The organism is Fulvivirga lutea (genome assembly GCF_017068455.1).
In the GTDB taxonomy this organism is placed as follows: domain Bacteria; phylum Bacteroidota; class Bacteroidia; order Cytophagales; family Cyclobacteriaceae; genus Fulvivirga; species Fulvivirga lutea.
In genome coordinates this window covers 4,015,515-4,073,185 of the sequence record NZ_CP070608.1, presented here as the reverse complement: position 1 = coordinate 4,073,185, position 57,671 = coordinate 4,015,515, and the positions used below count along the sequence as shown (strand labels likewise).

Sequence of the window (57,671 nt, the reverse complement as noted above, 5' to 3'; positions counted from 1 at the left end):
TCAGACCCTAGGAACATTAGGTTTGGTTCTACAGGATCTTGAATAAAGGAAAGCGTGTAATTCCAAACTTCAGACTCATTGACCATGCTTTTCCAGGTGGCACCATAGTCGGTAGTTCTAAATAAGTATGGCTTGAAATCAAAGTTTCTATAATTGTTAACTACGATAAAAGCTTCACCTGCATTGTATGTAGATGGTTTCACTTGCGCTACCCATGACTCTTTTGGCATACCAGGAATATTCTGAGTTACGTTTTGCCACGTTTTGCCACCATCGCGAGTTACTTGTACATACCCATCATCCGTACCTACCCAAATGATACCTTCTTTAACGGGCGATGGAGAAATAGCCAATATGGTTGTATTGTTCTCCGCACCAGTGGCATCCATTGTGAGGCCACCGCTTAAATATTGTTTTTGTTTGTCAGGGTTGTTGGTAGTTAAATCTGGAGAAATGATTTCCCAGGTTACACCTTTGTCAGTGCTTTTATGTACAAATTGGCTGCCATAATAAATGGTCGATTTATTAAAAGGATCTTGTGCTAATGCTGCATTCCAGTTAAACCTTAACTTTTGCTTTGGGTCTGGGTGTGTTGGCTGCATATAACGAAAATGACCTGTTACTCGATCATATCTAAGCAGCGAACCTTCCTGCCACATAGAGTAACCATATCTGTTGTCGTCCGGATCTGGCATAACATCAAATCCATCACCAAATGAAAGCTCTTGCCAATAAGCATTTCTTATTCCCTGAGATTTCCAAACATAGGCTGGCCCGATCCATGAGCCATTGTCTTGCATTCCTCCATACACATTGTATGGATAGTCGTTGTCCACATTAATATGATAAAACTGTGCAATAGGTAGATTTTCTACAAATCGCCATGATTTCCCTCTGTCTCTGGAAATATTCAGACCACCATCGTTTCCTTCAATAATAAACTCCGGGTCTTCAGGGTGAATCCAAAATGCATGATGGTCTGGGTGAACTCCGTGAGTAGTATTGTAAGCATCCATTAGTTGCGTGAATGTTTTACCGCCATCTTCGCTTACGTTCACATAAGTAAAAACAGTATATAGTCTATTCTCATTAATAGGGTCAACATATATTTCAGAGTAGTAAAATGGTCTGTCGCCAATCTCGTTTGTCTTGTCCGAAACCATTGTCCACTTGTAACCACCATCATCAGATCTGTAAAGGGCGTTTTTCTTTGATTCAATTAATGCATATAATCTGTTTGGATTGCTTTGAGAGATGGCTAGACCTATTCTTCCCAAATCACCATCAGGTATTCCATCTTCTTTTGTAAGTTTTTTCCAATTCTCACCACCATCTACGGTCATGTAAAGTCCGGAACCCGGCCCACCGGATGAGAAAGTCCATGGCTTTCTTCTATGCTCCCACATGGAGGCAATGAGCTTATTGGGGTTGGTAGGATCCATCACCAATTCGGCACAACCCGTTTTATTATCAACAAATAATATCTTATCCCAGGTTTTGCCGCCATCCGTGGTTTTATAAACACCTCTTTCCGGGTGTTCGCCCCACGGGCTACCTATTGCGCCTACATATACCGTATTTGGATTTAAAGGATCAATTTTGATTCGGTAAATATTCCTGGTTTTTTCTAAGCCCATCAGCTTCCAACTTTTTCCACCATCTAAACTTTTATATAGTCCGAATCCACCGTTTAAGCTATTTCGAGGATTGCCTTCACCAGTTCCTGCCCAAACAACATTTGGGTTATTCTGCTGAATGGCAACGGCCCCAATACTCATAACTTTTTCGTCATCAAATACAGGGTCCCAGTTGATACCCCCATTCACTGATTTCCACAAACCCCCAGAGGCTGTTCCTGCGTAAATGATGTCCTTATTAGAATGAACGGCATCGATGGCCGTAACTCGACCACTCATACCAGCGGGACCTATGCTCCTTGGTTTTAGGTCGTTCATGAATTCCATGTCAAGTTTTTGACCAGTAGCCAATGACATAGTGAAAGCTAGCGCTATAGTAATTATGTATTTCATAGTTTATAGATTATCCAAAAGCATAAAATTGCTCTTAAAGGGATACAAATTCAATAGATTTAAATATGATCTTACGAAATATTACACGAACGGAGGTTAGCCTATAAAAAGCTCACTTCTTTAAAGTTGAATTCTTTTAATCCTGTAAAAGTTTCAATCTGTAATTTACCATCTTTTGATATGCCAATGATCCTTCCTCTAAATTCTGAGTCTGACTTAAAAAGCCGTTCTTCTTCATAGCCTAAAAGGTTACTTAGATATTGTTCTTTTAAACTAGTTACATTGTTGGCTCTAAGCTTTAGAATGTTGTTTTCCAGACTTTGTATTAAATCCTCAAGAACCTTCTGAAGGTCTAACTCAATACCTGTTTCTTTGAATACAGAAGTGGCTGATTCTAGTTCGAACTCTTGTTGATTGATGTTTAATCCAATACCCAAAACACTATCCTCTATACGGTTTGATTTTATGGTGTTTTGAATGAGGATGCCTGCAATTTTCTTGGACTTAACATAAATGTCGTTAGGCCATTTCACTTTCACGTGATTTATATATTTACTTAGTACATCGTATATGGCTAATGATGCTACAATGTTCAGATAAAACTGATCAGTAGCCGTTAAGTACCTGGGATGCAATATAATAGAGAAAGTCAGGTTTTTTTTGGGCTCAGAATACCATGTATTTCCTCTTTGACCTTTACCCGCTGTCTGATTTTCTGTAATTACAATTGTGCCTTCTTGTGCTGCGCCACTTTTAATTAGTTCGGTCGCCACGTCATTAGTTGAGTGACAAGTTGGCAGGTAAATGACCTTTTTGCCCATAAATAAAGTTTTGGCAAGAATTTTATACAAGTAATTTTGTAGTTTTGATAAGTATAACCAAAGATACTGAATGGATGTAAATAAGGGTCTAGCTCCTTCCGAATTGTTAAGCGAAGTTGTGGTGAGGGGTATGCAGGAGAAGAAAGCTTCTGACATCGTTGTTCTTGATCTAAGAAATGTAAAAAATGCAGTTGCTGACTATTTTGTAATATGTTCTGGTAACTCAGATACTCAAATAGATGCTATCGCTGATTCTGTTGATGAGCAGGTGCACAAAGAGTTAAAACAAAACCCGTGGCATCAGGAAGGGAAATCTAATAAAGAATGGCTTCTGTTAGATTACGTTGATGTAGTTGCTCATATCTTCAAAAAAGAAAAAAGAGAATATTACTCCTTAGAAAATCTATGGGGTGATGCCAAAATTATTTCTGTAGAAGCCTAAACAATAAGTATTTATAATCGTTGCAAACGAGAAACAATTAAGTAATGCCGGATAAGAAAAAACTTGTACCTAAACCACAAAGACCAAACTATCAGGTTTGGATAATTGCTGCATTAATAGCGCTAATATTTGGGATAACGTATTTCAACGGAGCCAGTAACCTGATTCCTATTACCATGACCAAATTTGAGAATATGATGCTTAGCAATGATGTCGAGCGTGTGGTGTTGGTAAGAAATCAAAATTATGTAGAGGTAACTCTAAAACCAGAGGCTCTGCAAAATGCAAAATATAAAGCCGAATTAGAGAAGAATAATACGTTTGGCGTTAATAATGGCCCTCACTATAAATTAAAAGTAGGAACTATTGATAGCTTCCTCGATAGTTATGAGGAGTTAAGTAAAAAACTTCCTAGAGATCAGCAGGTAGATGTAGAGTATGACGACAAGTCTGACTTCGTTAACATGATGTGGAACTGGGGCTTTTTACTATTCATCTTATTAGGATTCTGGTTCTTGATGCGAAGAATGACAGGCGGTGGTGGTCCGGGAGGACAGATTTTTAATATTGGAAAATCTAAAGCGGCCTTGTTCGATGCTGAGAACAAAGTGAAAATCACTTTCGATAACGTGGCCGGTCTTGATGAGGCTAAAGAAGAAGTTAAAGAAATTGTAGACTTTCTTAAAACCCCAAGTAAGTTCACTAAACTGGGTGGTAAAATACCTAAGGGTGCATTACTAGTAGGCCCTCCTGGAACAGGTAAAACATTATTGGCAAAAGCAGTTGCCGGTGAGGCTGGAGTTCCATTCTTTACACTTTCAGGATCCGACTTTGTCGAGATGTTTGTGGGTGTGGGAGCTGCAAGGGTAAGAGACTTGTTTAAGCAGGCAAAAGAGAAGGCTCCTTGTATTGTATTTATCGATGAGATAGATGCTATCGGTAGATCAAGAGGTAGAGGGCAGATGCCAGGTTCTAATGATGAGCGTGAAAATACGCTGAACTCATTACTTGTTGAGATGGATGGTTTCTCAACGGATTCTGGTGTAATTATATTGGCTGCAACGAACAGACCTGACGTCCTTGACTCAGCCTTAATGAGACCTGGCCGATTTGACAGACAAATAAGCATTGATAAACCAGATATAGTTGGTCGTGAGGCTATTTTTAAAGTGCATTTGAAACCATTGAAGCTGGGCAAAGATGTTGATCCTAAGAAATTGGCAGCTCAAACTCCAGGTTTTGCGGGAGCTGAAATAGCAAACGTATGTAACGAAGCAGCACTAATAGCGGCACGTAGAGATAAAGAGGCTGTTGGACTTCAGGATTTCCACGATGCCATTGATAGAGTAATTGGTGGTCTTGAAAAGAAAAATAAAATAATTTCTCCTGAAGAGAAGAAAATTGTGGCCTACCATGAGGCCGGCCATGCAGTAGCTGGCTGGTTCTTGGAGCACGCTGATCCATTGGTAAAAGTAAGTATTGTACCAAGAGGCGTTGCGGCTTTAGGATATGCACAATATCTGCCTAAAGAGCAGTTCTTGTATCAGACAGAGCAGCTTATGGATGAGATGTGCATGGCTTTGGGAGGAAGAGCTGCTGAGGAATTAACTTTTGGAAAAATTTCTACAGGTGCTTTGAGCGATTTAGAACGTGTGACCAAGCTTGCCTATAGCATTGTAACAGTATATGGTATGAATGATAAGATCGGTAACGTATCGTTCTATGATTCGAAACAAAGTGATTATAACTTCACAAAGCCATATTCCGATACCACTGCAGAAACGATAGATTCTGAAGTAAGGAATTTAATTGAAGGTGCGTACCAAAGAACTCTGGACTTACTTAGAGATAAAAGAGACAAGCTTGAAATTCTTGCCAAAGAATTGTTAGAGAAGGAAATTATATTCCAGACTGATTTGGAAAGGCTAATAGGGAAGAGACCGTTTGAGCATCAAACTTCTTACGAGGCATTTACCAATAATAAGAATGGTAAGGATAAAGAGGCAGAAGATAAAGCTTCTGAAGCTCAGGAGTCTGATGCTAAAACCGAAGAAGAAGTAAGTGCAGAAAGCACTGATAAAAACGTTAGCAGCGAAGATTAATTCATTAAAAAATAACTACTTATAAAAATCAAGCGTGCAAGCGCTTGATTTTTTTATTTTTGGAGCAATGCAATTTAAAGTTCACGATAAAATCGAAAGTCTTAATGGTAAGAAAATATATTTCGCCTCAGATTTTCACTTGGGGGCTCCTGACAAAGCCACTAGCCTGGAAAGAGAGAAAAAGATTGTACGCTGGCTTGATCAGATAAAAGATAATGCACACTCTATCTACTTGGTAGGAGACATCTTTGACTTTTGGTTTGAGTACAAACATGCAGTTCCTAAAGGATTTATACGTCTGTTGGGCAAAATTGCTGAGATTAAAGACACTGGTATACCAATTGTTTTCTTTACTGGAAATCACGACATGTGGATGTTTGATTACTTTCCCTCAGAACTAGGAATACCCGTGTATCGCGATCCCCAGCAGTTGATCGTTGGCAACCAGAAATTGTTAATTGGCCATGGTGATGGCTTGGGTCCGGGTGACCATATGTACAAATTTTTGAAACGAATATTCGAATCGAAAATAAGCCAATGGCTGTTTGCCAGATTCCATCCAAATTTTGGAATTGGATTTGCTACAAGATGGTCTCACAGCAGTAGAATAAGCAATACTAAAAAAGAAGAAGATAAGTTTTTGGGCGACAAAGAATACTTATGGCAGTATTGTAAAGATGTTGAAAAGCAAGAGCATCATGACTTTTACGTGTTTGGACATAGGCATTTACCACTTGATCTTGAGGTTGGAGAAAGTTCCAAATACATTAATCTAGGCGAATGGGTCAATTATTGCACCTATGGCGTGTATGATGGTGAAAATTATCAACTACTTACTTTTGAAAGTTAATATTACTCTTTGTCTGTTATCCATTTGTTCATGCGCATTTGGGCAATTTATTTTCACTGATAGCATTCGAGTTGAGAATATTGATAAAATGTCTATTGACAGAGTAGGCAGTGTCTATCTGGGTGATGAGCTCGGTAATGTCTATAAATACAATCAAAATCTACAGTACGAATCAGAATTTTCGCCATTAAGAAAAGGTAATATTTCTGTTTTAGAAGCGTGGAATCCTTTAAGAATTGTTGTTAGCTATTCAGACTTACAAGAGGTAGTTTATCTTGATCGGTTTCTGGTGAGTGAGAATCGGTTTAATTTAACTATAGCATCATCATTTGTGGGCATAGCAGCACCATCGATGGATAACAATTTGTGGCTGGTTGACTTTTCAAAATTTAGTTTAATAAAATACAATCAATCTTTCAATCAAATTGAGATAGAACGGCCTTTCGACCTTTTGTTAGATCCTGAAAATTATGAAATTACCCATATTAGAGAATATCAGAATCTGTTATTCATCAGTGATAAAAAGAGTGGAATATTGGTGTTCGATAATCTGGGCAATTACCTATATACCATTAAAGCTTTAGGTATAGAGAACTTCAGCTTTTATGGTAATTCAATTCTTTTTATAAGTAAAAGCTATGTTCATGAAATTGACCTCTATACAAATAAGGAAAAGAAATGGAAAGCAGGTAGCAATCTTATTATGCTAGTAAAAAATAAAGAATTTTACTATTTACTAGGTAAAAAAGCATTATTTAAAGCCATTAAAGGCTGATTTTAGAAAAATCCCACCCTTTGGGGGATTTACTTTAATCATAAAATAGTGACCTTAGATATCAAGTTCTGATTGATTCGAAAAAGACCTCCCCAGATTAGCCAAACGTGGATTAAGAAAGGGAGGTTTTTTCGTTTAGTCTTTTTAACATTTTTCGGATGCCCCTGTTAGTGCTATGTGAAATTAGCAGATCAAATAATAGACCGAATTATTGAAATGGCTTGGGAAGACAGAACCCCATTCGATGCCATTGAAAGTCAATTTGGAGTACCTGAAAAAGAAGTAATTAAACTCATGCGCTCTAACATGAAGCCCTCAAGCTTTAGAATGTGGCGCAAGAGGGTTCAGGGAAGATCAACAAAACACGCCCAAAAGCATGTAAATGTTGGTACTCGCTTTAAATGTTCAAGGCAGAAATCAATTACTCATAATAATATCTCCAAGAGATAATTACCTTAAATAGAAGGAGTAATATCCAGATCTTCCTTTACTATTCACTCCTTCAATAATCACTCTTCCGCGAATTTTTTCAAGAATGTTAACCAGCCTCTCAGGGTCTTTGATAGCATTTCTGTTAATATCGGTGATGATAAAGTCTTCGGTTATACCGATGCGTTTTACTAAACCATTCTGAATATTGAAAACCTTCACCCCATACTCTATTCCCAAAAGGTCGCGCTCTACTTTAGGAACTGTCTCAAAGTTTGCTCCTAACGATTCTGATGTGAAAATCTCGCGTTTAAGAATAGAAGTGGTGCCTTCTCTATTTGTAAGCACGAGAGAAGCTGTTTTTATCTCACCTTTACGTTTATAGGTCAAGTTTATTTTATCTCCCGGTGAGTGATAGCTCAATTCTTCTTCAAATTCACTTTTACTATTGATAGATCTTTCATCAAATTTAACAATGATATCACCTTCTTTTAATCCCGCCTTAAAAGATGAGCCATCTTCTTGAACGTATGTTAACAGCACGCCTTCAATAATATCAGAATCAATATCTATGTCCAGGCGCTTAGCTACGGAAGAGTCAAAGTCTCTCACTTCACCCCCGAAAAAAGCTTTCTGTACTTCTCCGTACTCTATTATATCGCCTACAATTTTTTTAACGATGTCAACAGGAACAGCAAAACCGTACCCATTGTATGTACCTGTCCGTGTTAAAATGGCAGTATTTATTCCAACTAGCTCACCTCTTTTGTTTACCAAAGCCCCACCGCTGTTTCCAGGGTTAATAGCTGCATCTGTTTGAATGAATGACTCGATCGGAAACTTGCCTTCCAAAATATTTATTTCACGTCCTTTTGCACTCACGATTCCAGCAGTAACTGTAGAAGTTAAATTAAATGGGTTTCCAACAGCAATTACCCATTCGCCTACTTGTAAACTTTTGGCAGTTCCAATCTGGATATTCGGCAAATTCTTTCCTTCAATTTTTAGAACAGCTAAGTCTGTGGATGGGTCGGTACCCACAAGTTTAGCGTCATAAACCTTTTTGTTGAAAACTACTTCCAACCTGTCAGCACCATTAACAACATGGTTGTTTGAAACAATGTAGCCATCTTTTGAAAAAATAACGCCTGAACCACTACTCACTTGTTGTGTTTTGCTGGGCTCCCGATCGAAGAACCAATCGAGATAGCTTCTTGAATAAGTATATTCTGAAATGTTTTTGATGTAGACAACACTTGAAGTGCTCAGCTTGCTGGCTGTGATAAAGTCGTCATTTAAGTCCGTTGGCAGAGCAGATCGCAAAGAAGAGGCCGCTTTTGGGCTTTCTTCAAAAGAGTTGTGAACAAATTTGTTGAGTGAATCTGCTTCATTTGCTTTTACTTCCTGTAAGTTGTTTTGTGTAAGCTTATGAAAGGTGTAAGCGCCACCAAGTCCTGCTAAAAATGAAATTGCTACTATTGATAATGTCTTTCGCATGGTTATTTTTGGTTTGCCATCAAATATCAAAAATTGTGCTGTTTTCTAAAACGTGACAAAATGTAAGGTGTTGCGTTAGTATCAGTTAAGATTTGTTAAGTAATTTAAATGGTATGCGATACTGTGCACTTATCATAGTCTATTGTTTGTCTGGCTCGGTATATTCTCAGATAAATATTTGGGAGTCATCGTTACACTATGGCAAAATTATTCCTCATTCTTCTGAGCTAAAACCTGTTACTGAAGAGCCATTATGGGGCTTGCAGTTAGATTATAGCCGATTGAAATTGAGCGAAAAGGCATGGGATCAATGCAACTGCTACGCTAAACTAGGTGCTTCATTTACCTATTTTAACTACCAAAACCCTGATCAGCTGGGAAGTTCTAGCAATTTGATATTTTTTGCAGAGCCTTACCTTTCTTACAAATCGCCACTAAAAATTTCTATGCGAACCGGAGTGGGATTCACTTATTTAAATCGGCTATATGATGAAAATACGAATCCGGAAAACTTATTCTTCAGTTCTCATTTGAGTTTCATCATGCACTTAGGTTTATATGGCATTTATTCTTTGAATGATAATTATGCGCTGAAAGTTGGCTTCAACTATAATCACATATCCAACGGAGGTTTAAAGCAACCTAATAAAGGGATGAATTTTCCAACCATTAGCGCAGGAGTTATCTACAATAGAAGTAGTTATAAATTGGAGGCCAGGGAAAAGAATACGCACTTGAAGAAGAAGCTATTCTATTATGCCAGATTATTCGGTACTATGCCTGAGGTGAGTAATGAAGATGTGTCCGTTAATGAGCGTAAGTTGCTTATCGGCCTTTCTGGGGGTGCACTTTTTCATGTAACACAATCTAATGCCTTTAATGTGGGCGTAGAATTTACTAATGATGAATCTTACAAAAGAAGTGCTGAGTTGATGGGTGAAGATTATGATCATCGAGTTGTTGGATTAGTTCTTGGGCATAATTTTGTGTTTGGTAAAATCTTATTTAATCAGCAAATGGGATGGTATGCCTATAGGCCGTTTCCTTCTACCAGCAACAGTTTTTATCAACGCTATGAGCTGATGTATAAGATTGCAGATAAATTGCAGGCTGGCGTTGGCTTAAAGTCTCACGGTCATGTGGCCGAAAATATGGATTTAAGGATTGGAGTGATTTTTTAACTATGTCTTTAGCCATTCATTTTATTAATAATCTTCATCTTTGAAGTTCTCTAATCAATGAAACATGGGAGTAAGATCTTTTTTCGGTAAACCTTTTGCTAAATACATCGCTGCTCAAACTAAAAAATGGGCTTCTAAACCCAAAGAGTCACAAGACAAAGTTTTTGAACATCTCATTAAACAAGGTGCAAAAACTAAATTTGGTAAGGATCATAATTTCGATCAAATCAATTCTTACGATGACTTTAAAAAGAATGTACCTATAAGAGATTATGAGCAACTAAAGCCTTATATCGAGGAAATGGTGGAAGGCAAGCCTGATATTTTATGGCCAGGCAAGCCCAATTATTTATCCAAAACTTCAGGCACCACTTCAGGTGTAAAGTATATTCCAATTACCAAAGATTCCATTCCAAATCATTTTGTAAGTGCTCGAAATGCCGTTCTCGCTTATGTAGCTGAAACGGGTAAGGCAGATTTTCTAGATGGTAAATTGATATTCCTTTCTGGAAGCCCGGAGTTAGCTAAGAAGAATGGAATTCATGTTGGTAGATTATCTGGCATTGTGAATCACCACGTTCCTGGTTATTTGCGAACGAACCAGATGCCGAGTTATGAAACCAATTGTATTGACGATTGGGAAACAAAATTGGAGAAAATTATTGATGAGACGATTGATAAAAATATGACGCTCATTTCGGGTATTCCGCCATGGGTGCAAATGTATTTTGATCGAATTCAGGCAAGGGTAGGTGATAAGAAAATTAAAGATGTATTTCCTAACTTCTCCATGTTTGTATATGGCGGAGTAAATTTCGAGCCGTATCGCGCTAAGCTGGAAGAATCAATTGGCAAAAAGATAGATTCGGTAGAAACCTACCCGGCATCAGAAGGCTTTATCGCTTATCAGGACTCACAAACAGAACCCGGACTTTTAATTTTACTCAATAGCGGAATATTCTTTGAATTCATCCCAACAGAAGAATATTTTGACGGGAATCCAACCAGATTGATGATTCATGAAGTGGAACTGAATAAAAATTATGCGTTAATCATTAATAGTAATGCGGGTTTGTGGGGCTATTCTATAGGTGATACAGTAAAGTTTGTATCCAAAGAGCCATATAGATTGTTAGTTACTGGAAGAATAAAGCATTTTATATCAGCTTTTGGTGAGCATGTGATAGGTGAGGAGGTGGAAAAAGCGATGAAAAACACCTGTGAGAAGTTTCCAGAAACGGAATTGATTGAGTTTACAGTTGCTCCCAATGTAGCACCCAAAGAAGGATTGCCATTGCATGAATGGTATATAGAGTTTGCTCAAAAACCAAATGATTTGGCTGCCTTTGAAAAAGAGTTAAATTTGCAGCTGCAAAAGCAAAATACCTATTATGACGACCTCATCACAGGTAATATTTTGAGAGGTTTAAAAATCATCGAATTAAGAAAGAATTCATTTATTGATTACATGAAATCTCAAGGTAAGTTAGGTGGTCAAAATAAGGTTCCGAGATTATCAAATGATAGAAAAATTGCGGAGGCGTTGAATGAATTGCAGTGACGATCTGGGCAACGATCACAAATAATGGAAAAAGTAAGAAAGTTTGATTTAGAGGATAGATTGATTGATTATGCAGTCGCAATCATTCGAATTATCGAAAATTTACCAGTTAATAAAGCCACTACTCATTTGGGTGGTCAATTATTAAGATCAACAACTTCACCAGCATTAAATTATGGCGAAGTGCAAGCAGCTGAATCCCGCAAAGACTTCGTTCATAAAATGCAAATTGTGCTTAAAGAATTACGAGAAAGTAATAATTGCTTAAAAATACTTACAAGAGCAGGCTATTTGAATGAAACGAAAATTTTGGATGAGACTAACCAACTCATATCCATATTTGTAAAGAGCTTAGGAACAGCGAAAAAGAATGCTATAAAATGAATCTAATACAATTCTTAATTCTTCATTTAACATTCGTCATTCATAATTCAATAAGTGGAATGTCGAATTTAGAATGCTGAATATCGAAAATCGAATGATTGAGAAGAAAAACATAGCCATCCTTGGCTCTACAGGATCGATAGGTACACAAGCACTAGATGTAGTAAGGCTGCATGCAGATAAATTTCAGATAGAAGTTCTTACTGCTCAAAACAATGCCGATTTACTCATTGAGCAAGCTGCTGAGTTTAAACCAAATACAGTAGTTATTGGTAATGAAGATTTGTATGATCAGGTTCAGTCTGCCTTAGACCCTTTGGATATAAAAGTGTATTGTGGTGAGAAGGCCCTAGCCTCAATAGCTGAAATGGATACTGTTGATCTTGTTCTCACTGCTCTGGTTGGTTACGCAGGATTAAAACCCACTATAAAGGCCATTGAAGCCGGTAAAAACATTGCATTGGCCAATAAAGAAACCCTGGTTGTTGCAGGAGAATTAATTACCGAGCTAGCAAGAAATAAGGGCGTAAACATTTACCCTGTTGATTCTGAACATTCGGCAATTTTCCAATGTATAGTAGGAGAATTTCATAATCCGATAGAAAAAATAATCCTAACTGCATCTGGTGGACCTTTTAGAGGGAAATCTAAGCAGGAATTATTGGCTGTTACCAAAGCCCAGGCATTAAAGCACCCGAATTGGGATATGGGTGCAAAGATTACCATTGATTCCGCTTCATTGATGAACAAAGGATTGGAAGTGATTGAGGCCAAGTGGCTATTTGGGTTAAATACAAATCAAATAGATGTTATTGTTCATCCGCAATCAATCATCCATAGTATTGTGCAGTTTGAGGATGGTTCAATGAAGGCACAAATGGGCTTGCCAGATATGAAGTTACCCATCCAATACGCCATGGGCTATCCAGAGCGTTTGAAATCTAATTTCCCGCGATTTAACTTTTTAGATTACCCGGCACTCACATTTGAGCAACCTGACATAAAGACATTCCGTAACCTACAATTGGCGTTTGATGCGCTTAAGGCAGGCGGAAATGTGCCATGTGTGCTGAATGCAGCTAATGAAGTGGCTGTGGCCTCATTCTTGAAGGATGAAATTGGGTTTTTAGAAATGTCGGATGTGGTGGAACAATGCATGGCAGAAATTGATTTTATTAAAAAGCCTACTTATGAGGATTACGTGAGTACCGATACACAAACAAGAATTAAAGCAAAGGAGATTATAAATAAATAGATGGAAGGATTAGTAATGACGGCTCAGATACTTCTGAGCTTATCAATTTTAGTAGGGTTGCATGAGATGGGGCACCTGCTAGCAGCAAAGTTTTTTGGAATGCGTGTAGAACAATTTTCTATAGGTTTTCCTCCAAAAATATTCAGCTTTAAATATGGCGAAACAGAATATGCACTAAGTGCTATACCATTGGGCGGTTTCGTTAAAATTTCCGGCATGATCGATGAGTCGATGGATAAAGAGCAAATGAAACAACCACCACAGCCATGGGAGTTTCGTTCTAAGCCAGCATGGCAGCGCTTAATTGTAATGCTGGGTGGAATTTTCATTAATGTGATTACAGGTATCGTCATTTTCATTTTCCTTACTTTCTTGTTTGGAGATAGCTTTATTTCCAACAAAGCGGTAAATGAGTCAGGTGGAATAATTGCCTATGAATATGCCGAAGATATTGGACTAAAAACGGGAGATAAGATATTAAAGGTTAACGGAAAAGAAGTTGACGATTTCCAAAAGATTTTTGATTCAGATGTATTTTTAGGTGATGGATCTTATTACACAGTAGATAGAGCAGGTGAGATTGTAAATGTTCGAATCCCTGGTGACTTCATTGAAACAATGAATAGCAAAGAGGCTTTCCTTAATTTCATTGGGTTCAGAATGCCAGCCGAGGTTGGTAAGATATTAGAAGGTTCTTTAGCGGAGCAAATTGAACTACAACCTGGAGATAAGTTTCTTGAGGTAAATGGAGTACCAACACTTTATGCAGATGAAGTTAAAAATCAAGTAACCTCTGTGAAGGGTGATTCAATTTCTTTTAAAATTCAAAGAGCTGATGAAATTCTTTCATACACTGAGCCATTTGTTGATGAGTCCTTAATTGGAGTTTCATGGGCGATTCCAGACGGATTAAATTCAGGTCAAATCGATTATGGCTTTGGTGAGTCTATCGGGCTTGGCACAGAGCGCGCCTTTGGAGTAATTTTCACACAAATTAAAGCTTTTGGTAAAATGTTCAGTGGTGAGTTGAATGTTCAAAAATCGCTATCAGGCCCCATTGGTATAGCACAAGCTTATGGAGGTGAATGGGATTGGCAACGTTTCTGGAGGTTAACCGGTCTACTTTCAATGGTATTGGCATTTATGAATTTATTGCCAATACCTGCGCTAGATGGTGGTCATGTAATGTTCTTAAGCTTTGAGATGATATCAGGGCGTAAGCCTGGTGATAAGTTTCTTGAATACGCTCAAAAAGCAGGTATGGTGTTCTTACTTGCGCTAATGGTATTCATTATTGGAAATGATATCTTCAAAGTGATTTTTGGATAATAGCATCAATCATATTTAGAAGCCTCACAGAATTCTGTGAGGCTTTTTTGTTTTACTTTTTCGAAGATGCTATTTGAAGCTCCAATCTCTTTATCTCTCTAATCAATCGATTGGTATGCATTTCCATCCAATGCCAAAGCTTTACGGCCATCACACTAATAATGCTCCACAATGCAATACCTCCATAAATGAGCATTTCTTTTATGTCTGATGCATTGAAAAACTGAATGGCACAGTAAACGAATACACCGAATATGATAAAGGAAACTACCAATGTGAGTATGTAAATATTCTTATTTCTTCCTTGAAACACACCAAGTGACATGTCTAATAAAGATTGCTCACCTAATTGATCATAATATTCAGCTTCTTCTTTGCTAAGCGCTTCATGAATGATCTTGTCAATTTGTTCATCCGTGGTTTTCATAACTTTTCTTGTTTATAATTTCTTTTAATTTTTCTCGTGCATAAAATATTCTTGATTTGACTGTTCCTATAGGGATATCCAATACTTTGGAAATATCCATTATCGACAGCTCTTCAAGGTAAAATAATGTGAGGACCGTTTTCTGCTCAGGAGGAAGCTTATTTAAGTAAGTCCGAACATCGGGTTGCTCACTTTCCTCATTAGGATGTTGAATTTCTTCAGACGCCCTTATGTCATGATCTTTCTGAGATTTTTTAAACTGATCAATAATTTTATTGTAAGTGATGCGAAAGGCCCATGAATGAAATTTAGCTGGTTCCTTAAGTTTGTGCATGGCGTTGAATATCGATACCCAACTATCCTGAACAATATCTTTCGAAACTTCGAAGTCCTTTACATATCTGTAAGTAAAAGCCAGTAGTTTTTTATTCCACCTTTTTACCAACAGCTCAAATGCCTTCTGATCGCCTTCATTACATCGAATGATTAACAGTTCATCAAATACTTTCGATTCCCTCATTTAATTATTATTTCGATGGTAAGACTGTGATAAACCACGAAGGTTCAATTGAGTAGATAATTTTTTTCAAACTGCTGTTTGATCGAATTATTTACTTCTCATACTGTGGAGTTTGGTGCCCCTTATAAATTTCAAATTCCACACGTCTGTTTAGTGGCTTAGTATGATCTACTCCTTTTACTGGTTTGGAGCTTCCATAACCCCGTGCTGTAATGCGATCTTCGGGCACGTTACCAAAATATACAAGATACTCCTTAATAATGTCAGCTCGTTCTTGCGATAGCTTCAAGTTAAACTCTTCGCGGCCGTTGGAATCAGTATGGCCGGAAATGTGCAGTTTAAAGTCAGGATTATCGAGTAAAAAGTCTCCCAGCTTATCCAGATCATTATACATAGGGGTAGACATTTCGGCCTTACCTTCTTCAAACTCGATAGATTCGAACTTAAGTCTGCTGGAAATTGGCTTGGTAGTTTTATTTAATTGCAGCTCGCCATCCAAATAGAAAATCTCTTCAATCCTGAAAAACTCCTCTCCTTGAAGTATTAATAGATAATTGTTATTGTTAATTAAATCGAATTGAAAGGAGCCATCCGGGCGGAGAAATTTAGGAGCAACCTCAATACCATTATCCAAGTCGATAATAGACACTATACCTTTAAAGGGTTGCTTAGTTTCTTCATTGATCAGTGAACCAGTGATGGTTGTATTAGCCCCTGGTTGAGCTTCCATTGGTAACGGAAATGAATACAAGTCAAGGTTATTCATGTTGTTTTCCACCGATCTCGCATAATAAAGGTCTTCCGATTTTGAGTCAATGGTAAAATAAAACTCACTCCCGGGTCCATTAACCAATGGCCCAATATTCTTTGGCTCACCCCAATTAAGTCCGTCATGGTAAGACTTGTAGATATCAAATTCGCCAAAATTTAAATTCTGCCCATTAGAACTGAAGTAAAGCACTTCATAAACGTGATGGTAAAAAGGACTAACTTCTGAATTACGTGTATTGATAATAGGTCCCAAATTAACAGCCTTTCCCCAACTGTTATCACCGTTTTTAACAGTATAGTATAGGTCTGACAAGCCAAATCCACCTAATCGATCTGAGGCGAAATACAAAGTATCTTCTGAGTGAGAAAGACTTGGGTGGCTATCCCATGCAATGCTGTTTACATTAATGCCAAGGTTCTCTACTTCACCCCATTTATCATCTAACTGCTTTTTTGCCCAATAAATATCGCAATCACCTAAACCATCGGGCGCATTGCACCGTGCAAAGAAAAGTGTGTTACCATCTTTACTGATAGTAGCAGAACCTTCATTGTATTGTGTATTTATTCCTTCGAATTCTTTGGCTTTACCCCAGCTATCAAACTCATTGGTTGTGTAAAAAAGATCTTCGTCATGTACAGGATCTAATCCTCTGTTATGTGAGTTTCTTTTTGATGTGAATATCAGTTCATCATCATTACCGCTGAGAGTAGGGCCGTAGTCTGAAAGGTCAGAATTCACAGTGCTGCCCATGTTTAGCAAAACACTACGAGGCGGCCTTAGCGTATCAATTTCTTTTCTGTAATCTACCAGTTCATAGTAATATTCAAGCGGAACAAAGTAATCCCTATCGTTTTCTGTGAGTTCTTCGTAATAAAGCTCAATAGAGCGGATATCTATATCCTCACGATGATGCTTTAATACGAGTTTGTACAGCAATTTAGCTTCGGAGAGGTTGCCATATACCTCCGTTAGTTTACCAAGTCGCCAAAGAAAGTAGGTATCTCTATAGAAATTAATAACACCAAAATTTGAGACGTATTCCCTCAAAACAGGATATAACTCTTCCCATTTCTGCTGGTCATCTAACTTTCTGATTGTCTTTAATTTAGACTCATTTCTGTAATAAGGTATTTTATTCAGGTTTGGAAAGGTAAAGAATTTGGAATCGCTGAAGCGTTCTAGTGTATCGCTTAATGAAACTACCCCTAACGATTTATTGGTTTTCCTACTTTTTTGTGAGAATCCGGTTCCTGCAACCATCATTATTAAAATGAGGCAGATTAAATGCCTTAAAAAATTTCTGTTCACTCCCACCCCGGTTTTAATGCTACTAATAAAGATGTTACAAAAATGTATTTTTATCAAGTTGTCAGTGGATTAGAGTTTGGCACAGGTATTGAAACTTTAATAAACCTATTTAATTAGCGCAATTTAGACTAATTGTGTGTCAACATGACATATTTATAAAGAGAAAACAACATCTATGTTTAAGAATATATATTTCGGAGATCTTGTGCAGGGCGATACAGAAGAACTAATACAAATAATGAATCCTGAAGAGGAGTCTAAAATAAAGGAAGATGATATTCCTGATGAGTTGGGCATTCTGCCTATCAGAAATACGGTACTTTTCCCAGGCGTAGTTATTCCCATTACAGTTGGCAGAGAAAAGTCTGTGAAGCTGGTTAAAAAGGCTTACAAAGGCAATCGTATCATTGGTGTGGTTGCTCAAAAAAATGGTTCTACCGAAGATCCTTCGTTGAAGGATATTTACAAAGTAGGTACAGTAGCTAAGATCATTAAAATGTTATCTCAGCCTGATGGCAATATTACCATTATAATACAAGGTAAAACAAGGTTTGAAGTTGATGAAATTTTGGCTGAAGACCCTTTCATCACGGCTAAGGTGAAATTGCTTAAAAGTGTATTTCCTCCCAAGAAGAACAAAGAGGGGAAAGCCTTAATGCAGTCATTAAAAGATTCGGCTGCGAAAATATTGAAATTGAATCCCGAGATTCCTCAGGAAGCTCAGATGGCTCTAGATAATATCCATGATTTAGGCTTTTTAACTCACTTTTTGGCATCAAACCTAAATGCCGATGTACCTAATAAACAAAAGCTACTCGAAACAAATGATGGTTTTGAACGGGCTACTTTGCTTTTGGAGCTAATGCTCAAAGAAATTCAGTTATTAGAGCTTAAGTACGATATACAAAAGAAGGTTCACACTGATATCGATCAGCAGCAGCGTGATTATTACCTGCGTCAGCAAATTAAAGTAATGCAGGATGAGCTGGGTAATGAAGGCCCTGACAGGGAGGTAGAGGAGTTGCGAAGAAAAGGTCTCAAGAAAAAATGGAGCGATGAGGTGCATCAGCATTTTAACAAAGAGCTCGATAAAATTCTGAGAATGAACCCTCAGGCAGCCGAATATCCTGTAGCTATGAACTATGCCGAGCTTCTCTTGGAGTTACCATGGGAAGAGTTTACTGAGGATAATTTCGACCTTAAACGAGCACGAAAAATCCTTGATAAGGATCACTTCGGCATGGAAAAGGTGAAGGAGCGTATCATTGAATATTTGGCCGTTCTGAAGCTTAAAAATGATATGAAAGGGCCTATTTTATGTTTGTATGGCCCTCCTGGGGTAGGTAAAACCTCATTGGGTAGGTCCATTGCCAAGGCACTGAAGAGAAATTATGTCAGAATGTCATTGGGAGGTGTACATGATGAGGCTGAAATTCGAGGACATAGAAAAACTTATGTTGGCGCATTGCCGGGTAAGATAATTCAAAACATAAAGAAGGCTAAATCTTCCAACCCTGTGTTTATTCTGGATGAGATTGATAAAGTTAATTCCAACTTTAGAGGAGATCCTGCTTCTGCGTTATTAGAAGTACTGGATCCGGAGCAAAATCATGAATTCAAGGATAATTACCTGGAGTTGGACTACGATTTATCGAAAGTACTATTCATAGCCACTGCTAACTCTTTGGATACTATTCATCCTGCTTTGAGAGATAGAATGGAAATCATCGAGATTACGGGTTATACCCTTGAGGAGAAATCTGAAATCGCTAAGAAACATTTAATACCAAAACAGAAAAAAGAGCATGGCCTTAAGGCTGATGATTTGAAATTTCAGAAAAGTGGTATCACAAAGTTAATTGATGGATATACCAGAGAATCTGGTGTTCGAAATTTGGAGCGTAAGATAGGTGCTGTAGTAAGAAATGCAGCCAAATCATTGGCAATGGATCAGGAATTTTCGAAATCTATTACCGATAAAGAAGTAGTTGAAATTCTTGGGGCTGAGATCTTTGATAAAGAATTATATCAAGGTAATGATGTTGCGGGTGTTGTAACGGGCTTGGCCTGGACACAAGTAGGTGGCGAGATTTTATTCATAGAATCAAGTTTGAGCAAAGGTAAAGGAAAGCTTACCCTTTCCGGTCAGCTGGGTGATGTGATGAAGGAATCAGCCATGGCGGCCATATCTTATTTGAGAGCCAACGCTGAGCACTATTTGATAGACTACAGAGTATTTGATCATTATGATTTACATGTGCACGTTCCTGCAGGGGCTGTTCCTAAAGATGGTCCATCGGCAGGTATCACAATGTTAACATCATTGGCTTCCATATATACTCAGCGCAAGATAAAATCTAAACTGGCAATGACTGGCGAGATCACGCTTAGGGGTAAAGTATTGCCTGTAGGTGGTATCAAAGAGAAAATATTAGCGGCAAGAAGAGCGGGTATTAAGGAAATTATCTTGTCAGCCAGAAACAGGCGCGACATAGATGAAATTGATACAAAATATATCAAAGGATTAAAGATCAACTATGTTCAGGATGTAGATGAAGTGCTGGAGATTGCGTTATTGAAAGAAAAAGTAAAGAAGCCCATGCAATTTACCTTTCCCGAAAAGGTTAATATTGTAAACTAACAGTATGGGTTACAAATTAATTGTATTTGCTTTACTAATACCTTTTTTTGCTTCCGCTCAAATAGGAGGTCAAACTTCCTACACGTTTACAAATATTCCGTCAAACACCCGCTTAGTTGGGCTAGGAGGGGTGAACGTCTCCTTGGCAAATGAAGATGTGAATTTAGCCTTTTCAAATCCCGCTTTAAGCGGAGATACGTTAAGTGGCTTAGCTTCATTTTCCTATTTGGATTATTTTGCTGATGCAGGAATAGTAACAGCCATCTATCAGCATGATTTTGGGAAGTTGGGCTCATGGTTTCTGGGGGTTAATCATTTGGATTATGGCGAATTCGATAGCTACGATGCTACCGGAGCAGACTTAGGAACCTTTGATTCCGGTGAAACGCAATTAATTTTAGGGCGAAACCATACGATAGGGGTGTTTACATTAGGGGCCTCTTTAAAATTCCTCAATTCTAATATTGGTGGATTTAATTCCTCGGCATTGGCGATGGATTTAGGAGGTGTTTTTAGCCACCCTAGCAAGCAGGTTACTTTTGGATTAGTCTTTAAAAATGTTGGTTTTATTCTTCAGGATTATTCCGATGATAGTGATTCAAAATTACCTTTCGATATTCAGGTTGGAACAACAATCAAACCCGAACACATGCCTTTTCGGTTTTCATTAACGGGTTATAATCTTACTGATGGCAATATTTCCTATTTTGACCCTAATAATACTGCAGATGAAGAAGAGCCCGGAGAGTTGGATAATGCACTGAGACATGTGAACGTTGGGGTAGAATTGTTGTTATCTAAAAACATTAACCTTCGTTTTGGGTATAATCACTTAGTGAGGCAGGAGTTAAAATTACCGGATACAGGCGGAGGAGCAGGGTTTTCGTTCGGACTGATGTTTAGAGTAAAAGCCTTTGAATTTTCGTATAGTCGTGGTGGTTATCATGCCGCAGGCGGGTCCAATAGCTTTACGCTCACGGCTAATACTAATAAGATTTTTAAGAATAGAAGAAGTTAAATTATATGAATTCAAATAAATATTTAACACCTAAAGAAATTGTAGCAGAGCTTGATAAATACATTATTGGGCAAGGTGATGCGAAAAGAAATGTAGCCATTGCGTTGAGAAACCGATGGCGAAGGATGAATGTAAAATCAGAGATGCAGTCAGAAATTGTTCCTAATAATATTCTGATGATTGGAGCCACAGGCGTAGGTAAAACAGAGATTGCCAGACGGCTGGCCAAGATTGCAAATGCACCATTTACCAAAGTTGAAGCATCTAAGTTTACCGAGGTGGGTTATGTGGGCCGAGATGTGGAGAGTATGGTTCGCGACTTAGTGGAACAGTCAGTGAATATGGTAAAGTCAGAGAAGAAAGAGGAAGTGAAGTTGAGAGCTGAACAAATTGTAGAAGATATCATACTCGATGCACTCATTCCGCCAATGAGAACAAATGGTGTGTCAAAAAGCACATCGGAAGAAAATTCTGATGCAGAGCCTAAATCAGAGCAGGAGTTAAATGAAAGAACCAGAGAACGATTTAGAGAAAAGATCAGAAATGGCGAATTAGAAGATCGAAAGATTGACATCAATGTTCAGAAGCCTGCTGGTAGTGGAATAGGCATGATCGGTGGTGGTGCCATGGATGAATCTTCCATGATTAATCTGCAGGAGATGATAGGCAACATGATGCCTAAGAAATCTAAAAAGCGGAAAGTAACTATCGCTGAAGCCAGAAAAATATTAATTGATGAGGAGTCTCAGAAATTGATAGATATGGACGAAGTGAAAGAAACGGCCATCAGAAGAGCGGAAAACACGGGAATAATATTTATTGATGAGATTGATAAAATAGCAAAGAGTGGTGGCCAGAAGAGTGGTGCGGATGTAAGTAGGGAAGGTGTTCAAAGAGATTTACTGCCTATCGTGGAAGGAAGTGCCATTAACACCAAGTATGGAATAATCAAATCGGATCATATCTTATTTATTGCAGCTGGGGCATTTCACGTGGCCAAGCCATCGGATCTAATCCCGGAACTACAAGGTAGATTTCCTATCAGAGTGGAATTAGAAAACTTAACAAAAGATGATTTCTTCCATATTTTAATGGAGCCTAAAAATGCGCTTACCAAGCAATATATGGCACTACTTGAGTCAGAAGAAGTAGAACTTACCTTCCAGGAAGATGCGCTGGATGAAATAGCTCAGACAGCCTTTGATATCAACGCTGAGGTTGAGAATATTGGAGCCAGAAGGCTTCACACAGTAATGAGCAGGCTCTTAAATGAATTTTTATTTGATGTACCGGATAAGATTGGACCGAATGCCAAAATAGTTATTACTAGAGAGTTGGTGAAGGAGAAATTAAGCGGGTTGGTTAAAAATAAAGATCTGAGCGAATTCATTTTGTAAGATTGAAAGCGCTCAAGATCATATGTATTATTGGTCTGTGTGCATTATGCCATAGTACATTTGGGCAATTAGCTTATTTGGATTCATTAGCCGAAGCTAATAAAGAGGAGTACACAGCCAACCGAAAACTTTACATCGAGGAGCGGCACGATCAATGGTACATCAAGCCAATCGTTACGCTGCGTACGCTTAATCTTGATATAACTGATGAAAACCAGAATGTTCCGGACATACGCTACTCGCCAAGTTCTAATAATTTTATGGGATTCGGCATTTATGCGTTTGACTTGAACATTGAGCTTTCGTTTAAATTGCCTCAGGATGAAGAAAAAGTCCCGGCAGACATATTTGGAAAAACAGAATCATTCGATTTTCAAACGAACATTTATGCCAAAAAGTGGGGCGCAGATGTTGCCTTTCAGCGATACAATGGCATGTACATGGAAGACCCACAAAACCATTTCTCCGACTGGCAAAGTGGCGATCCATATCCTATTAGAGATGACCTGTCACTGAGGTATTTTCAGTTTAATGGCTTTTATATTTTTAATCATAAGAAATTCTCGTTCCGATCACCTTATACACAAGCGGATAGGCAGCTCAAAAATCAAGGGTCATTTCTTCTTTCCTTTTTCGTGTCCAATTTTAGATTTTCAGCGGACTCTACCTTAATACCGCCATCAGCACAAGCGGCCTTTCCTTTAAATGATGATTTAAAGCGTATGCGAGTTACTACACTGGCATTAATGCCTGGTTATACTTACACGCTCACGCAAAACAATTTTTATATTAATGGGGCTTTATCACTTGGGCCAGGGCATTTATGGACAGCCTACAATCGTGGCGATTTCTCTGAAGAGAATATCGGTTTTAGACCGGTTTTTAATTTTCGAGGAGGCTTTGGGTATAACGGACCGCAATTTTTTGCAGGAGCTTCAGGTTTTTTTCAAGTAGTTTCAGCAAAGCTCGATAATGCCAATATTGCAAGTGCCTCTGGTAATATAAAATTCTTTGTGGGTTTTAGAATCAAGGAAAAGGGCATCATGAAGAAGAGCCTTTTTTAAACTTATTTATACCAATAGTAAACAAAAACCATCCTAGTAGGCAGCATCAACCTCTCCATTAAGTAAGGCGATTAAAGAATGCACTAAAAATCAATTTTATTTGATTGTTCAGTGTTTTGTAGGGTTTTTTCCTGCCTAAAATCCGAATAAACAACATTCCCCAACAATTTTGTAGTAGTAGTTTTAGAAAATTGATGTAGTCCTTTTTTAGGAATGAGGCCTATTTGAGCGCTAGATTAGAGATACTGTATTTATAACATTTGACATTTTGCGATGTTGATCAACAAATACAGTAATCGTTTGCAATGAAATATAAATCGATTGCATAGCGATTTTAAAAAAAATTATAACAAAATAATAACCTATGAAAAATTTTATACTCTTGATCGGGGCTACGCTGGTATCAGTTATGCTAACAGCGCAAGATTTAGCGGTCAATGGAGATTTTGAGACAGGAGATAATACAGGTTGGACTGTTTCTGAACTTGGCGGTACTTTTGCTGTAACAACAGAACAGGCTCAAGCTGGTACATTTTCTGGTAAGTTGTCTGCAGGTCAGGCACAAGAAGTTTTAATTAAACAGGCTAACCTTTCAGATGTATCTGTAACACCAAATACAAGTGTTACAATAACGTTTGATATGTATGGAACCCTCACAGGTGCAGGTGGAGTAGTATTCCCGGAATTATTTTCTGAGCTAAGTGGAGGAGGTACATCTAAGTCTGAGATTTTATCTGGCGGGCCAATCTTTCCAACAGAAACCTGGACTTCTTACAGTTATACTACCACTACGGGTCCAGATGTTAGTGGAGGGATAACCTTACAGCTTAAAGCTGGCTGTGGATCCGACCCGTGCACAGTAGATGCATACTTTGATAACGTGACCATTACAATGGGTGCTGGTGGTGGCGGAGGTGGAGAAACCGATCCGGTCGTATTCGATGATGACTTTGGAACAGGAGTAAGCTTTGTGGCATTTGGAGGATCAATTAATGATGTATCAGTTGTAACTTCAGAATCGCATACTGGAACCTCTTCCTTACAGATTGAAGTTCCTGCAGCCGAATACACAGGCGGAGCTTTTGTTGTGGATCCTGGTCGCGATGTTTCTGGCTATGATAAATTGACTTTTTGGGCTAAAGCTAGTAAAGCGGCTACTTTAAACGTAGCAGGTGTTGGAAATGACAATGTGACCACAGTAAATCAAACAGAAGTTACAAATTTAGCTTTAACAACAGAATGGCAGCAGTTTACAATCGTACCTACAGACCCATCTGTATTAACAGCTAATAAAGGGCTTTTTCATTTTGCCGAAGGTGCTGATGAAGGAATTTACACAATTTGGTTGGATGACATTGTCTATGAAGTAGATGGTGGCGGTGGTACACCCTCAGTACTTTTCTCTGAAACTTTTGACGATAATACTGCTGATGACGGTTGGGAAGCTTTAGATGGCGCTGCAGCTAACCCAGACGAAGTAACATTTATGTGGGTCGATGAAGGTGGTGCCACAGGCGGAGCACTTGAATTCTCCGGATATAATGATGGAGACCCAGATGCAGCTAGAGCATACTTGTGGCAGGAGTTTTATGCCGAAGGAGCAGCTCTGGGTACTATTTCAGCAAGTGCGTTGGAATTATCTGTCGATGTAAAATTAGGAGATATTGCTTTAAATAACACTAATGTTCAGGTTATATGGCAAGTTGGTCCAGGCAGTACACTTCACACTGAAGAAATTGATGAATTGACTTTAAATAGTTCAGGCTATAGTACATTAACCTTTGAAAGACCAGTTGAAGATACTAACCCAGCTTTCTTTTTATTTCGGATAAGAATCGCAACAGTTTCTGCTGTAAGTGGAGAAGGTGCAAATATTATCATAGATAATTTAACACTTTCTGAAGCTGGAGGTGGTGGAGACACTACACCTCCTGTAATCACTTTGCTCGGTGATGCAACGGTAACTTTAGCTGTTGATGATCCATATACAGATGCAGGAGCCACAGCAACAGATGATACTGATGGAGATATTACAGGAGATATTGTTGTTGGAGGTGATGCAGTGGATACAAGTGTAGAGGGTACTTATGTGATAACGTATAATGTTATGGACGCAGCTGGAAATGCGGCAGAGGAAGTAACAAGAACAGTGATTGTAGGATCAGGAGTTACTTTATTGGATTTCGAAAATGCGCTTGATGGTGTAATTGCATCTCAATTTTCATCAGATGGACAGTTAACTGGTCAATTGGTTTCTAATCCTGTTTCAGGTGGTATTAACACAAGTGCCAATGTTTATCAGATAAATTATCAAAGCACGAATGAATGGTGGGGAGGTGTAGGTTTTGTATTTGGAGATGGAGTAATGGATGATCAGGCGATTGTTTATAAGGCAAAATTATATTCAACAGTGGCATCATCTAATGTACTTTTTCAGGTCGAGCAGTTTCAAGGCACAACTTCTACTGGAACAGTAGGGGATGTTCAAACAATTTCGAATGCAAATCAGTGGACAGAGGTGACATTTACAATACAAGGAACGCCACCTGCAGGGACTAATAGAATTTTGATTCGTCCTGATGTAGGGGGTCAGGCTGGAAATAAGCCAAATACAGGAATATTATATGTGGATGACATAGTTTGTGTTAGTTGTACCTCTGGTGGAGGCGGAGAAGAGCCTACCTTAGGTCCTAATTTGGTAATTAATGGTGGATTTGAAGATAATGGTGGAGATGGTTCATCTTGGTTATTTTTTGATAATAATGGAAGTGTATCAGTAACAGATACAGATGTAAATAGTGGTACTTATGCTGTTTCATTTGTAGCAGATCCCTTAGGTGGCCCTGCAGCATCTGCCCCCGTGTTGAAACAAGAACAATTTGGGGCGGACATGATATCGCCCGGAGATCAAGTAAGAGTAACTTTTAACATAAAGGCTACTGTTACTCAGCCAGGTGCTGTTATTAATGTAGCACTATTTTCTGAACAAACAACAGGTGCTGTGAGACATGATATAACCTTACCCGCATTAACAGGAGATTGGCAGACTATTTCAGCAGACATTACAACAGCGGGAACTTTAGATCCTTCAAGAGGACTATCAATAGAATTTCAAGCAGCATGTGGCCCTGTAACTGGCTGTAATATTGAAATGTATATAGATGACGTAAGTGTTAATTCACTTGAAGACGAAGGCGGTGGCCCAACAGCAACTGCTTTTCCTGTGGATTTTGAAGATGATGGGGCACCTTACGTATTTGGAGATTTTGGTGGTGGAACCTCAGCTGTGATTGACAATCCACAGTCAGGTGGGATCAATACAAGTGCTAAAGTTGCACGTATGCAAAAGTTTATGGCGGCTGACTTTGGTGGAACAACGCTTACTTTAGATGCGAACATTGATTATGCAGAGGGACAAGTGTTTAAAATGAAAGTCTGGGCTTCAAGAGAAGTGCCAGTTACATTCAAATTAGAGCAGGGCGGTGATATTACCAGAATTGTGAGTCATACGGGTTCAAGTACCTGGGAAGAATTAACTTTTGATTTCAGTTCTGAGGTGGGCTTAGGAGCTACAGGTGCGGTGTCTATTTTCTTTGACAATGGTGAAGTTGGCGATGCAGCTGGAAACCCAGATTTTTGGACCTTCTATTACGATGATATTAGTCAGGAAATAGGAGGCAGTGGCCCGACAACCGCTACTTTCCCAGTTGATTTCGAAGATGCAGGTGGTCCTTATACATTGAATAATTTTAACGGTGGTGCTTCAACAATAGAAGATAATCCTGATGCTTCAGGAATTAATACCAGTGCCAAAGTAGTACAAATGCAAAAGTTTCCTGACCAAAATTTTGGTGGAACAACTTTAGTATTGGATGGCAACATTGATTACACAGCAGGTCAGGTATTTAAAATGAAAGTTTGGGCTTCTAGAGAAGTGCCGGTTACCTTTAAATTAGAGCAACCTAATATTGAGCGAGTAGTTAGTCACTCAGGTTCTGGCACATGGGAGGAATTAACATTTGACTTTAGTGCTGAATCAGGATTAGTAGCAACCAATGCGATAACCCTAATATTCGATAATGGAGTTATGGGAGCTGCTGATACAGATGCTCCTACATGGACTTTCTATTACGATGATATTGATCAATCAATGGATGTTGGTGGAGGCGATACTACACCGCCAGTTATTACTTTAATTGGTGATGCTACCGTTAACGTTGCATTAAACGACACCTATACAGATGCCGGAGCAACAGCAACGGATGATACAGACGGTGATATTACAGAAGATATCGTTGTTGGAGGAGATGTTGTTGATACAAGTGTAGCAGGTACCTACACCATAACTTATAATGTGATGGATGCTGCCGGAAATGCAGCAGATGAGGTGACTAGAACAGTTATTGTTGCAGCTGACCCAATAGACCCAGTAGCACAAACTATCACCTTCCCGGCCATTGCAGATAAAACCTTAGGCGACAGTCCGTTTACGTTAACTGCTACTGCTTCTTCTCAGTTGGATGTTTCATTTTCTTCCAGCTCTGATAAAGTGGATGTAACAAGTGCTGGTGAAGTAACATTGTTGGCTGCAGGATCTGTAACTATCGATGCTAATCAGGCAGGAAACAGCGAATTTTTAGCTGCACCAACAGTATCGAGAACGTTCTGTATCAACCCAATGAAACCGGTAATTACTGTGAATAATGATAACACTGAGTCTGTTCAGTTAGAATCAAGCAGTAGCGCTGGTAATCAATGGTTCCTAAATGGAGAAGCCATTGCATCAGCAACGGGTGCTACCCTAAACGTTGATTCAGAAGGCATATATTCTGTTCAGGTAACAATCGATGGTTGTTCCAGTGAGATTTCAGACGATGTAGCATTAATTGTTACAAGTACGGGACTCAGCAATAGATTAGATGCCGTAACGGTATACCCTAACCCATCTTCTAACCTAATTCAAATAAAAGGATTTGCTGGAGATATTAGTGGGCTGCAATTATTTGATCTCTCTGGCCGTGCACAACAGAATACATTTAGAGTAAATGGAGACGTTGTTGAATCTGATATTTCAACTATTCCTAATGGTGTTTATCTTCTAATGATTAACAGCGGAGAATCAGCACAGCAAATTAGAATTGTTAAAAACTAAGCATGATGATAATGTTAAATAATATGAAAAGATATATAAAATTGATTTTGACTATTTCGGTAGTTGCCCTCATAGGTTTATTATCTGGTTGCGATGATGACGACTCATCTGATCCGGTTAATAATACAGAGGTAGAGCGTGTGTTTAACTTACTCTCAGCTTCTGGTTGGAATGTTTCTGAAGTTTTGGTTGATGATTTAGATTTTTCTTCAACGTATGCAGGTTTGAGTTTAACCTTTCAGGAAGGAACATACAATTCAGTGAATGGAGGTGCTATTTTTCAATCTTCAGGTACCTGGAATTTTACTTCCACTTCAGCAACTCAGATTTTACTAGACGGTGATCTTGAAATGGATGTATTAGAAATTTCAGAGAACACACTGGTTGTAGGGTTAACATGGAATCAGAATACACTAGGCACAGGTGGCCGAACAGCTTCTGTAAGCGGAAACCATGTATTTACTTTTACACGATAATATAAGCTAGGTTGAAAAAAGGTTGGCGAGTGATTGCCAGCCTTTTTTTCTATTTTACACACTCTCAAAGGAAAATATAAATTCAAAGTAATTGCCTAATAAACCTCTACTTGTACTCTTAGTAAATATTCTATTTTGTTTTAAGATAGATGCTCAAACCTGTACCACGGGAGCAACAGGAGCCGTTCCATCTAATGGCGACTATGTTCTAATATGGGCAGATGAGTTTGATGCTGATGGAGCAGTGTGCTCAGATAATTGGCATCATCAAACTCAACTAATACAGGGCGACAGTTGGGCGAATGGAGAAAGGCAACATTACACGGATGAAATCACTAATTCATTTGTTGAAAACGGATTTTTAACGATCACAGCTAAAAAAGAATCTTATTTTGATCAGGGTGTAACTAAAGACTATACTTCGGCAAGACTAAACTCAAAGTTTGCCTTTACTTATGGTAAAGTAGAAGTTAGAGCAAAGCTACCTGAAGGAATAGGTACTTGGCCAGCCATATGGACACTTGGTACTAATATCAATGAAGATGGCGGCTATTGGGACGATAACATAGATGAAGTAAACTGGCCTGCTTGCGGTGAAATTGATATCATGGAGCATTGGGGAGATAATCAAAATGTTATTAGTAGCGCCTTGCATACACCTTCCAGCTTCGGAGGAACTGTTAATTATGGTTCAACCATAGGATCAGACGTAAGCAATACATTTCATGTCTATTCGATGATTTGGGATGAAAATCAAATTGAATTTTCAATGGATGGTATTCCTTTTTACACTTACAATCCGGCTACTAAAAATGATGCTACATGGCCTTTTTACAGACAACAATACCTGCTTTTAAATGTAGCTATTGCGGCCAATGTTGTACCTGAGTTTATGGAAAGCTCAATGGTAATAGATTATGTTCGTGTTTATCAAAATTACGATGAGGATGAAACTGATAACTTACCAATTCCATTAGTTTCAGCACCTCAACCTACCAATAGTGCTGTAGATGTTCTGTCCTTATTCAGCGATTCCTACACCAACATACCTGATGTGACATTTGCCAATCCCGAGCGGGAAGTTTATTCAGATGTTGTGGATATTGATTCAAATCCCACTTTAAGGTACTTGGATATTAATAATCAACTAGTCGATTTATCGACAAACCTTCTAGATGTATCAAATCAGGACTATTTAAATTTTGATTACTGGTCTCCCAATACCACAGAATTGAACCTCGTATTTATTGATCAAAATGGTAACGAATCGTCTCATGAAATAGCTATAGCATTAGAAGATTGGCAAGGCGTTACTATTGCTACAACTGATATTTCAGGTACAGTAAATACAACTGCTTTAGAGCAAATTAGGTTTGAAGGAAATGGAACCGTTTACTTAGATAACCTTTATTTCTTTATTGATCCGGATGATGATACACCCGATCCGGTACCGCAAACAATTACATTTAATCCTGTACCTGACATAAGCATCGATGAAGGATCATTTGAACTTGAGGCAAGTGCCAGCTCAGGGTTGGACGTTGAGTTTACAACATTTTCCACTGAATTAGAAATTGTAGGTTCAATCGCAACATTATTAAGACCTGGAACTGTAGTGGTTACTGCAGAACAACCCGGTAATGATGAATATTTGCCTGCTGAGTCTATCACTCATATATTCTGCGTGTACCCTTCTAAACCTGTTATCACCCAATCAGAAAATAGCACTGATATAATTCTTGAATCGAGCAGTGAAGTTGGGAATCGTTGGTATTTAAATGGTAATATCTTGGGTAATGAAAAAAATCAGACACTTAACGTTGAAGAAGATGGCTTTTATACAGTTCAAGTCACAATAGATGCTTGTAAAAGCCCATTTTCTGATGAATATTCTACACTCATTACAAGTGTGAATTCTAGAGAGAACAGGTCAATCAAGGTATTTCCAAATCCTGCAACCGATATTATTCAAATTGAATACATTAACGAGCTCGAAAATATTGTTTTGATGGATGCTATGGGCAGATCATTACCAATCAATCCAATAAAAAAATCGAATAAGATTGTTGTTGATATCGAGTTTTTACCTGATGGAATTTATTATTTGCATGTTACTGAGAGTAGTCATAATCAGGTTTTTAGAATCAGTAAGAGATAGAAATTGCTTTTTTAAAAGCACAGTTACCATTCGCCAGTTTATAAATTAAGTATAATCTGGTTCGTATTGATTTTTCGTATTTTATTATCAGCTTACATTATAAATTAGTTTTTTTACCTTCATAGTAATAAAACCAATAAAGTATGTCTGCTAATCGTTGGCTTATATTCCTTGTTGTTCTAGCATTAACCACCAATATAAGGAGCCAATCGCTTCAAGATATAATTAATCAGGTAGATACCATTGCCAATCCAAACATCGTTCGCTCAGTTTTAATGGGTCAATTTTCGATAGTAGAAAATTATGATGACAGTTTGCAGGCAAAATTTTATTTTCAATTAGGCATTTCATATGGAATGCTTTATAAAACTGATTCAGCCCAGCTATTCTTAGATAAAGCTGTGAATAAAGCCAAAAAATCAAACGCTGTTCTCACAGAAATTGGCTCTTTAAACGCGCTGGGCAATGTAGCCAGAATAACCAGTGATAATGAAGATGCCAAGAAACATTTCGAAAATGCATTGAAATTAGCTACCAGTAAAAATACGTTAGAGTACTTGAGGTGGCAATCAAAACTTCTGGGCAATATAGCAGGCATATTTTTCGAATTAAAAGACCCGAAATCAGCTTTGGCCTATTCAAAAAGAGGATTAGCAATATCAAGGCAAATCGGTGATAAAAAGGAGATCGCAACTAATCTGATCAGGTTAGGATATTGCTACAACGCACTTAACAAAACGGACAGTGCCTTATCTGTAAATCGAGAAGCAACGGGTCTGCTAGAGACTACAAAAGACAGCCTTGGACTGATCTATCAGTATTATAATATGGCCAACATCCATAAGTCAATGAATGATGCCGGTTTGGCTAAAGACTATTATAATAATGCAATTGATCTTGCCCAAAGGTTTGGCGAAGCAGAAACTGAGGTAGGTAGTTTAAATGAGCTGGCGGATATTGCAATCCAGTCAGGTGAGTATCAGAAAGCGCGCGAACTTTTGGACAAGTCCATAGAAGTTTCCAAAGGCAACAACATGCTGTTTGGATTAAGAAGATCCTATCAGCTGGCCTATCAGGCAGACAAAAGAAGACTGGACTATCCTTCAGCAATTGAAAATTTGGAGACGTATTACCAGTTGAATGATTCTATTCAAAAGACTGAGACACTCAAAAGCATCGAGGAGTTCAAGGTAAAATACGAAACGGCAGAAAAAGAGAAGGAAATTCTTGCTGCCAAGCGTGAGATTGAAGCCAAGGAACGCTTCGAAACTTTTCTTATGATAGTAATCGCCATTATAGTGGTCTTTGGTACCATTGCCATCATACTGCTTGTTCAGCGTTTTAAACTTCGCAGGGCTTTATTATCGCAAGAAATTGATACCCTACGTGTTCAGATAAACAGTTTGTTCCAGGGAGGAATAAAAGAACTGGATGTTACGCTCGATGATATCAATTCTAAATTGTATCAACCATTGTCAACCAGAGAATTTGAAATACTACAGGAAGCTATTTCTGAAAAGACCAATCGGGAGATTGCAGAAACACTTTATGTTTCTGTGAATACTGTGAAGTATCATCTCAGAAATGTGTACGAAAAATTAGGCGTTTCGAATCGCATGGAAGCCCTGGAAAAAATACTGCCCAAAAATTCATAACTCATTCCCAATTTCTTTGCACTTCTCACCTTATCAAGCGTTTGATTTCAGAAAAGTCAAAAAATTTTATTTAACATGCCTCCTTGGTTCCTTCTGAGAAAATAGGCTTTAGAAGCTTTTAAACTCACTTTTTTCAAATACTACCCACATGGGTAGGGCAAAAACCACCCGGGGTGGATGGGAATTCACCCTCTCCAAGAAAGGAGATTGGTATCGGAATTTTTAAAACCCAATACCATGAAGTCGATCCAAAACAACTACTACTACTTTATTACAACGCTGGTACTGTTACTCAGTGCCAACACGTTATTTTCTCAATCCATCGGGATGTTTGATGTGTCAAATAAACCGTTTTACACAGACATCAATTGCGACAGCAAGCGCCTCAATACCGGTGGTGGCCAGGAGGCTACAGATCTGCTGCTAGCACTCATAGATTTCGGACAGGGCGGTGCCGTAACTGTTGATGAAATAGAAATTAACCTCGGTGGCAATTTCTCAGCAAATGATGTTGATAATTCACAAGGAGGCGCCTTGTTTTTAATGATGAATGGGTCACGCACCCTGTTGCCTCTTAATAGCCTCGATGCTGATCAGTCAGTGAGTGTAACAGGCCCCGGGGTTTACACCTTTACAGGGAACATTTCAGCTGCATCACGATTGCCCATGCTGGCGATAGGTTTAAGGCTAAAACCAACCGCATCAAAAAATGCACAGGTGTTGAGGGCAGATATTAATGGCTCCGATATTACGCTTACAAGTGGCACTGTTACTGGCACCGCACCTTTACAATTATTTAAAACAGTGCCTTTTCCAACCACAGAATTCACGAATGAAACTATAGATCGTAATGTTAATGAAATCACATTTTCATGGGATGCTAATAACAATGAAGGCCACAGACTGGAAATTGAAAAACTTGGCTTTGGAAGCCCATTGGAAGTGGCCACTGTTGGTTCAGGCGTAAGTTCCTATACGTTTCAAAACCTGGAACAAAACACGGATTATGTTATTAGAGCTTATGGTTTTAATGATAATGGAACCTGCGTAATGGAACGATTTCTTGGTGGTTATACAACCGGGACATGTGATGAAAGACCAACTGCATTTGGAGCCCCAACAATTACAACACTTAGTGACGATTTCGCCCAAATTTCATACAATGAAACAGTTGGCTCAAATTATCGATTAACAGTTGTGCGCGAATTAGGGGTGAGCCGCGTTTTGCCATCGGATGGAACGAATTATGCACTGAATTCATCCTATACCAGCGCTCCTGAAATAGGCACGGGCAACAAAGTATTGGGCAGCTCAAGCCAGATTTATGACCTTGAACCGAACACCACCTACCTGGTAGATTTGTACCGAAAAAGCGGACCTACAAATCCGTGTATTTTATATTCTCCCCCGAAAACTGTTCAGTTTACAACTTGTCCACCAGCTCCTTCAACATCAGCTTCCGCTATTGCAACCTCATTGATTACCGAAAACACAGTAAGAATTAACTGGACGAATGGAAGTGGAACAGGAAGGTTGGTGACGATATCTGAAACTAACCAATCTTACAGCATTGATGGGCAAGAGTTTGTCGGAAACACAGACTATAGTTTGGCACCGCAAATCAATGGCCAGGCACGGGTAGTTTACAATGGTACCGGCACCCAGGTAAATGTTTCAGGCTTGCAGGCAGGAACCCAGTACTTTATAAGAGTAGCGGAATACAGTGGAGATGGCATTTGCAGACAATATAAAAATGTAGCTTCTCCAGTAAGTTTTACGACTAACTCGGTAGATGGGGATATAACTGTAGCTACAACAGGTATTTCTAACCGCACATCTACCTCATTAGTTATAGGAGGAGATGTTTCCATAAACGGTAACCCAACCATTCTTGCTAAAGGCATTATTTGGACTACTTCTGCCGGTGACCCCACAGTTGCTTTACCAACGAAAACCGATGAAGGCACCAGTCCAACGAGTTTTTCAAGTGTAATAACCGGACTTACCCCCGAAACAAATTATGGATTCAGAGCCTATGTTACTACCTCTGAAACCACCTACTATGGCACCACTCGATATTTTCCTACTTTACCTATTCCACCCAGCGGACATGCTACGGCTTTTACAGTTGACAATCTAATTGAAAATACGTCTATCAATTTTACCGCAGAATTAAGTTGGAATGCCGCACCAGGTGCTGATGGCTATATGCTACTTTATACGAATAATGGTGTGGAGCCTCCTATAGACTTCTTACAGTCTAATAGTTACACGTTACCTCAAGGTGTGTTTATAGCCAGTTCCACAATTACCGGAACTACATACGACTTCAATTTTGGTGCCTCAGGTGAACTTACCTTCAAGCTAGTAATGGTGCCGTACAGCTTGGCAGACAATGGCTCTGCCGCCAACTATCTGCTAACAGGTACTCCTGCCAGAGTGGAGATTCCAATTGACACGAAAATTCCACTTGTTACTTCCAGAAGTCCGAATGTCAATGCCACTAATGTTTCCGTATCCTCAAATTTGGTGCTTAGCTTCTCGGAGCCCATCCAAAAAGGAAGTGGTGCCATTGAAATCAGACGCTATAGCGATGATGTGCTTTTTGAATCCATTGATGTTTCTAATGCAGCTGTCAGTGTTTCAACGGCTAATGTAACTATTAATCCTACAAGCGATTTAAACCCTAATGTCCAGTATTATGTATTGATTCCTCAGGGAGCAATTACCGATTTAAATAATAATCCGTTTGCCGGATTTACAATTAAACAAAACTGGCGCTTTACTACAGGTAGCTTACCGGACAATACGTTGCCAACACTCACAGAACTAACTCCACAAAATGGTGCCACAGAAGTGGATGTGTTGGCCGATCCGTTGATGGAATTTAGTGAACCTGTTACGGCAGGTACCGGAAACTTTACCATCAAAAGAGTAGATAATAATAATGTTTTCGCCTCTTTCAATGCCAACGATCAGGAAGTTGTCTTCTTAAATAATATTGTAGGAATCTCTAAAGGAACACCTTTTCCCGCTAATACAGAGTTTTACATTGAAATAGATAACGATGCAGTTTTAGATCTTTCAGGGAATGCCTTCACAGGGATATCAAACAACACGGACTGGAGGTTTACCACAGCAGCCGCACCTGATTATACAAGACCTTCCTTTGTGGGTTTGAGCCCGGCTGACGGTACAACCGGTGTGCCAGTGAATACCCAACTTGAGATTACTTTCGATGAACCCTTGCAGGCTGGTAATTCCGGTTTCTTTCTAATTGGGTTTAAGAGCAATGCCACCATTACTCAGAATATCTATATGTCAAGTGGCAATGTGGCAGTGTCGGGCAATACGATTACAATTACACTTGAGGAGGATTTACCAGCTAATCAGGAATACTTTGTAGGCTTCACAGCCGATGTAGCTTCTGATTTTGCAGGGAATGTTGTCAACAATTTTTCAGATCTCAACACGTGGAATTTTACTACAGCTGCTGCACCGGATGGGGACGTGCCGGTCATTTTAAGTAATTCGTATTCACCAGTAAAGGGCGCGACTAACATCCCTTTTGATACAGATTTAGCCTTTGAATTTAATGAGCCTGTCTTAAAAGGAACCGGAAACATCAAATTGCAAAGGTTTGCTGATAATGCAGAAATCCAAAGCATTAATGTGCTTTCCGGAGATGTTGCTATCACCAACGATACGCAGGTTGCCATAAACTTGGCAACACTATCCGAAGGTCAATACTATGTGGAAATTCCGGCAACGGCCTTTAAAGATGCTAATGACAATTTCTTTCCAGGCATCCTGAATAAAGATTGGAACTTCACTACGTTGGGCGATCCTCCCGGAATCACGGCCTTTAGTCCGATAGATGGTGCAACTGATGTTCCATTGGTTCAAACAATGACCATCACCTTTGACGAGCCTGTAAAGCGCGGTACTAGTGGCTCCTTTTTATTCAGAAGGTTAGACAATAATGCCATCGTATACAGTCTTGCTTACAGCGATCCTCGTGTAAGCTTTTCAGGCAATCAGATGTCAATGCTAGTGGAATTAACCAATCCCGTTTTCCATGACACAGATTTCTATGTGATGATCAATGGCAATTTTGCCACCGATCTGGCAGGCAATACCATGGATCAGGTATGGAATAATACGACCTGGAACGTAAGAACTGTGGAACAATCTGATGGAACTCCACCTTCCATTATCTTGGCCAGCAGGGATCCACAAGATAACGATAGTCCGATATCAGTAGATGGAGTATCCTTTGAATTCAATGAAAATGTTGTGCGAGGTAGCGGGTTCATACGTGTTAAAAACTATGATTCTGATGAAACGGTTGATGAGATTAACGTATCAACGGGACAGGTAGAGATCACTCAGCGCATTGATGTATCGGTTTCATTCTTGGATGAATTACCTGAGGGCAACTACTATATAGAAATGGATGCCGGTGCTTTTGAAGACGAAGCCGGAAATGCACATGCTGGTATAAGCAACAAGAATGACTGGAATTTTACGGTTTTAGGTAGTGCACCTGAATATGTGAGCCTGTCACCCGCCATTAATGCAACCAATATACCGGTAGAGAATACGTTTATCATCACGTTTGATGAGCCAGTTGTAGCCACAGCATCAGGTAGCATATACATCAGGAGAGTAAGCAACAATGCGATTGTTCGTAATTATCAGGCAACAGATCCTAACGTTACCATCTCAGGAAATGTGTTAGCTGTTGAAGCTGACTTGACGGGCTTCGAAAGTACGCAGCTCTACTTACAAGTTCAAACCGGACCAATCACTGATGTAGTGGGCAATTTGTTTTCTCAATTGAACAATAATACCTGGCAGTTTACACTGGCAGCAGCACCGGATGTTTCTGCTCCAACGGCAACTTCCTATGATCCGTTTCCTAATATTACAGGCATTGCCGCTGATGCTAACCTGATTTTACAGTTCAATGAAGCTGTACAAAAAGGTTCAGGCCTTATCAATATAAGAAGGTATTCCGATGATCTTTTGCTTCAAACCATTGGTGTTCAAGATGCGGCTGTAAGCGTAAGCGGACAAACGGTGACCATTAATCCTCCTAATGTGATTGAAGATACTCGCGTTTGGATCGAAATACTGGAAGGCACATTCACAGATTTAGCTGGAAACTCGTATGCAGGTATTAATGATAAGACTGTATGGAATTATACACCTGTCCTTAACAATCCTACGTTGGTTTCCACCAATCCTGTTGATGGAGCTACAAATATACCTGCTGGGGTACCAGTAACATTTACAGCTATTTTTTCCGAACCAGTTCAAGAAGGTACAGGCGGCAACATTTTAGTTGTATGGGTGAATGGCTTGGGCAATGAAGTTAATATAGGAAGTATCAGTTCGTCTGAAATAACTTTTAATGGTAATCAAGCTTCTTTTGAGTTTACTGTTCCTAAAATAGAAGGTTATAGTGAGGAGGAACTGTATTTTAAAATCCAAAATACAGTTATAGCTGATTTAAATGGGAATAACTTTTTTGGTGGCTGGAATCCCTCTGTTTGGCACTTTATTGTAGAGGAAATTGATACCACTTCACCCTATTTCGACAATAACAATCAGTTTCCCACTAACGGCCAATTAAACGTACCTTATGATGTAGTATTAAGGTTGCCGTTTACAGAACCTATTCAAAAAGGCACAGGAAATGTGATACTCAGAGATTTATCCGATAACTCAGAAATCTTAAGAGTTGATGTGACTTCACCTGAAGCTTCTGTTGAAGGCAATACGCTAGTAATTGATCCGGGTCAGGAAATTCCTGAGATATATGAAGTGGGTGTAGAGTTAGAAAGTGGCATTGTGGAGGACCTTTTTGGTAATTCGTTTGATGCAGCCAGTTTTGGTGGAAGTTGGTCGTTTCACATGTTAGAAACGCCACTTCAAATTGTATCGGTTAGCCCACCGGACGATGCTCTAAACGTGCTTGTAGGTGAGCCCATTGTGTTTGAAGTTACTTTCGATGCTCCCATTGAGCTAACAGGCGAATCAGGATGGTTTGCCATCCGGTTAAAATCAGGAGGGGTAACCTATGTTCAGATATTTGGTGATGATCCTTCCATGACGGTTTCTGGTAACAAACTTTTTGTGCCTATCACTTTACCGAATGTGTTAGATACAGACCTGCACGTGCAAATGACAAATAATTTGGTGAGGGATGTCAATGGCTATAGTACAAATCCTACCATGGGATTTGGTACTGATACGGACACATGGAATTTCACTACTGAACTGCCGAGTCCTCCACAGGTTGTTAGTTTTTCACCTGCTAACGGTACAACAGGCCTAAATGGTGACGAAAATCTTGAAATTGTTTTCAATGAAGATATTTCGGCTGATAACTACTATATGGTTTTATATCAACTCGATCCGGGTGCGAATCAGTGGGAAGTATTTAGCGAGCCATCCGCAAGAGTAACTATCAATAATAATGTCGTGACAATTGATCCAACAAATGACTTACCTACTGGAAGAGAATACTACTTAAGCGTAAACTCACAGTCATTTATTGATAGTAAAGGAGCAAGAACAGCTCAACTAGGTGGTAATGGAGTATGGAATTTCACAGTTGGAGAAGTGGACTTCGATCCACCAGTGGTACAAACTTTCGTACCGGCTCAGGACGCTGATGATGTGCCGGTAGATATTGGATCGCTATCCATGACGTTCAATGAACCTATCTTAGATGGTGACCCGAACGGTGCTATTAGGTTGTATGAATTCAACACTAATGCCTTAGTGAAAGAATTCAATTTCCAAACTCCTGATGTTACAGTTAGTGGAAATACATATACCCTCAATGATGTTCCTGAGCTTGACTTTAACAAAACCTATTATATTCAAAATAGTAATGGAAATTGGGGAATTACAGACCTTATTGGAAATGTCATAGCAGGCTGGGGCGATAGTTTTACCTGGCAGTTTACTACTGCACCAGAATTTGCTCCGGTAGACCCCTTTGTCGTATCAACAGATCCTATGGATGATGCTACTGATGTGCCTGTAGGTAAAACTATCACTATTGAGTTCAATGAAATTGTTTTACCTCCGTCACCATCTGGTGTGTTCGTTAAAAGAATGAGCAACAATACCATTGTTCCATCACTAGTAACTATTAGTGGTAATATACTAACACTAAATCCAACGAATAATTTGGAACCTGGCACAGAATACTTCATACAAATTGATGCCAATCGGATTTTTGATCAGGAATCTAATCCATTCCCAGGATTCCCAGATAATACTACTTTGAGTTTCACCACTGAGATTATTGATAATGATCCGCCTGTGGTTACAGGTTTCAACCCTGCAGATAATGCAACAGATGTTTCTGTTGATGTGGGTAGCTTAACATTAACTTTTTCAGAAGAAATCAAGACAGGCAATCCGGGTTCAAAATTCAGACTTAGGAAAAATGATGGTACCAATCAGGTAATCAAAGAGTTTGAAATCAACACGGCAGACGTGACTTTTGGTACAAATACAGTCACTTTGAATAACGTACCGCAATTAGCGTTTAATACAGGTTATTGGGTACAAAACAATTTTGGTGTGACTGTTTATGACCTGGCCGATAATCCTTTGGCCAATTGGAATACAACTAGTTTTTGGAATTTCACGACAGAAGCACAGCCTCTTCAAGATCAAACCATTACGTTCGATCCAATAGCAGATAAAACCTTTGGCGATGCACCTTTTACGCTATCCGCTACTGCATCATCAGGGCTTGCAGTACAGTTTAGTTTGATCAGCGGCCCGGTGAGCTTGTCAGGCAATGAGGTCACAATTACGGGAGTTGGTACAGTAGAAATAGCTGCCAATCAACCTGGAAATGGCTCTTTTAACCCAGCTCCGGAAGTAATAAGAACCTTTGAAATTCTGAAAGCCAATCAGACTATTTCGTTTGATCCAATAGCAGATAAAACCTTTGGCGATGCACCTTTTAATCTGAACGCTTCGACAACTTCAGGGTTATCAGTTAGTTACGTAAGTTCCAATACCTTGGTGGCAACAATTAATGGAAACACAGTAACGATAGTTGGTGCCGGTATATCCACCATTACAGCCAGCCAGTCAGGTAACGGCCAGTTCAATCCTGCAACATCTGTTGAGCAGACCTTAAATGTGAACAAGGCTAACCAGACCATTTCGGTTGATCCAATATCTGATAAATTAGTTAGCGATGCACCTTTTGAGGTAGTAGCTTCAACTACCAGTGGTTTAAGTTTAGATTATCAAATTTTAAGTGGACCGGCTACTATTTCTGGCACAACAATTACCTTAAATGGATCTTCCGGGACAGTAGAAGTAGAAGTAAGCCAAGCTGGCAACAATAACTTTAACACTGCGAGTGAAACGGTTTCGTTCGTTGTTTCTGATCCTGCAAAATCTGATCAAACCATTACGTTTGGCACTATCGAGGATAAAACTTTTGGCGATGCTGATTTCACATTGGAAGCAAGCGCATCCTCAGGCCTTACGGTAGATTTTAGCGTAGTTTCAGGACCAATTTCTATTAATGGCAACATAGTAACAATTAATGGTGCTGGCACAGCCACTGTGGCTGCTAATCAGGGTGGTGATAACGACTATAACCCCGCACCAGAGGTCACCAGAACATTCACTATTAACAAAGCCACTCAAACAATCACATTTGATGTCATTGATGATCAAGTTTTTGGAGTCGATCCCTTCACCATTTCTGCTGTCTCTTCAGCAGGATTGGATGTAGCGTATAGCGTGGTGAGCGGCCCCATTTCGTTGAGTGGCGCCACAGTTTCTGTTAACGGAACTGGGGTCGCTACGATCGCTGCCAACCAACCGGGCAACGATAATTATCTGGCGGCAACGGAAGTTATTCAGTCGTTCTCGATAGCAAAAGCTGATCAGACGATAACCATTGAGCCCATTGACGATAAGTTAATTACAGCAAATCCGTTTGATGTTATAGCAACTACCACCAGTGGTCTTGCCCTTACGTATCAGCTGTTGAGCGGTCCGGCATCTATCTCAGGGTCAACTATAACATTGGATGGTCAGGTAGGTACCGTAGTTGTAAGGGTGAGTAACGCAGGTAATTCTAATTATAATTCAGCCTCGGCACAAGTCTCTTTTGATGTAGTAGATCAGCCAAATAAACAAGATCAGACCATCACTTTTGAGGCTCTAGCAGATGTAACATTTGGTGATCCTGACTTTGAATTAACAGCGACAGCAAGCTCAGGTCTGGCAGTAACTTATACAAGTTCAGATGAATCCGTGGCAACGGTGAATGGCTCAACGGTTACAATCATAGGTGCTGGAACAACGACCATCACTGCTACACAAGCAGGCGATGATGATTTCAATGCAGCTGTACCAGTAGAACAGGTGTTAACCGTCAATAAGGCGGCTCAAACTATTACTTTCAATGAAATAGAAGATCAGTTTATGGAAGCAGAGATATTAGAACTTTCTGCAACATCTTCTTCAGGTTTAATAGTGGAATTCAATGTAGCAAATGGACCAGCATTTCTGAATGGAACTACACTCATTTTTGACGGGATAGGCGAGGTTACTGTAGAAGCAATTCAACCTGGTAATGAGAATTTTGAGTCGGCAGTAGTTTCCAGAACTTTTGAAATAATTTCCGTAACGAGTACATCTGTTCGTGATATAGAACCTGTTAGCATTTATCCTAATCCAGCGAGTAATCAGATTACGCTAACTGGAAATATCGATCAAACAGCCAAAATCTTCATTAGCGATATGAAAGGAAATTTAGTGCGACAAATTAAACCCGAATTGACTGAAAGTATCGATGTGTCGGATTTAAACAATGGCATCTATCTCATCCTAATAAAAGGCGAGAATCAACAGATGATAAGATTTATAAAGAAATAACTCATTAAAACAGAAGAATACGATGAAAGCATTAAGATATATTATAGCGATTTGTACCATAACAAGTTTAATGGCCATAATGGGTTGTGATAGCGGAGGAGAAGAGGCTCAGCCAAACCCTGCCGTACAGCAAGTGGCATTGTTAGTGAATGAAGGTAAACCATGGGTTGCCCAGTCAGAAACGTCTGTGTTAAAAGATGGCTTCGATGTGAGTGATCAATTTGAAGGGTTTAATGTAACGTTCTCTGAAGGAACATTCAAAACAGAGAATGCCATTTCGAGTGCATGGCCTGCGGAAGGCAATTGGCAGCTGAGCGGACAAGATATTAACACTATTTTAAGAGGTGACGGAGTAGCTATGAAAACTCGAATAATTGGAAATACTTTGACATTGACATTCACTGCTGGGGGCCCTTCAGGTGGCAGAATTAATAGTGTAGAAGGTGAATACCAGTTCGAGTTAATCAGTCAGTAGTAGTAAGTGTGTGTGTGATTGATAAAACCCTCTTCTTGCTTCGGCAGGGGAGGGTTTTATTTTCATTCCTATTTAAAAAATCGCCCAAAAACCCCAATTAAAATATCGATTTACTATATTCAAAGCTATGTTTCGTTTTGGCTTTGTTTTAGTAACTACTTTATTGGTTCAGTCTGTAATTCATGCTCAATTACCAGATAGCATTTCCTTGCAGATTAAAAACATTCCTCAAAAAGAAGATAAGGTTAAATTTTTACTGGATTATTCAGACAAGGCACTTCGAACAAATTCAGAATTACATTATGCACTTGTAAGAGAAGCCCAAAGAATAGCACAGGATTTAAACGAGCCTGGTCTTTTAGCTATGTCTGAAAAACGGATTGCCATGAACGTGCAGTATCAAAATCAATTGGACTCTGCTCGCTCTCTTTACCTTCAAATTCTTACTAAACGTGGTAATGATTTAGACTCTTCCTTTATTGCTGAAGTGTACAGCGAAATAGGAGCTACCTATTATTATGAGGCTAATGATAAGATGGCATTAGAAAGTTGGATCAAGTGTTTTCGCATAGCTGAGGCAGTAAATAATCAAGCACTACTGGCCAGAATTACAAATAACATAGGAGCAACTTATGGATATTTAGAGGATTATAAAAACGCCATTTATTATATAAATAAGGCCATTGGCTACAAATGGCAATTAGGTGATACAGCAGCGTTGGGCTCATCATACCATAATATGGGTATTTATATTTCTGAACTGTTTTCTTATGATTCAGCCAGATATTTCTTCAAAAAGTCTATTGTTATAAAGCAAAAGTATGATGACCAAAAGGGCTTAGCAAAAACGTATAACAGTTTGGCGGTTTTGTATGATAATGAAAGGAAGTATGACTCAGCTTTATACATGAATACTAAAGCCTTGGAACTTGATTTAGCTGTTGGAGATTCCATTGCCTATTCGATAGATCTAGGCAACCGTGCTGAGTATTATTTAAAGCTGGGTCGGTATAAAGATGGAATATCCCCTGCAGAGCAATCCATAAAACTTCTAAAAAATGTGAATGCCAAAAGTGATATGTATAAAATTCTTGCTCAATTGTATGAAGGTAATGGTCAGTACAAGGAGGCGAGCGAAAATTGGTCAAAATATGCCTATTTAAACGATTCCATAGTTTCTGCGGAACAAGAACAGTCGTTGCAGGAGTTACAAGTGAAGTTTGACACCGAGTTAAAGGAAACTGAGATTGCTAAACTAGAAAGTGAAAATGAGATTCAGCGACTTCAGCAGGAACGCGACAAACAGTTTAGATTATTATTAGTGGCAGTGTTAGCTGCAGTAATAATCATTGCCTTGCTATTATATCGTTCTTATAAAAAAGAGAATGCCTCTAAGAAAGTTCTAGACACTCAAAATCAGGAATTAAAGGAACTAAACTTTACCAAAGACAGGCTTTTCTCAATTATCTCGCACGATCTAAAAAGTCCTCTCAGTTCATTTCATACCATAACTAAAAGCTTAACTGATAATTGGGAGAGACTAGAAAAAGAACAGCTGAAGTCATTCGTGGAAAATCTTCGCGATTCCTCTAAAGAAGTGCATGACATGATGGATAATTTACTCCGTTGGGCACTAAATCAAACTGGACAGTTAAATTATAATCCAACAGAACTGCAAGTGAGTGCCGTGCTGGAAGACATAAGCAATCAATTAAGTGTAGCTGCAGAAGCCAATAAAATCACCATAAACAGGATGTTTTCATCTGAAGTTAAGCTGAAAGCAGATTTAGATTATTTAAAAATCATCACGCGGAATATTTTAAGTAATGCTATAAAATTTTCTAATATGGGTGAATCGATAGATATACTTGTGGAAGAAAATGAAAAGGAAAGCAGAATTTCGATTAAAGATCGTGGGGTTGGCATGAACAGTGAGCAGGTTAAGATTATTTTGGGTGAGACAACTTCTGTTCATGATATCAAAAACTCTGATAAAAAAGGGACGGGCTTAGGCATTACCCTGTCAAAAGAATTGCTAAATAAAATGGGCGGCAAACTGGAAGTGGAAAGCGAAGAAAACAAAGGCACAACATTTAGGTTAATATTTCCAAAGGCTGCCTGATGACCTACTCAATCTTTATTATAGACGATCATAAAATTGTACGTGATGGCTTAAAGGCTATTTTACTTGGTTATCCTGAGTACGAAGTGGCTGGAGAAGCAGCCTCCGGTGAAGAGGCAAAACGGAAAATCGAAAACTTAAATCCAGACATTGTATTTGTCGACCTGCGATTACCAGATGCCAATGGGGCTTTGTTAATTCAAGAGTTAATCCGTTTAAAGCCGCAATCTAAATTCATTCTATTAACAGCCGAACCAAATGCCCTTGACCTACAGCGTGCTCAGCATGCCGGAGCTTCGGGTTTTTTGGGTAAGGATATAAACAGTGACGAGTACATAAGAGCCATGGCCGCAGTAATGGCCGGAAAGAAATATATCTCCCAATCCTTCAGCCATTTACTTGTTGAAGACGCGTCTGATTTAAGTATAAGAGAATTAGAAATACTGCAATTATTGGCAGATGGCCTACCGTACAAACAAATAGCCGATAAACTGTCTATTAGCCCAAGAACTGTGGAGACCCACAAAAACAATCTTCTTAAAAAACTAGATGTAGGTACACCTATCGAACTGGTTAAGAAAGCATTGAAAACCGGATTAATTAAGGGGTAGTTAGTTCAAAGTTGAAAGTTCAACTCACAATCACTCAGAACCTAGAACTTGGAACTTATAACTTAATATAATCAAATCTAGTGACTGAATAGTTATATAGAATACGTAATTTCCCGTACAATCATGTGAAAATACCCGATTGAAGTGAGGCCATAATAGTAAGACTTTAGCAAGACAATTAAAATCTTACTACTATGCGAATATTATCAACTCATTTTAAACCACTGCTTGCAGCTCTTTTAGTTTTTGTAATGCATTTGTCTTGGGCACAAGACCCAAGTTCATCCATGCCAGCAGATAACGGCACCAATGTGAATGTTCAGCCGGGATCGATTCAATTTAATTGGAGTATTCCTTACCAAGTATCTGGTGTTAGTGCCAATCTGGACAAGGTATATCTAAGGAGATCTGGAAATGCTACTAATATTACCACCTTTAGTTATGGGGATAACCTAAGAACCCTGACAATGACGCCATTCCTGGGTTTATCAACGGCTGATTTAGCCAGTCAGTTAGATCCATTCACCACGTATGAACTAGTTGCCACAGGTTTTGATAACATCAACTTCGATAAAATCGCGGATATATATAACGAAAACACAGGCGAATGGGGCAGTTGGACTCCTAAGAGTGATGGGACATTATTAACATTTTCCACTGGGGCGGATAATGTGAATCCAAGTTTGATAAAACAACTACCAGTTGCGGGAGCAACTAATGTAGCTACATCATCAAATGTTCTATTAACTTTTGATGAAGTGGTTGTAGCCGGTACTGGTAACATTGAATTAAGAAGATTTAGTGATGATGCGGTTATTCAAACTATCGCCATAGGCTCAGCTTCTTTCTCTCAAAATACCAGCCCATTGCCTAGAACCACTATTACGGTACCACTTACTACCTTGACCAATAGCACGCAATATTATGTGCATATACCTGCTGGTGTAATTAAAGATGATAGTAATAATAACTTCGCAGGAATAACTAATAAGAGTTATTCTTTTACCACAGGTATTGGTGATAACGTTGCTCCTCAGGTTGTAGACTATTTACCCGCTAATGGTGCACAAAATGTCTCTTTAACTCAAACACAGATTATTGTTAATTATGATGAGGATGTAATTGTAGGCTCTGGCTCTGCAGAATTAAGAGATGAGGCCAATAATTTAATTGGAAGTTTTACTCCAACGATCGCGAGTGGAAATTTGCGTTTTTCAATTATTTCAGTACTTCCACTAGACCCCGGTACAACATATACATTATATATACCGACTGGTGTAGGTCAGGATTTGGCTAATAATCCTACTCCTGAATTAACATTAAATACCTATCAGTTTACCACCACTATACCGCCTACGGTAGCGGGTCTAACTCCCGCAAACAATACAAGTGGGGTTTCTCCATCCATTAATAGCCTTACCGTTACCTATTCAGAACCAATTTTCTTTAATCCCGATGGCTCAGGTGGTAATGTTTATATTTATCAAGGTGTGAGCTTGATAAAGAACTATCCAATGAACGGCAGTTCGCCAGATATAATATTTGATGGGCTGGATATGCACATCAATAACTTACCGGCTTTAGCCCCAAATACTACATACGAGGTAAGATTAACAGGTGCGCTTAGTACTTATGTTGATGCAGATGGTAACAGAATACCTAACATCGATCCTGGTGAGTGGACATTTACCACAGGAACAGGAGCACCTGTAAGACAGTCTTTATCACCTGCTCTATCGGCCACTGATGTATCAACTACTACGAGAAATTTTACTATTTCATTTGATATTCCTATTCAAGTAAGTTCAGATAATTCATTGATAGCAGGTATAGACAATTTGGATGATGCTGTGGGTACACCTACATATTTTAATCCAAATGATGCTGCAGTTTCTGTAAATGGTAATTCTTTGACAATTACTACAAATCAGGATCTGGATCCCGATGCGAACTATGGAATTTTCTTTGAGTCTGGATTTATTGAAAGTACTAGTGGTGTGCCTTATACGGGTAACCAATTTTATGCTCAGTGGAGTTTTAGATCTGCCGCAGCATCTGACGTAACTCCCCCAACCGTAACTTCATTTAATCCTGCTAATAATGCCACAAATGTGCCTACGGACATCAGTAGTATGACGATCACTTTTGACGAGAGTGTAAGATTGGCTAGTTCTCCCGGACTTGCTGGAATAAATTATTTCTTTGAATTAAGAAATTTTACTGACGGAAATATCCTTGTAAAAAGTTTCGATTTGAGCTCCTCAGAAGCCACATTTTCTGGAAATACACTTACCCTCAATAATCTTCCTATTCTGCTACCAAATGTTAACTACTGGGTCAGATATTGGACAACAACTACAGGTAAGCCCATAGAAGATCTGGCAGGAAATAAACTAGCGAATATTATTGATAATACTATACTGAATTTTACTACAGAAGCAGCAGAACCTATTGTTAACATACCTGATGCGAATTTGAAAGCATATCTAGTAGGAAACTCTTCCATCAATACGAATGCAGACAGTGAAATTCAAGTGAGTGAAGCAACGGCTTTTACCGGGCAAATCTGGACACCTTCAGCAGGTATTACCGATGCTACAGGTATAGAGGCTTTTACATCCTTAGACCGAATTAATTTGTCTGATAATGCCATTAACGCTATTGATTTAACAGCAAATACTGCACTAACTGGCATTTACTTAGATAATACAGGTATTTCAACCATTGATGTCACTAACCAATCAGGTCTTACTTTCTTGTGGCTAAGGAATAATAACCTAATGTCTATTAACGTAGCTAATAATCCGAATCTTCAGGAGTTGCGCTTAGATAACAATCAGATTTCCTCAATCAATGTTTCAACCAATACTATGCTTGATGAATTAGGTGTTCTAGGAAATGGTATGAGTACATTAAATGTGACTATGCTTTCAAATCTTGTGAATTTATATGCGCAAAATAATAACCTAAGTGGTATTGATTTATCGAACAATGCTTTGCTCAGTGCATTGGAGTTAAATGACAATAATCTTAGTACTCTAGACTTATCAAACAACCCAGATTTGTACTATGTAATATTGTCAAATAATAGTCTCACATCTTTGGATATGCGAAATGGGACCAACAGCAATATTGGTACCGCTGACTTTAGCATAACTGGCAATCCTAACTTAAGCTGTGTGCAAGTCGATGATGTTACCTATGCCAATACCAACTGGACCAATAAAGATGCAGGAACAAGTTTTGCGCTAAACTGTGATCCGATAGTAAATATTCCGGATACTAATTTTAAAGCGTATTTGGTTGGCAGCTCTTCCATCAATACAAACAGTGATGCTGAAATTCAGGTGAGTGAAGCTGAAGCATTTGCAGGTGAAATTCAAATTTTTAATGGCGGAATAACAGACCTAACAGGAATAGAAGCTTTCGTTAATCTTACGAGATTAATCGTGTCAGGCGGGAATAATGGTAAACTTTCTTCAGTGAATATTAGCTCGCTCGATCAATTGGAATATTTAGGGCTTAATGCTCATAACCTAACTTCAATTGATGTGTCAAACAACTTAAATTTAACGACACTCTCATTATCAGATAATCCAATTACTAATTTAAATTTGAGTAACAATTCAGCCTTAACCTCTTTGGCTCTGTTGAGATGTAGTTCCCTAACTCAACTGGATCTCAGTAGTAATACTAACCTAACGGCAATTAATATTCTTGGTGTTGGACTTGATAATTTAGACTTGTCAAATAATCTATTGTTATCTGATATCACCATTGATTTCAACAATTTCTCATCATTTGATTTAAGCATATTTCCAAACCTTGTTTTCTTCTCTGCAGACGGCAATAATCTTGAAAATTTAGATTTTTCAAATAACCCTAATTTGAACGAGGTTATACTTAATGACAATATTCTTACAGGACTGAATTTCGATAATAACCCATCGATGGAATTCATTTATTTAAGTAACAATAATTTGCAGTCATTAAGTATTAAGAATGGAAACAATACCATTTTGCAAGATTTGGAATTAATAAATAACCCTAACCTTTCTTGTGTTGAAGTAGATGACGTAACATATTTTGAAAATAATTTCTCAGGGACTGTAGATGCGGGATTAAGTTTTTCAATTGACTGTAATGCTGATGTTACCCCTCCATCAATCGTGTCTTTAAATCCTTTGGACAATGCTACCTCTGTGCCAATCAACACCAACTTGGTAATCACGTTTGATGAACCAATATTCGCTGTTCCATCAAGCTTGAACTTAATTCGCTTAGTTGATTTTGATACCGATGATGCAGTTGAAAGTTTTGACCCAGAAAACAATGGAGATGGGCGTGTTACGATTTCTGGTAACACAATAACCTTGAATCCTACAAATGATCTCGATTATGACAAACAATATTATATTCTTATAAATGATAACGTGCTGCAAGATGCAGCAGGTAATGCAGTACCAGAGATATTTGATAATACCACATGGAATTTCACCACTGAAGCGGCACCGGTGGTAGACGAAACACCTCCATCAATTGTGTCTTTGAATCCTTTGGACAATGCTACATCTGTACCAATCAACACCAACTTGGTAATCACGTTTGATGAACCAATATTCGCTGTTCCATCAAGCTTGAACTTAATTCGCTTAATTGATTTTGATACAGATGATTCAGTTGAAAGTTTTGATCCTGAAAACAATGGAGATGGGCGCGTTACGATTTCGGGAAATACAATAACGTTAAACCCTACCAATGATCTCGAATACGGGAAACAGTACTATATTCTCATAAATGACAATGTGCTGCAAGATGCGGCAGGTAATACAGTACCAGAAGTATTTGATAATACCACCTGGAACTTTACAGCTGTTAAAGGAAATCAAACAATCACAATAGATCCAATAGCTGATAAATTGGTGTCCGATGCTCCATTTGAGGTATCTGCCAGCACTACAAGCAATTTAGCACTTACCTATGCCATTCAATCTGGTCCAGCGATTATCTCTGGCAATACAATTACATTGGATGGCACTACAGGTACCGTGGTGGTTGCAGTAAGTCAGGCGGGTAATGCCAACTATAACCCGGCAACAGCTACGACATCCTTTAATGTAACTGATCCTTCCAAGACAGATCAGACCATTACCTTTAATGCACTCACAGCTAAAACCTTTGGTGATGCCGATTTTGATCTAACGGCAAGCGCTAGTTCTAACCTCACAGTGAGCTATACAAGTTCTAATACATCTGTAGCTACCGTGAGTGGAAATACAGTAAGCATAGTAGGAGCAGGAACAACTGTAATAACTGCTTTTCAGACTGGAAACGAAACTTTTAATCCAGCCCAAGAAGTACAGCAAGAGTTGGTGGTTAATAAAGCAAACCAAACTATAACCATTGACCCAATTGCAGATAAGTTGACTACGGATGCTGCTTTTGAAATTGTAGCGAGCACTACCAGCAACTTAGCATTAAGCTATGCAGTAATCAGTGGCCCTGCCTCAAACGTTGGAAGTACGATTACTCTGGATGGCACAATTGGCGCGGTGGTAGTAGAAGTGAGCCAAGACGGTAACAGTAATTATAATGCATCCTCAGCTCAAATAAGTTTTGATGTGGTAGATCAGCCAGATAAACAAGATCAGACCATCACTTTTGAGGCTCTAGCAGATGTAGCATTTGGTGATCCTGACTTTGAATTAACAGCTACAGCAAGCTCAGGTCTGGCAGTAACTTATACAAGTTCAGATGAATCCGTGGCAACCGTGAATGGCTCAACGGTTACAATCATAGGAGCTGGAACAACGGCTATTACTGCTACACAAGAAGGCGATGATGATTTCAATGCAGCTGTACCGGTAGAGCAGGTGTTAACCGTCAATAAGGCCGCTCAAACTATTACTTTCAATGAAATAGAAGATCAGTTTATGGAAGCAGAGATACTGGAACTTTCTGCAACATCTTCTTCAGGTTTAATAGTGGAATTTAATGTAGCAAGTGGACCAGCATTTCTGAATGGAACTACACTCATTTTTGACGGGATAGGCGAGGTTACAGTAGAAGCAATTCAACCTGGTAATGAAAATTTTGAGTCGGCAGTAGTTTCCAGAACTTTTGAAATAATTTCCGTAACGAGTACATCTGTTCGTGATATAGAACCTGTTAGCATTTATCCTAATCCAGCGAATAATCAGATTATGTTAACAGGTACAATCGATCAAACAGCCAAAATATTCATTAGTGATATGAAAGGAAATTTAGTGCGACAAATTGAGCCTAAATTGACTGAAAGTATCGATGTGTCTGATTTAAACAATGGCGTCTATCTCATCTTAATAAAAGGCGAGAATCAACAGATGATAAGATTTATAAAGGAATAACTCATTAAAACAGAAAATACGATGAAATCATTAAGATATATTATAGCAATATGTGCCATAACAAGTTTAATGGCCATAATGGGTTGTGATAGTGGAGGAGAGGAGGCTCAGCCAAACCCTGCAGTTCAACAAGTAGCATTGTTAGTGAATGAAGGTAAACCATGGGTAGCCCAGTCAGAAACGTCTGTGTTAAAAGATGGCTTTGATGTGAGTGATCAATTTGAAGGGTTTAATGTAACGTTCTCTGAAGGAACGTTCAAAACAGAGAATGCCATTTCGAGTGCATGGCCTGCGGAAGGCAATTGGCAGCTGAGCGGACAAGATATTAACACTATTTTAAGAGGTGACGGAGTAGCCATGAAAACTCGAATAATAGGAAATACTTTGACATTGACATTCACTGCTGGGGGCCCATCAGGTGGCAGAATTAATAGTGTAGAAGGTGAATACCAGTTCGAGTTAATCAGTCAGTAGTAGTAAGTGTGTGATTGATAGAACCCTCTTTCTGCTTCGGCAGGGGAGGGTTTTTTATTCATCTGACTATCAAGTGATTGATAGAAAATAGTGAAATTAATTCTTTTAATCTCTGGTTATTTAACGACAACTTCCTGATAATTGAATTAACCAACTAAAACTAAAAATCATAAATAAGTAAAATGAGGCTATTTTCTCATGAAAAATTAACCATATCAGTAGAAGAAACGCAGGGATTGAAATATATAAAGGAGGAATGGTCTGGAATTCTGACCTCCACTATTTTTCATAAGTTAATTTACCAATCTCTCGATATTTATAAGAAAGAATTAAAGGCCTTAAAAGGCAAAAATGATCACTTTCTTCTACTAGCTGATGTATCCAAATTGGAACTAATCAGCTCAAAAGACATTGAGTGGCTTACAGATGAAATAAATCCGAAGTATGAGGAGCTGGGCTTCACTAAGCAAGCTGTAATCGTTCCAAAGTCGCAAATGGCTCAAACTACAGTAGCTGAATATGAGGGACAAACAGGTGGTTTCGATACTAAGATGTTTACAGATGAACTGGCCGCAAAGCGTTGGTTTTTGTCCTTGAAAAATGAAGAGTAAGGTTAGACATTTGGCATTATAAATGATAAAAAGTTATCAGGATTTACAACCTCAAACGCGGCATCTGGATATAATCGTGTAAATGTTAATGGTACTTTCGCCTTGCTATTAGAAGAATATTTAAATTCATAGGCCTTTAGCACACCTTCACTGTCTTCCAAATAATCAATTTCTTGCTGTTGTTTAGTTCGCCAGAAAAAAGTATTGGCGTAGCTGTGGTAGTAATGGTTTAACTTCATCCTTTCACTTATCAGGAAATTCTCCCATAATGCACCTTTGTCTCGTCTAAAGGTTAATGCAGAGAAATTTGAAATTAAGCTATTTCGTATTCCATTGTCGTAAAAGTAAATTTTCTTTGAGGTGGAGATCTCTTTTCTGGGGTTTCGGCTAAAAGATGTCAGCCTAAAAATCACGAAAGTTTTTTCCAATATATCTAAATAGTGGCTTACGGTATTCTTGTCTATTTGCAACATATTGGCGAGCTCGTTGTACGATATTTCATTGCCCAGTTGGTAGGCGAGGGCTTGTAAAAGCTTCACGATTATATCTGGTTTTCGTAGGCCTCCTATAGTTAAAACATCTTTGTATAAATAGCTGGTAGCAAGTTGTTGGAGTACCTCTTTTTCTTCACCATTGGCATGAGCGTTTATCACATCAGGGTACATGCCGTATATTAATCGTAACTCTAGTTGTTGTTTGGCCGCTAGATAGCCATAATGATTTTGAAATTCCTGCCAAGAAATAGGGAATAACTTGTATTCCCATTTTCGTCCTGTTAATGGTTCATTTATTTTTTGGTTAAGTTCCAATGCCGATGAACCGCTTACTATTAGGCGCACATCATTAAATTGGTCGGTTATAATTTTTAAGGCAAGACCTATATTTTCAATGCGTTGGGCTTCATCAATAAACACGATTTTAAATTGCCCCAGAAGTTGGCGTATTTTTTCTGTATTGGCATTTTCGAGTTCTTCTCTTACTAAACTATCATCCCCATTTAAAAATAAATAAGCACCTTCAGTTTTTAATACCTCTCTGATAAGTGTGGTTTTCCCTGTTTGGCGTGGCCCCAGTATTATAATTGCTTTCTTATCCGCAAGTCTTTTTCTTATCTCAGGTGTTATTGTCCTAGTAATCATACAATCAAATTTAATCAAATTTGAATTATATTCACCAAAAGTATATGTTATTCGGTGATCGTATTCACCAAAAGTATATATTATTCGGTGATCATATTCACTAAAAGTATATGTTTATATATTCTTTGGATAATCATAAAACAGTAATTGGCCATAGCCAAAACTAATTTCTGACCACTTTTTTACCTCGAAACTACAGGCAAATACCCCACAAGTAGGGATATTGTAAATATCTGTATTAGCTAATTCGTTCGCAAAGTCAGTAAAACCCGGGTTATGCCCAAATAGCATTAAAGACTGGTGTTCATCTGAAACATTTTGAACTACCTTTAGTAGCGTGTTTTCACCAGCATGATAAATTGATCTATCAGTAGCTATTTTCTTCTTCGGGTAACCAATTTCTTGCGCAATGTTTTTACAAGTAGTCAATGCGCGGTTTGCCGGACTTGAGAGAAGTAAATCCGGAAGTATGCCTTTTTTTCTCAACCTTTTGCCCATTTCTGGGGAATCTCTTTCTCCGCGTTTATTCAATGGGCGTTCAAAATCTGTAAGCTCAGGGTAATCCCAGCTAGACTTTGCATGTCGGACTAAATAGAGTGTTTTCATAACAATGCATTATACAATATTTCAGCAGGATGTAAGGCCTTCCGGTTCACTCCATCTTTTATCTGATGTCTACAGCTAGTGCCAGCTGCGGTAATGAGCACATTTTCTGGCTGATTTCTGATGGTTGGGAATAACACTAACTCCCCGATTTGCATGGAAACATCATAGTGCTCCTTTTCATAACCAAACGAACCTGCCATACCACAACAGCCAGACGGAATTAACTCTACCTTGTAATTCTTGGGCAGCGAAAGTATCTTTTTACTAGGTACCAATGAAGAAAGAGCCTTTTGATGACAATGGCCATGAAGTTTAATGAGACGATCTTCAGTAGTAAACTGCGCTGAACTGATATTTCCTTTTGCCAATTCTTTAGCTAAAAACTCTTCAAACGTATAAACGTTCTTTGCGAGCGATTTGGATTTAGTCACTAATTCTTTGTCTACTAAATTTGGGTACTCGTCTCTAAAAGAGAGGATAGCAGAAGGTTCAATTCCAACCAATGGAACTGCCTCACTAACTAACTCACTAAATAAATGAACCTGCTCGATGGCCAATCTTTTGGCTTCTGTTAACATACCTTTTGAAAGGTACGAACGACCACTTTCCGGGTGATCGATGAGACGCACTTCATATCCAAGTGTATGAAGCAGCTTAACTGTTATAATACCTATTTCAGCATCATTGTAATTGGTAAATTCATCGCAGAATAAATACAAACTACCTTTTTTGTTTTCAATGGCTGGTAGTTTATTAAACTCTCTGTTATACCATTTTCTCAATGTTTTGGTGGCCAGTTTTGGCATGCTCCGTTTGGGATGAAACCCGATTAATGGCTTAATTAGGTTAGACAATGGCGAGTTCATTGCCAATGAATAACCCCATGGCATGATTGAGGCCAGTTTATTCAGTTTAGAGAAATTACCAATCATTTTTGTTCTGAAAGGCACACCATTATTCTGATAGTATTGATGTTGAAACTCGGCCTTTAGTTTACCTACATCAACATTGGATGGGCACTCAGATTTACATCCTTTACACGATAGACATAAGTCCATTACCTCTTTTATTTCGCTGCTATCAAAAGGATTGTTCTTTGTAGAGTTGGTGAGAACTTCTCGAAGAACATTTGCCCGCGCTCTTGTGGTGTCTTTTTCATTTTTAGTGGCCATGTAAGAGGGGCACATCGTACCACCACTTAAATGCGTTTTTCTACAATCTCCAGAACCATTACACTGCTCAGCTGCCCGCAAGTAACCTTGCGTATCTTCAAAGTTTAGAACTGTCTTAAATTGCTTTGTTTCTTGGCCTGGCTTAAACCTCAGGCTTGTATTCATTGAAGGCGTATCAACAATTTTACCCGGATTAAAAATATGATCAGGATCCCATGCCTTTTTTATTGATTTAAGAAGTTCATAATTCTCCTTACCAATCATAAAAGGAATAAACTCACCGCGCAAACGGCCATCACCATGCTCACCACTTAAAGACCCTTTATACTTTTTTACGAGCGTAGCAATCTCTTCCAACACGGTTCTAAAAAGCCGATTACCTTCTTCAGTTTTAAGATTTAGAATAGGTCTTAAATGAAGTTCGCCCGAGCCTGCATGGGCATAATGCACACAGAAGAGGTTGTATTTTTTTAGCGTTTCATTAAACTCATTAATATATTCCGGCAGGTCATTCACATCAACAGCGGTATCTTCAATTACCGGAGCGGGCTTTGCATCACCGGGCATATTACTTAAAAGTCCTAGCCCTGCTTTTCTGAGCTCCCAAACCTTTTTTATATCATCACCACTCACCACTGGATAATGGTAGCCTAAATTTTCACTTTTGAGATCGCCAATTAAATTTTTACAAGCTTCTTCCAGCTCCTTTTCACTATCTGAAAAAAGCTCAACTACTAATATTGCTTTTGGATCATCCTTAACAAAAAAGCGATTTTCTTTTTGGCTGATGTTATCCTTGGTGCGCTCTAATATGTAATGATCCATCAATTCTGATGCAGATGGATTGTATTTGAGCGCTATCAAATTGCCTTTGAGAGATTCGTAAACAGAT

The 57,671-nt window shown here is 38.8% G+C and carries 34 protein-coding genes (2 of these 34 cut by a window edge); 25 read left to right on the top strand and 9 right to left on the bottom strand.

All coding sequences use genetic code 11. From position 1 onward, the window contains the following. Positions 1 to 2,030, bottom strand: the 5' portion of a protein-coding gene (locus JR347_RS18050; RefSeq protein WP_235689715.1) for a WD40/YVTN/BNR-like repeat-containing protein. The gene continues 1,198 nt to the left of window position 1, outside the view; the window shows 2,030 of its 3,228 coding nt (coding positions 1-2,030); its start codon is at positions 2,028 to 2,030; its stop codon lies off the left edge, out of view. Positions 2,031 to 2,131: 101 nt separating this feature from the next. Continuing rightward, positions 2,132 to 2,851, bottom strand: a complete 720-nt coding sequence (locus JR347_RS18045) for a biotin--[acetyl-CoA-carboxylase] ligase (protein WP_235689714.1) — start codon at positions 2,849 to 2,851, stop codon at positions 2,132 to 2,134. Between the two features lie 70 nt (positions 2,852 to 2,921). Between JR347_RS18045 and rsfS the strand changes: the two genes are divergently transcribed. The 5 genes from rsfS (at position 2,922) to JR347_RS18020 (ending at position 7,470) form a co-directional block, all read left to right on the top strand. After that, complete coding sequence (rsfS, locus tag JR347_RS18040) at positions 2,922 to 3,293, top strand: ribosome silencing factor (protein WP_205721967.1); 372 nt, start codon at positions 2,922 to 2,924, stop codon at positions 3,291 to 3,293. Positions 3,294 to 3,337: 44 nt separating this feature from the next. Continuing rightward, on the top strand, positions 3,338 to 5,395 hold the full coding sequence (gene ftsH, locus JR347_RS18035; protein WP_205721966.1) for an ATP-dependent zinc metalloprotease FtsH: 2,058 nt from the start codon (positions 3,338 to 3,340) through the stop codon (positions 5,393 to 5,395). 67 nt (positions 5,396 to 5,462) lie between these two features. After that, on the top strand, positions 5,463 to 6,245 hold the full coding sequence (locus JR347_RS18030) for a UDP-2,3-diacylglucosamine diphosphatase (RefSeq protein WP_205721965.1): 783 nt from the start codon (positions 5,463 to 5,465) through the stop codon (positions 6,243 to 6,245). Further along, entirely contained in the window at positions 6,235 to 7,020 is a 786-nt protein-coding gene (locus JR347_RS18025) for an NHL repeat-containing protein (RefSeq protein WP_205721964.1), read from the top strand. Before JR347_RS18030 ends, JR347_RS18025 begins: the two co-directional genes overlap by 11 nt. Before the next feature lie 216 nt (positions 7,021 to 7,236). Next, positions 7,237 to 7,470, top strand: a complete 234-nt coding sequence (locus tag JR347_RS18020) for a TIGR03643 family protein (protein ID WP_235689812.1) — start codon at positions 7,237 to 7,239, stop codon at positions 7,468 to 7,470. Here JR347_RS18020 and JR347_RS18015 read toward each other — a convergent pair whose 3' ends face one another. Next, positions 7,471 to 8,946 (bottom strand): S1C family serine protease, encoded by a 1,476-nt coding sequence (locus tag JR347_RS18015; protein WP_205721962.1) that lies wholly within the window; start codon positions 8,944 to 8,946, stop codon positions 7,471 to 7,473. Positions 8,947 to 9,059: 113 nt separating this feature from the next. Here JR347_RS18015 and JR347_RS18010 point away from each other — a divergent pair, with 113 nt between their 5' ends. From JR347_RS18010 to rseP, 5 genes are all read left to right on the top strand, one after another. Beyond that, positions 9,060 to 10,127: an acyloxyacyl hydrolase gene (locus JR347_RS18010; RefSeq protein ID WP_205721961.1), complete on the top strand. Its 1,068-nt coding sequence runs from the start codon at positions 9,060 to 9,062 to the stop codon at positions 10,125 to 10,127. Positions 10,128 to 10,191: 64 nt separating this feature from the next. Further along, positions 10,192 to 11,688 (top strand): GH3 auxin-responsive promoter family protein, encoded by a 1,497-nt coding sequence (locus JR347_RS18005; protein ID WP_205721960.1) that lies wholly within the window; start codon positions 10,192 to 10,194, stop codon positions 11,686 to 11,688. Between the two features lie 24 nt (positions 11,689 to 11,712). Next, on the top strand, positions 11,713 to 12,072 hold the full coding sequence (locus tag JR347_RS18000; RefSeq protein WP_205721959.1) for a four helix bundle protein: 360 nt from the start codon (positions 11,713 to 11,715) through the stop codon (positions 12,070 to 12,072). Between the two features lie 94 nt (positions 12,073 to 12,166). Then, complete coding sequence (locus JR347_RS17995) at positions 12,167 to 13,327, top strand: 1-deoxy-D-xylulose-5-phosphate reductoisomerase (RefSeq protein WP_205721958.1); 1,161 nt, start codon at positions 12,167 to 12,169, stop codon at positions 13,325 to 13,327. After that, positions 13,328 to 14,656: an RIP metalloprotease RseP gene (gene rseP, locus JR347_RS17990; protein WP_205721957.1), complete on the top strand. Its 1,329-nt coding sequence runs from the start codon at positions 13,328 to 13,330 to the stop codon at positions 14,654 to 14,656. A 52-nt stretch (positions 14,657 to 14,708) separates the two neighbouring features. Here the strand turns inward: rseP and JR347_RS17985 are convergent, their stop codons facing one another. The 3 genes from JR347_RS17985 to JR347_RS17975 all read right to left on the bottom strand — a co-directional run bounded on the left by JR347_RS17985 (position 14,709) and on the right by JR347_RS17975 (position 17,641). Then, positions 14,709 to 15,083, bottom strand: coding sequence for a DUF6768 family protein (locus tag JR347_RS17985; RefSeq protein ID WP_205721956.1), 375 nt, complete (start codon positions 15,081 to 15,083; stop codon positions 14,709 to 14,711). Continuing rightward, positions 15,067 to 15,603: an RNA polymerase sigma factor gene (locus JR347_RS17980; protein ID WP_205721955.1), complete on the bottom strand. Its 537-nt coding sequence runs from the start codon at positions 15,601 to 15,603 to the stop codon at positions 15,067 to 15,069. Before JR347_RS17980 ends, JR347_RS17985 begins: the two co-directional genes overlap by 17 nt. 91 nt (positions 15,604 to 15,694) lie before the next feature. Then, positions 15,695 to 17,641 carry an OmpA family protein gene (locus tag JR347_RS17975; protein ID WP_205721954.1) on the bottom strand — a complete coding sequence of 649 codons (1,947 nt, stop codon included), beginning with the start codon at positions 17,639 to 17,641 and terminating at the stop codon, positions 15,695 to 15,697. Between the two features lie 220 nt (positions 17,642 to 17,861). Here JR347_RS17975 and lon point away from each other — a divergent pair, with 220 nt between their 5' ends. The 15 genes from lon to JR347_RS17900 all read left to right on the top strand — a co-directional run bounded on the left by lon (position 17,862) and on the right by JR347_RS17900 (position 53,862). Next, the gene (gene lon, locus JR347_RS17970; RefSeq protein ID WP_205721953.1) at positions 17,862 to 20,327 is read left to right on the top strand and encodes an endopeptidase La; all 2,466 of its coding nucleotides are present in this window, start codon (positions 17,862 to 17,864) and stop codon (positions 20,325 to 20,327) included. A 4-nt stretch (positions 20,328 to 20,331) separates the two neighbouring features. Then, entirely contained in the window at positions 20,332 to 21,345 is a 1,014-nt protein-coding gene (gene porQ, locus JR347_RS17965) for a type IX secretion system protein PorQ (protein WP_205721952.1), read from the top strand. A 5-nt stretch (positions 21,346 to 21,350) separates the two neighbouring features. Then, entirely contained in the window at positions 21,351 to 22,742 is a 1,392-nt protein-coding gene (gene hslU / locus JR347_RS17960) for an ATP-dependent protease ATPase subunit HslU (protein WP_205721951.1), read from the top strand. Positions 22,743 to 22,744: 2 nt separating this feature from the next. After that, the gene (locus tag JR347_RS17955; RefSeq protein WP_205721950.1) at positions 22,745 to 23,806 is read left to right on the top strand and encodes a DUF4421 family protein; all 1,062 of its coding nucleotides are present in this window, start codon (positions 22,745 to 22,747) and stop codon (positions 23,804 to 23,806) included. 364 nt (positions 23,807 to 24,170) lie between these two features. Continuing rightward, the gene (locus JR347_RS17950) at positions 24,171 to 28,958 is read left to right on the top strand and encodes an immunoglobulin-like domain-containing protein (RefSeq protein WP_205721949.1); all 4,788 of its coding nucleotides are present in this window, start codon (positions 24,171 to 24,173) and stop codon (positions 28,956 to 28,958) included. A 23-nt stretch (positions 28,959 to 28,981) separates the two neighbouring features. Next, positions 28,982 to 29,434, top strand: coding sequence for a hypothetical protein (locus JR347_RS17945; protein WP_205721948.1), 453 nt, complete (start codon positions 28,982 to 28,984; stop codon positions 29,432 to 29,434). 91 nt (positions 29,435 to 29,525) lie between these two features. Continuing rightward, positions 29,526 to 31,592: a family 16 glycosylhydrolase gene (locus JR347_RS17940; RefSeq protein ID WP_205721947.1), complete on the top strand. Its 2,067-nt coding sequence runs from the start codon at positions 29,526 to 29,528 to the stop codon at positions 31,590 to 31,592. A 143-nt stretch (positions 31,593 to 31,735) separates the two neighbouring features. Continuing rightward, on the top strand, positions 31,736 to 33,247 hold the full coding sequence (locus JR347_RS17935; protein WP_205721946.1) for a tetratricopeptide repeat protein: 1,512 nt from the start codon (positions 31,736 to 31,738) through the stop codon (positions 33,245 to 33,247). A gap of 237 nt (positions 33,248 to 33,484) precedes the next feature. Beyond that, complete coding sequence (locus tag JR347_RS17930) at positions 33,485 to 43,183, top strand: Ig-like domain-containing protein (protein WP_205721945.1); 9,699 nt, start codon at positions 33,485 to 33,487, stop codon at positions 43,181 to 43,183. A gap of 22 nt (positions 43,184 to 43,205) precedes the next feature. After that, entirely contained in the window at positions 43,206 to 43,658 is a 453-nt protein-coding gene (locus tag JR347_RS17925) for a hypothetical protein (RefSeq protein ID WP_205721944.1), read from the top strand. A gap of 127 nt (positions 43,659 to 43,785) precedes the next feature. Then, complete coding sequence (locus tag JR347_RS17920) at positions 43,786 to 45,780, top strand: tetratricopeptide repeat-containing sensor histidine kinase (protein ID WP_205721943.1); 1,995 nt, start codon at positions 43,786 to 43,788, stop codon at positions 45,778 to 45,780. Further along, positions 45,780 to 46,391 (top strand): response regulator, encoded by a 612-nt coding sequence (locus tag JR347_RS17915; protein WP_205721942.1) that lies wholly within the window; start codon positions 45,780 to 45,782, stop codon positions 46,389 to 46,391. The genes JR347_RS17920 and JR347_RS17915 overlap by 1 nt, the downstream gene beginning before the upstream one ends. Positions 46,392 to 46,585: 194 nt before the next feature. Then, on the top strand, positions 46,586 to 52,777 hold the full coding sequence (locus tag JR347_RS17910) for an Ig-like domain-containing protein (protein WP_205721941.1): 6,192 nt from the start codon (positions 46,586 to 46,588) through the stop codon (positions 52,775 to 52,777). A gap of 21 nt (positions 52,778 to 52,798) precedes the next feature. Then, complete coding sequence (locus JR347_RS17905; protein ID WP_205721940.1) at positions 52,799 to 53,251, top strand: hypothetical protein; 453 nt, start codon at positions 52,799 to 52,801, stop codon at positions 53,249 to 53,251. A 182-nt stretch (positions 53,252 to 53,433) separates the two neighbouring features. After that, complete coding sequence (locus JR347_RS17900; RefSeq protein WP_205721939.1) at positions 53,434 to 53,862, top strand: hypothetical protein; 429 nt, start codon at positions 53,434 to 53,436, stop codon at positions 53,860 to 53,862. 2 nt (positions 53,863 to 53,864) lie between these two features. On the opposite strand, the gene JR347_RS17895 is transcribed toward JR347_RS17900, so the two are convergent. From JR347_RS17895 to JR347_RS17885, 3 genes are all read right to left on the bottom strand, one after another. Continuing rightward, complete coding sequence (locus JR347_RS17895; protein ID WP_205721938.1) at positions 53,865 to 55,001, bottom strand: ATP-binding protein; 1,137 nt, start codon at positions 54,999 to 55,001, stop codon at positions 53,865 to 53,867. A 114-nt stretch (positions 55,002 to 55,115) separates the two neighbouring features. Then, on the bottom strand, positions 55,116 to 55,607 hold the full coding sequence (locus JR347_RS17890; protein WP_205721937.1) for a SixA phosphatase family protein: 492 nt from the start codon (positions 55,605 to 55,607) through the stop codon (positions 55,116 to 55,118). Continuing rightward, positions 55,604 to 57,671 carry the 3' portion of an FAD-binding and (Fe-S)-binding domain-containing protein gene (locus JR347_RS17885; protein ID WP_205721936.1) on the bottom strand. The gene runs 857 nt beyond the window's last position, so the window shows 2,068 of its 2,925 coding nt (coding positions 858-2,925); the start codon falls outside the window, past its right edge; its stop codon occupies positions 55,604 to 55,606. Before JR347_RS17885 ends, JR347_RS17890 begins: the two co-directional genes overlap by 4 nt.

Coding starts and splice junctions, on each gene's coding strand:
- JR347_RS18045 (WP_235689714.1), bottom strand. CDS start 2,851: ATGGGCAAAAAGGTCATTTACCTGCCAACTTGTCACTCAACTAATGAC.
- rsfS (WP_205721967.1), top strand. CDS start 2,922: ATGGATGTAAATAAGGGTCTAGCTCCTTCCGAATTGTTAAGCGAAGTT.
- ftsH (WP_205721966.1), top strand. CDS start 3,338: ATGCCGGATAAGAAAAAACTTGTACCTAAACCACAAAGACCAAACTAT.
- JR347_RS18030 (WP_205721965.1), top strand. CDS start 5,463: ATGCAATTTAAAGTTCACGATAAAATCGAAAGTCTTAATGGTAAGAAA.
- JR347_RS18020 (WP_235689812.1), top strand. CDS start 7,237: ATGGCTTGGGAAGACAGAACCCCATTCGATGCCATTGAAAGTCAATTT.
- JR347_RS18015 (WP_205721962.1), bottom strand. CDS start 8,946: ATGCGAAAGACATTATCAATAGTAGCAATTTCATTTTTAGCAGGACTT.
- JR347_RS18010 (WP_205721961.1), top strand. CDS start 9,060: ATGCGATACTGTGCACTTATCATAGTCTATTGTTTGTCTGGCTCGGTA.
- JR347_RS18005 (WP_205721960.1), top strand. CDS start 10,192: ATGGGAGTAAGATCTTTTTTCGGTAAACCTTTTGCTAAATACATCGCT.
- JR347_RS18000 (WP_205721959.1), top strand. CDS start 11,713: ATGGAAAAAGTAAGAAAGTTTGATTTAGAGGATAGATTGATTGATTAT.
- JR347_RS17995 (WP_205721958.1), top strand. CDS start 12,167: ATGATTGAGAAGAAAAACATAGCCATCCTTGGCTCTACAGGATCGATA.
- rseP (WP_205721957.1), top strand. CDS start 13,328: ATGGAAGGATTAGTAATGACGGCTCAGATACTTCTGAGCTTATCAATT.
- JR347_RS17985 (WP_205721956.1), bottom strand. CDS start 15,083: ATGAAAACCACGGATGAACAAATTGACAAGATCATTCATGAAGCGCTT.
- JR347_RS17980 (WP_205721955.1), bottom strand. CDS start 15,603: ATGAGGGAATCGAAAGTATTTGATGAACTGTTAATCATTCGATGTAAT.
- JR347_RS17975 (WP_205721954.1), bottom strand. CDS start 17,641: ATGATGGTTGCAGGAACCGGATTCTCACAAAAAAGTAGGAAAACCAAT.
- lon (WP_205721953.1), top strand. CDS start 17,862: ATGTTTAAGAATATATATTTCGGAGATCTTGTGCAGGGCGATACAGAA.
- porQ (WP_205721952.1), top strand. CDS start 20,332: ATGGGTTACAAATTAATTGTATTTGCTTTACTAATACCTTTTTTTGCT.
- hslU (WP_205721951.1), top strand. CDS start 21,351: ATGAATTCAAATAAATATTTAACACCTAAAGAAATTGTAGCAGAGCTT.
- JR347_RS17950 (WP_205721949.1), top strand. CDS start 24,171: ATGAAAAATTTTATACTCTTGATCGGGGCTACGCTGGTATCAGTTATG.
- JR347_RS17945 (WP_205721948.1), top strand. CDS start 28,982: ATGAAAAGATATATAAAATTGATTTTGACTATTTCGGTAGTTGCCCTC.
- JR347_RS17935 (WP_205721946.1), top strand. CDS start 31,736: ATGTCTGCTAATCGTTGGCTTATATTCCTTGTTGTTCTAGCATTAACC.
- JR347_RS17930 (WP_205721945.1), top strand. CDS start 33,485: ATGAAGTCGATCCAAAACAACTACTACTACTTTATTACAACGCTGGTA.
- JR347_RS17925 (WP_205721944.1), top strand. CDS start 43,206: ATGAAAGCATTAAGATATATTATAGCGATTTGTACCATAACAAGTTTA.
- JR347_RS17920 (WP_205721943.1), top strand. CDS start 43,786: ATGTTTCGTTTTGGCTTTGTTTTAGTAACTACTTTATTGGTTCAGTCT.
- JR347_RS17915 (WP_205721942.1), top strand. CDS start 45,780: ATGACCTACTCAATCTTTATTATAGACGATCATAAAATTGTACGTGAT.
- JR347_RS17910 (WP_205721941.1), top strand. CDS start 46,586: ATGCGAATATTATCAACTCATTTTAAACCACTGCTTGCAGCTCTTTTA.
- JR347_RS17905 (WP_205721940.1), top strand. CDS start 52,799: ATGAAATCATTAAGATATATTATAGCAATATGTGCCATAACAAGTTTA.
- JR347_RS17900 (WP_205721939.1), top strand. CDS start 53,434: ATGAGGCTATTTTCTCATGAAAAATTAACCATATCAGTAGAAGAAACG.
- JR347_RS17895 (WP_205721938.1), bottom strand. CDS start 55,001: ATGATTACTAGGACAATAACACCTGAGATAAGAAAAAGACTTGCGGAT.
- JR347_RS17890 (WP_205721937.1), bottom strand. CDS start 55,607: ATGAAAACACTCTATTTAGTCCGACATGCAAAGTCTAGCTGGGATTAC.